This is a genomic window from Streptomyces sp. NRRL F-6676 (assembly GCF_000725625.1).
Classification (GTDB): domain Bacteria; phylum Actinomycetota; class Actinomycetes; order Streptomycetales; family Streptomycetaceae; genus Streptomyces.
On the sequence record NZ_JOHS01000008.1, the window covers coordinates 114,335 to 170,428 of the forward strand.

The 56,094-nt window shown below is 74.1% G+C and carries 55 protein-coding genes and 1 pseudogene (1 of these 56 running past the window's edge); 33 read left to right on the top strand and 23 right to left on the bottom strand.

Annotation, left to right across the window (positions count from 1 at the left end; genetic code table 11):
* The 3 genes from IO29_RS07215 to IO29_RS07225 all read left to right on the top strand — a co-directional run.
* A protein-coding gene (locus IO29_RS07215; protein WP_030377868.1) for an SDR family NAD(P)-dependent oxidoreductase crosses the window boundary here: on the top strand, positions 1-701 show its 3' portion. Its footprint begins 55 nt before the window's first position; only the last 701 of its 756 coding nucleotides appear in the window; its start codon lies beyond the left edge, outside the window; its stop codon occupies positions 699-701.
* Between the two features lie 38 nt (positions 702-739).
* On the top strand, positions 740-1,810 hold the full coding sequence (locus IO29_RS07220; protein ID WP_030377869.1) for a threonine aldolase family protein: 1,071 nt from the start codon (positions 740-742) through the stop codon (positions 1,808-1,810).
* Positions 1,811-1,896: 86 nt separating this feature from the next.
* The gene (locus tag IO29_RS07225) at positions 1,897-2,490 is read left to right on the top strand and encodes a transglutaminase domain-containing protein (protein ID WP_030377870.1); all 594 of its coding nucleotides are present in this window, start codon (positions 1,897-1,899) and stop codon (positions 2,488-2,490) included.
* A 22-nt stretch (positions 2,491-2,512) separates the two neighbouring features.
* Here the strand turns inward: IO29_RS07225 and IO29_RS07230 are convergent, their stop codons facing one another.
* Complete coding sequence (locus IO29_RS07230) at positions 2,513-3,241, bottom strand: lysophospholipid acyltransferase family protein (protein WP_030377871.1); 729 nt, start codon at positions 3,239-3,241, stop codon at positions 2,513-2,515.
* Between the two features lie 286 nt (positions 3,242-3,527).
* Here IO29_RS07230 and IO29_RS07235 point away from each other — a divergent pair.
* The 4 genes and pseudogenes from IO29_RS07235 (at position 3,528) to IO29_RS07250 (ending at position 6,635) form a co-directional block, all read left to right on the top strand.
* Positions 3,528-3,889, top strand: a pseudogene (locus IO29_RS07235) (TlpA family protein disulfide reductase).
* Positions 3,890-4,097: 208 nt separating this feature from the next.
* Positions 4,098-4,619: a flavin reductase family protein gene (locus IO29_RS07240; protein WP_030377873.1), complete on the top strand. Its 522-nt coding sequence runs from the start codon at positions 4,098-4,100 to the stop codon at positions 4,617-4,619.
* Positions 4,620-4,831: 212 nt separating this feature from the next.
* Positions 4,832-5,617 (top strand): electron transfer flavoprotein subunit beta/FixA family protein, encoded by a 786-nt coding sequence (locus IO29_RS07245; RefSeq protein ID WP_030377874.1) that lies wholly within the window; start codon positions 4,832-4,834, stop codon positions 5,615-5,617.
* Positions 5,618-5,672: 55 nt separating this feature from the next.
* On the top strand, positions 5,673-6,635 hold the full coding sequence (locus IO29_RS07250) for an electron transfer flavoprotein subunit alpha/FixB family protein (protein ID WP_030377875.1): 963 nt from the start codon (positions 5,673-5,675) through the stop codon (positions 6,633-6,635).
* A gap of 72 nt (positions 6,636-6,707) precedes the next feature.
* Here the strand turns inward: IO29_RS07250 and IO29_RS07255 are convergent, their stop codons facing one another.
* Positions 6,708-7,445, bottom strand: coding sequence for a hypothetical protein (locus IO29_RS07255; RefSeq protein WP_030377876.1), 738 nt, complete (start codon positions 7,443-7,445; stop codon positions 6,708-6,710).
* Between the two features lie 97 nt (positions 7,446-7,542).
* Positions 7,543-8,619: a LacI family DNA-binding transcriptional regulator gene (locus IO29_RS07260; RefSeq protein WP_234316384.1), complete on the bottom strand. Its 1,077-nt coding sequence runs from the start codon at positions 8,617-8,619 to the stop codon at positions 7,543-7,545.
* Between the two features lie 174 nt (positions 8,620-8,793).
* Between IO29_RS07260 and IO29_RS07265 the strand changes: the two genes are divergently transcribed.
* Together IO29_RS07265 and IO29_RS07270 are read left to right on the top strand one after the other, a co-directional pair.
* A complete protein-coding gene (locus IO29_RS07265; RefSeq protein WP_030377878.1) occupies positions 8,794-9,747 on the top strand; it encodes an ROK family protein in 954 nt (317 codons plus the stop codon).
* Between the two features lie 266 nt (positions 9,748-10,013).
* The gene (locus IO29_RS07270) at positions 10,014-10,370 is read left to right on the top strand and encodes a hypothetical protein (RefSeq protein ID WP_030377879.1); all 357 of its coding nucleotides are present in this window, start codon (positions 10,014-10,016) and stop codon (positions 10,368-10,370) included.
* 95 nt (positions 10,371-10,465) lie between these two features.
* Here IO29_RS07270 and IO29_RS07275 read toward each other — a convergent pair whose 3' ends face one another.
* The gene (locus IO29_RS07275) at positions 10,466-12,556 is read right to left on the bottom strand and encodes an NPCBM/NEW2 domain-containing protein (protein ID WP_078618097.1); all 2,091 of its coding nucleotides are present in this window, start codon (positions 12,554-12,556) and stop codon (positions 10,466-10,468) included.
* A gap of 218 nt (positions 12,557-12,774) precedes the next feature.
* Here IO29_RS07275 and IO29_RS07280 point away from each other — a divergent pair, with 218 nt between their 5' ends.
* On the top strand, positions 12,775-12,972 hold the full coding sequence (locus tag IO29_RS07280) for a hypothetical protein (protein WP_030377881.1): 198 nt from the start codon (positions 12,775-12,777) through the stop codon (positions 12,970-12,972).
* A 165-nt stretch (positions 12,973-13,137) separates the two neighbouring features.
* Positions 13,138-14,178 (top strand): NUDIX hydrolase, encoded by a 1,041-nt coding sequence (locus tag IO29_RS07285; RefSeq protein WP_030377882.1) that lies wholly within the window; start codon positions 13,138-13,140, stop codon positions 14,176-14,178.
* A 375-nt stretch (positions 14,179-14,553) separates the two neighbouring features.
* On the opposite strand, the gene IO29_RS07290 is transcribed toward IO29_RS07285, so the two are convergent.
* Positions 14,554-15,909 (bottom strand): dipeptidase, encoded by a 1,356-nt coding sequence (locus IO29_RS07290; protein WP_030377883.1) that lies wholly within the window; start codon positions 15,907-15,909, stop codon positions 14,554-14,556.
* 194 nt (positions 15,910-16,103) lie between these two features.
* On the opposite strand from IO29_RS07290, the gene IO29_RS07295 reads away from it, so the two are divergent.
* From IO29_RS07295 to IO29_RS07305, 3 genes are all read left to right on the top strand, one after another.
* Positions 16,104-17,309, top strand: a complete 1,206-nt coding sequence (locus tag IO29_RS07295) for a geranylgeranyl reductase family protein (RefSeq protein WP_030377884.1) — start codon at positions 16,104-16,106, stop codon at positions 17,307-17,309.
* Positions 17,310-17,445: 136 nt separating this feature from the next.
* Positions 17,446-18,828 carry a sensor histidine kinase gene (locus IO29_RS07300; RefSeq protein WP_030377885.1) on the top strand — a complete coding sequence of 461 codons (1,383 nt, stop codon included), beginning with the start codon at positions 17,446-17,448 and terminating at the stop codon, positions 18,826-18,828.
* Complete coding sequence (locus tag IO29_RS07305) at positions 18,825-19,490, top strand: response regulator (RefSeq protein ID WP_030377886.1); 666 nt, start codon at positions 18,825-18,827, stop codon at positions 19,488-19,490. Before IO29_RS07300 ends, IO29_RS07305 begins: the two co-directional genes overlap by 4 nt.
* Positions 19,491-19,513: 23 nt before the next feature.
* Here IO29_RS07305 and IO29_RS07310 read toward each other — a convergent pair whose 3' ends face one another.
* From IO29_RS07310 to IO29_RS07320, 3 genes are all read right to left on the bottom strand, one after another.
* Positions 19,514-20,275 carry a maleylpyruvate isomerase family mycothiol-dependent enzyme gene (locus IO29_RS07310; RefSeq protein ID WP_030377887.1) on the bottom strand — a complete coding sequence of 254 codons (762 nt, stop codon included), beginning with the start codon at positions 20,273-20,275 and terminating at the stop codon, positions 19,514-19,516.
* Positions 20,276-20,389: 114 nt separating this feature from the next.
* Positions 20,390-21,559 (bottom strand): MFS transporter, encoded by a 1,170-nt coding sequence (locus IO29_RS07315; protein WP_030377888.1) that lies wholly within the window; start codon positions 21,557-21,559, stop codon positions 20,390-20,392.
* A 137-nt stretch (positions 21,560-21,696) separates the two neighbouring features.
* Complete coding sequence (locus IO29_RS07320) at positions 21,697-22,869, bottom strand: methyltransferase (protein ID WP_199806846.1); 1,173 nt, start codon at positions 22,867-22,869, stop codon at positions 21,697-21,699.
* A 295-nt stretch (positions 22,870-23,164) separates the two neighbouring features.
* On the opposite strand from IO29_RS07320, the gene IO29_RS07325 reads away from it, so the two are divergent.
* Complete coding sequence (locus IO29_RS07325) at positions 23,165-24,409, top strand: ROK family protein (RefSeq protein ID WP_030377890.1); 1,245 nt, start codon at positions 23,165-23,167, stop codon at positions 24,407-24,409.
* 36 nt (positions 24,410-24,445) lie between these two features.
* Here the strand turns inward: IO29_RS07325 and IO29_RS07330 are convergent, their stop codons facing one another.
* Entirely contained in the window at positions 24,446-25,030 is a 585-nt protein-coding gene (locus IO29_RS07330; protein WP_030377891.1) for a DUF4865 family protein, read from the bottom strand.
* A complete protein-coding gene (locus IO29_RS07335; protein WP_033224699.1) occupies positions 25,030-25,602 on the bottom strand; it encodes a TetR/AcrR family transcriptional regulator in 573 nt (190 codons plus the stop codon). Before IO29_RS07335 ends, IO29_RS07330 begins: the two co-directional genes overlap by 1 nt.
* 197 nt (positions 25,603-25,799) lie before the next feature.
* Here IO29_RS07335 and IO29_RS07340 point away from each other — a divergent pair, with 197 nt between their 5' ends.
* Positions 25,800-26,090, top strand: a complete 291-nt coding sequence (locus IO29_RS07340; protein ID WP_030377893.1) for an SHOCT domain-containing protein — start codon at positions 25,800-25,802, stop codon at positions 26,088-26,090.
* A gap of 180 nt (positions 26,091-26,270) precedes the next feature.
* On the opposite strand, the gene IO29_RS07345 is transcribed toward IO29_RS07340, so the two are convergent.
* Both IO29_RS07345 and IO29_RS07350 read right to left on the bottom strand, forming a co-directional pair.
* Positions 26,271-26,768, bottom strand: a complete 498-nt coding sequence (locus tag IO29_RS07345) for an ATP-binding protein (RefSeq protein WP_030377894.1) — start codon at positions 26,766-26,768, stop codon at positions 26,271-26,273.
* 452 nt (positions 26,769-27,220) lie between these two features.
* Positions 27,221-27,544 (bottom strand): hypothetical protein, encoded by a 324-nt coding sequence (locus IO29_RS07350; protein ID WP_030377895.1) that lies wholly within the window; start codon positions 27,542-27,544, stop codon positions 27,221-27,223.
* Positions 27,545-27,815: 271 nt separating this feature from the next.
* Here IO29_RS07350 and IO29_RS07355 point away from each other — a divergent pair, with 271 nt between their 5' ends.
* Entirely contained in the window at positions 27,816-28,940 is a 1,125-nt protein-coding gene (locus tag IO29_RS07355) for an L-cysteine desulfhydrase Cds1 (RefSeq protein ID WP_030377896.1), read from the top strand.
* Positions 28,941-29,031: 91 nt separating this feature from the next.
* On the opposite strand, the gene IO29_RS07360 is transcribed toward IO29_RS07355, so the two are convergent.
* Positions 29,032-29,913 carry a DeoR/GlpR family DNA-binding transcription regulator gene (locus IO29_RS07360; protein ID WP_030377897.1) on the bottom strand — a complete coding sequence of 294 codons (882 nt, stop codon included), beginning with the start codon at positions 29,911-29,913 and terminating at the stop codon, positions 29,032-29,034.
* A gap of 433 nt (positions 29,914-30,346) precedes the next feature.
* Here IO29_RS07360 and IO29_RS07365 point away from each other — a divergent pair, with 433 nt between their 5' ends.
* Positions 30,347-32,647, top strand: a complete 2,301-nt coding sequence (locus IO29_RS07365; protein ID WP_234307406.1) for a hypothetical protein — start codon at positions 30,347-30,349, stop codon at positions 32,645-32,647.
* On the opposite strand, the gene IO29_RS07370 is transcribed toward IO29_RS07365, so the two are convergent.
* The 4 genes from IO29_RS07370 to IO29_RS07385 form a co-directional block, all read right to left on the bottom strand.
* On the bottom strand, positions 32,617-35,058 hold the full coding sequence (locus IO29_RS07370; RefSeq protein ID WP_030377899.1) for a right-handed parallel beta-helix repeat-containing protein: 2,442 nt from the start codon (positions 35,056-35,058) through the stop codon (positions 32,617-32,619). The genes IO29_RS07365 and IO29_RS07370 overlap by 31 nt on opposite strands.
* Before the next feature lie 107 nt (positions 35,059-35,165).
* Positions 35,166-35,771: an Rv1733c family protein gene (locus IO29_RS07375; protein ID WP_030377900.1), complete on the bottom strand. Its 606-nt coding sequence runs from the start codon at positions 35,769-35,771 to the stop codon at positions 35,166-35,168.
* 197 nt (positions 35,772-35,968) lie between these two features.
* Positions 35,969-36,796: an MOSC domain-containing protein gene (locus IO29_RS07380; RefSeq protein ID WP_030377901.1), complete on the bottom strand. Its 828-nt coding sequence runs from the start codon at positions 36,794-36,796 to the stop codon at positions 35,969-35,971.
* 132 nt (positions 36,797-36,928) lie between these two features.
* Positions 36,929-37,372 carry a DUF6643 family protein gene (locus IO29_RS07385; protein WP_030377902.1) on the bottom strand — a complete coding sequence of 148 codons (444 nt, stop codon included), beginning with the start codon at positions 37,370-37,372 and terminating at the stop codon, positions 36,929-36,931.
* 305 nt (positions 37,373-37,677) lie between these two features.
* Between IO29_RS07385 and IO29_RS07390 the strand changes: the two genes are divergently transcribed.
* On the top strand, positions 37,678-38,913 hold the full coding sequence (locus IO29_RS07390; protein ID WP_159072898.1) for a TerD family protein: 1,236 nt from the start codon (positions 37,678-37,680) through the stop codon (positions 38,911-38,913).
* 4 nt (positions 38,914-38,917) lie between these two features.
* Here IO29_RS07390 and IO29_RS07395 read toward each other — a convergent pair whose 3' ends face one another.
* A complete protein-coding gene (locus IO29_RS07395) occupies positions 38,918-40,099 on the bottom strand; it encodes a glycosyltransferase (protein ID WP_030377904.1) in 1,182 nt (393 codons plus the stop codon).
* Positions 40,100-40,157: 58 nt separating this feature from the next.
* Between IO29_RS07395 and IO29_RS07400 the strand changes: the two genes are divergently transcribed.
* Both IO29_RS07400 and IO29_RS07405 read left to right on the top strand, forming a co-directional pair.
* Positions 40,158-40,943, top strand: coding sequence for a glutamate racemase (locus IO29_RS07400; RefSeq protein ID WP_030377905.1), 786 nt, complete (start codon positions 40,158-40,160; stop codon positions 40,941-40,943).
* Between the two features lie 71 nt (positions 40,944-41,014).
* Positions 41,015-41,557, top strand: coding sequence for a hypothetical protein (locus IO29_RS07405; protein WP_030377906.1), 543 nt, complete (start codon positions 41,015-41,017; stop codon positions 41,555-41,557).
* 55 nt (positions 41,558-41,612) lie between these two features.
* Here IO29_RS07405 and IO29_RS07410 read toward each other — a convergent pair whose 3' ends face one another.
* Positions 41,613-42,647, bottom strand: coding sequence for an O-antigen ligase family protein (locus IO29_RS07410; protein ID WP_324608148.1), 1,035 nt, complete (start codon positions 42,645-42,647; stop codon positions 41,613-41,615).
* A 264-nt stretch (positions 42,648-42,911) separates the two neighbouring features.
* Between IO29_RS07410 and lnt the strand changes: the two genes are divergently transcribed.
* The 5 genes from lnt (at position 42,912) to IO29_RS07435 (ending at position 47,425) form a co-directional block, all read left to right on the top strand.
* Positions 42,912-44,558 (top strand): apolipoprotein N-acyltransferase, encoded by a 1,647-nt coding sequence (gene lnt, locus IO29_RS07415; protein WP_030377908.1) that lies wholly within the window; start codon positions 42,912-42,914, stop codon positions 44,556-44,558.
* Between the two features lie 25 nt (positions 44,559-44,583).
* Positions 44,584-45,060: an NUDIX hydrolase gene (locus IO29_RS07420; RefSeq protein ID WP_030377909.1), complete on the top strand. Its 477-nt coding sequence runs from the start codon at positions 44,584-44,586 to the stop codon at positions 45,058-45,060.
* Between the two features lie 256 nt (positions 45,061-45,316).
* On the top strand, positions 45,317-46,006 hold the full coding sequence (locus IO29_RS07425) for a hypothetical protein (protein WP_030377910.1): 690 nt from the start codon (positions 45,317-45,319) through the stop codon (positions 46,004-46,006).
* Between the two features lie 228 nt (positions 46,007-46,234).
* Positions 46,235-46,888, top strand: a complete 654-nt coding sequence (locus tag IO29_RS07430; RefSeq protein WP_030377911.1) for a sigma-70 family RNA polymerase sigma factor — start codon at positions 46,235-46,237, stop codon at positions 46,886-46,888.
* A 135-nt stretch (positions 46,889-47,023) separates the two neighbouring features.
* Positions 47,024-47,425, top strand: coding sequence for an SseB family protein (locus tag IO29_RS07435; RefSeq protein ID WP_030377912.1), 402 nt, complete (start codon positions 47,024-47,026; stop codon positions 47,423-47,425).
* A gap of 87 nt (positions 47,426-47,512) precedes the next feature.
* Here the strand turns inward: IO29_RS07435 and IO29_RS07440 are convergent, their stop codons facing one another.
* Positions 47,513-47,902: a MarR family winged helix-turn-helix transcriptional regulator gene (locus IO29_RS07440; RefSeq protein ID WP_030377913.1), complete on the bottom strand. Its 390-nt coding sequence runs from the start codon at positions 47,900-47,902 to the stop codon at positions 47,513-47,515.
* Positions 47,903-47,944: 42 nt separating this feature from the next.
* Entirely contained in the window at positions 47,945-48,298 is a 354-nt protein-coding gene (locus IO29_RS07445; RefSeq protein WP_030377914.1) for a VOC family protein, read from the bottom strand.
* Between the two features lie 222 nt (positions 48,299-48,520).
* Between IO29_RS07445 and IO29_RS07450 the strand changes: the two genes are divergently transcribed.
* The 7 genes from IO29_RS07450 (at position 48,521) to IO29_RS07480 (ending at position 53,275) form a co-directional block, all read left to right on the top strand.
* Positions 48,521-48,772 (top strand): helix-turn-helix domain-containing protein, encoded by a 252-nt coding sequence (locus IO29_RS07450; protein ID WP_051707359.1) that lies wholly within the window; start codon positions 48,521-48,523, stop codon positions 48,770-48,772.
* A gap of 313 nt (positions 48,773-49,085) precedes the next feature.
* Entirely contained in the window at positions 49,086-49,574 is a 489-nt protein-coding gene (gene crcB, locus IO29_RS07455) for a fluoride efflux transporter CrcB (RefSeq protein WP_030377916.1), read from the top strand.
* Positions 49,571-49,981 (top strand): DUF190 domain-containing protein, encoded by a 411-nt coding sequence (locus tag IO29_RS07460; RefSeq protein ID WP_030377917.1) that lies wholly within the window; start codon positions 49,571-49,573, stop codon positions 49,979-49,981. Before crcB (IO29_RS07455) ends, IO29_RS07460 begins: the two co-directional genes overlap by 4 nt.
* The gene (crcB, locus tag IO29_RS07465) at positions 49,978-50,349 is read left to right on the top strand and encodes a fluoride efflux transporter CrcB (RefSeq protein ID WP_030377918.1); all 372 of its coding nucleotides are present in this window, start codon (positions 49,978-49,980) and stop codon (positions 50,347-50,349) included. Before IO29_RS07460 ends, crcB (IO29_RS07465) begins: the two co-directional genes overlap by 4 nt.
* Positions 50,350-50,545: 196 nt before the next feature.
* Positions 50,546-51,382, top strand: a complete 837-nt coding sequence (locus IO29_RS07470; protein WP_030377919.1) for an undecaprenyl-diphosphate phosphatase — start codon at positions 50,546-50,548, stop codon at positions 51,380-51,382.
* Positions 51,383-51,545: 163 nt separating this feature from the next.
* Entirely contained in the window at positions 51,546-52,205 is a 660-nt protein-coding gene (locus IO29_RS07475; protein ID WP_030377920.1) for a FadR/GntR family transcriptional regulator, read from the top strand.
* 95 nt (positions 52,206-52,300) lie between these two features.
* On the top strand, positions 52,301-53,275 hold the full coding sequence (locus IO29_RS07480) for an asparaginase (RefSeq protein WP_234307399.1): 975 nt from the start codon (positions 52,301-52,303) through the stop codon (positions 53,273-53,275).
* 231 nt (positions 53,276-53,506) lie between these two features.
* Here IO29_RS07480 and IO29_RS07485 read toward each other — a convergent pair whose 3' ends face one another.
* Together IO29_RS07485 and rho are read right to left on the bottom strand one after the other, a co-directional pair.
* Positions 53,507-54,721 carry a D-alanyl-D-alanine carboxypeptidase family protein gene (locus IO29_RS07485; protein ID WP_030377922.1) on the bottom strand — a complete coding sequence of 405 codons (1,215 nt, stop codon included), beginning with the start codon at positions 54,719-54,721 and terminating at the stop codon, positions 53,507-53,509.
* A gap of 163 nt (positions 54,722-54,884) precedes the next feature.
* Positions 54,885-56,054 (bottom strand): transcription termination factor Rho, encoded by a 1,170-nt coding sequence (gene rho, locus IO29_RS07490; protein WP_030377923.1) that lies wholly within the window; start codon positions 56,052-56,054, stop codon positions 54,885-54,887.
* Between the last annotated feature and the right edge of the window lie 40 nt (positions 56,055-56,094).

Consider the following 56,094-nt stretch of genomic DNA (forward strand, 5'->3'; position numbering starts at 1 on the left):
CGGGCGGACCCGCCGGCCGGGCGACACTGCTGCGACTGGCAGAGGCGGGCGCCACCGTCGTCGCCTCGGACAACGATCCCGAGCGGCTGTCGGAGGCCGTCGACGCGGCGAGCTTCGCGCACGGCGGCGCCACCGTCACCGGGGACACCGTCGACCTGCTCGACCTGAAGTCCACCCACGAGTGGGCCGCGCACATCGAGAAGGACTTCGGCCGGGTCGACGGACTCGTCCACCTCGTCGGCGGCTGGCGGGGCAGCGAGACCTTCACCAAGACCAGCCTCGACGACTGGGACTTCCTGGAGCTGCTGCTCATCCGCACCGTGCAGCACACCACCCTCGCCTTCCACGAGGCGCTGCAACGCAGCGACCGCGGCCGGTACGTCCTGATCAGCGCCTCCGGCGCCACCAAACCCACCGCGGGCAACGCCGCCTACTCCGCCGCCAAGGCCGCCGCCGAGGCGTGGACCCTGGCGATGGCCGACTACTTCCGCAAGGCGGGGGGCCCGGACGGGCCGACCTCGGCGGCTGGGATCCTGGTGGTCAAGGCGTTGGTGCACGAGGCCATGCGCGCCGACCGGCCCAACGCGAAGTTCGCGGGCTTCACCGACGTCGAGGACCTGGCCGAGGCCATCGCCGGAATCTGGCAGAAGTCCGCCGCCGAAGTGAACGGAAACCGTCTGTGGCTGACCGAGAAGCCGTGAACCCTTCCCGGACCGATGCCGTACGCCCCGCCGACGCGGTGAACCCCCCGAAGACCGACGCGCGCCGCCACCACGACCCGGAGGTGCGCGGTTTCGCCAGCGACAACTACGCCGGGGTCCACCCGGAGGTGCTCGCTGCCCTTGCCGTGGCCAACGGCGGGCACCAGGTGTCGTACGGCGAGGACGACTACACCGAGAACCTCCAGCGTGTGATCCGCGGCCACTTCGGCCCCACCGCCGAGGCGTTCCCGGTCTTCAACGGCACCGGCGCCAACGTCGTCGCGCTCCAGGCGGTCACCGACCGCTGGGGCGCGGTGATCTGCGCCGAGAGCGCGCACATCAACGTCGACGAGTGCGGGGCGCCCGAGCGGGTCGGCGGACTCAAGCTGCTCACCGTGCCCACCCCGGACGGCAAGCTCACTCCCGAGCTGATCGACCGGCAGGCGTACGGCTGGGACGACGAGCACCGCGCGATGCCGCAGGTCGTCTCGCTCACCCAGAGCACCGAACTCGGCACCCTCTACACGCCCGACGAGATCCGCGCGATCTGCGACCACGCCCACGCCCGCGGCATGACGGTCCACCTCGACGGCTCCCGCATCGCCAACGCCGCCGCCTCGCTGGACGTGCCCATGCGGACGTTCACCAACGCCGTCGGCGTCGACCTGTTGTCGCTGGGCGGGACGAAGAACGGCGCGCTGTTCGGCGAGGCCGTCGTCGTGATCAACCAGGACGCCGTCCGCCACATGAAGCACCTGCGCAAGCTGTCGATGCAGCTCGCCTCCAAGATGCGCTTCATATCGGTGCAGTTGGAGGCGCTGCTCGCCAAGGACCTGTGGCTGCGCAACGCCCGGCACTCCAACGAGATGGCGCAGCGCCTGGCCGAGGGCGTCCGCGCGGTGCACGGGGTGGAGATCCTTCACCCCGTGCAGGCCAACGGCGTCTTCGCCCGGCTCCCGCACGAGGTGACGAGGCGGTTGCAGCAGCGCTTCCGGTTCTACTTCTGGGACGAGACGGCCGGTGACGTGCGCTGGATGTGCTCCTTCGACACCACGGAGGACGACGTCGACGCGTTCGTGGCCGCGCTGAAGGAGGAGATGGCGCGGTAGGCATCCCCTGCGAGGCAATGCATAGGTATGCGGTCACTCGTAAAGTCATTGACTCTCGGGTGATCGCTTTCCTATGCTCTGCGGGCATGCAGCTGATCCAGGAAAACCCGGACCTCTCCGCGTACCTCGCCGCCGACGAGGCCGTCGACCACCACCATCCACAGGTACGGCGGACGGCGGCACGGCTCGCCGCGGAGGTGGCGGACTCGTATGCCTATGCGCAGGCCGCGTACGAATTCGTGCGCGACACCGTTCCCCACTCGGCGGATTCCGGGGACCCGCGTGTCACCTGGCGCGCCTCCGACGTCCTGGAGCAGCGCACCGGCATCTGCTACGCCAAGGCCCACGCCCTGGCCGCGCTTCTGCGCGCCGAGGACATCCCGACCGCGCTGTGCTATCAGCGTCTCGCCCATGACGACGGGAGCGGGCACGCCGTGCACGGGCTGGTCGCGGTCCGCTTCCGCGGCGCCTGGCACCGGCAGGACCCGCGCGGCAACAAACCCGGCGTGGCCGCCCGGTTCTCCCTGGACGGCGAGGAACTGGCCTGGGTCCCGGACCCCGCGGCCGGCGAGGCGGACTACCCGCTCCTGTACGCGGCACCGCACCCGGCGGTCCTGACGGCGCTGCGCGCTGCTCCGGACCGGGCCCAGCTGTGGCGGACGCTGCCCACCGCGCTCTGAACGGCGTGGGGCGCCCGCCGGGTCAGCGGGCCTCGGCGGCGCGCAACGCCTCCTGGGTCGGGGCGGTGCCGCCCAGGTGTGCGGGCATCCACCACGTGTCGTGGGGGCCCTTCGGACGTACGGGGTAGGCGCGCTGTGCGGCCTCCAGCAGTTCCTGGACGCGCTCCCGCAGCCGCCGGGTGATCGCACCGGCGTACTGGTCGCGCGCGGCCTCGACCGCCTCGCCGACCCGGATGGTGATGGGGGTGTGGCTGCGCTTGAAGTTGCGCGGGTGCCCCTTGGTCCAGAGCCGCTGGGTGCCCCACAGCGCCACCGGGACCAGCGGCACCCCCGCGTCCTGCGCCAGCCGGGCCGCGCCGGACTTGAAGCTCTTCAGCGTGAACGACTGCGAGATCGTGGCCTCCGGGAAGATGCCGACCACCTCGCCGGAGCGCAACGAGTCCAGCGCGTGCTCGTACGCCGCCTCGCCCTGCCCCCGGTCGACCGGGATGTGCCGCATGCCGCGCATCAGCGGGCCGGAGATGCGGTGCCGGAACACCGAGTCCTTGGCCATGAAGCGGACCAGCCGCTTCTGCGGCCGGGCGGCCAGACCGGCGAAGACGAAGTCCAGATAGCTGATGTGATTGCTCACCAGCACGGCACCGCCCGACCGCGGAATGTTCTCCGCGCCCTGGCAGTCGATCTTCAGGTCCCACGCCTTGAACAGCGTGCGGGCGAAACCGATGACGGGGCGGTAGACCAGCTCTGCCATGGGACGGGGTGGCCCCTTCCTGCTTCTGCCGGGGAAGGGACTCCCGGCATCAAGTTACGCAGCCGTAGGTTTGCGGCTCTCGCAGATCGTGCCCGAAGAACGAGCGGGGGACCAGCCCTGGTGCCCGAGGGAGGCGAGATCCTCGTCACGTCGTCACATCGCCACGTCCTCACATCGACGAGTCGACACATCGCTGTGCCGCCGCACCGGGAATCCCCGCGGCCCCGCCGGTGGTTGCCCGGAGGGCACAGGGCACAGGGCACAGGGCACGCGGGCCGCGCCCCGGGTGCTACGTCGACGGCGGAGTGGAGGACCTCGGTGCACGGGCAGGACGACGACAGACGGCTGGGCGAGGACCAGTTGGGGCGGGAGCTGGGGGAGCGGGCCACGCTCGTACAGTTCTCCACCGCGTTCTGCGCCCCCTGCCGGGCCACCCGGCGGGTGCTCGCCGAGGTCGCCGGAATGGTGCCGGGCGTGGTCCACATCGAGATCGACGCCGAGCGACACCTCGACCTCGTACGAGCGCTCGAGGTGGAGGCGACCCCCACGGTGCTCGTCCTCGACGCCGCCGGACGTGTCGTACGGCGTGCGGCGGGGCAGCCGCGCAGGGTGGACGTGATCGCCGCGCTCGGCGAGGCGGTGCGATGACGGACGGCTGGTCCCGGCGGTCCGCGGCGGCCGGGGCGTACTTGACTGCGCGCACCACCTTTCGTCAACCTGACCGCATGTCGTCGGAAACCCTTCTCGCCGGGCGCGGCCACCGGTCCGCCGCCCGAGGAGTGCGCGGCGCGCGCTGTCCGGGCCGTTGAACAGTCACGGTCCCACGCGCCCCGCCACCCCCCGGAAAGACGACTCGATGACGGCCCCTTCCTCGCTCGGCAGTTCCTTCGGCCCCGCCCTGCCCGCCTCCCCCGATCTGCTCCGCTCCGTCTTCCGGCGGCACGCGGCCGGGGTCGCCGTCGTCACCGCGCGGGGCGGTGCGGGGCCGGTCGGCTTCACCGCCACCTCGCTCACCTCCGTCTCCGCCGACCCGCCGCTCGTCTCCTTCGGGATCAGCACCGGCTCCTCCAGCTGGCCGGCCGTCGCCGCGGCCGGACACGTCGGCGTCCACATACTCGGCGAGCACCAGCGGGAGCTGGCCGGTACCTTCGCGCGCCACGGCGCCGACCGTTTCGGGGCGCCCACCGGATGGCGCGAGGGACCCGAGGGCGTGCCGGTCCTGGACGGCGTCCTGGCCTGGCTGGTGTGCCGCGTGGTCGCGCGGGTCCCGGCGGGGGACCACCGGATCGTGCTGGCCGAGGTCGCCGTCGGCGACCCCTCGGGGGAGGGCCGCCCCCTCGTCTACCACCAGGGACGATTCAACGGTCTGCGGGACTGAACCGTCCCTGTTCCCGGGGCCTCTCGAGCCCGCCGCGCGGCGTTGTCAAGGTCACAGTTCCAAGCGCTTGCTCAGTGGGCACGATATGAGTGTACTGACGAGTAATATTTCGTTCGGGACGCGGTCCGTCCCGACCGGGATCGGCCGCTCCGGGCGCCTATGCTGCCTGGAAGAAGGCAGACCGGAAATGTCGATGCAGTAGGAGAGCCGGCGTGAGCTTGAGGATCGTTGTCACTGTGAAGTACGTGCCCGACGCCACCGGCGACCGGCACTTCGCCGAGGATCTGACCGTGGACCGGGACGACGTGGACGGTCTGCTCTCCGAGCTGGACGAGTACGCGGTGGAGCAGGCGTTGCAGATCGCCGAGAGTGCCGACGACGCCGAGGTCACCGTCCTGACCGTCGGCCCCGAGGACGCCAAGGACGCGTTGCGCAAGGCGCTGTCGATGGGCGCCGACAAGGGCATCCACGTCGAGGACGACGACCTGCACGGCACCGACGCGATCGGCACTTCCCTGGTCCTGGCCAAGGCGGTCGAGAAGGCCGGTTACGACCTGGTGGTCTCCGGCATGGCCTCCACCGACGGCACGATGGGGGTGGTGCCCGCGCTCGTGGCCGAGCGGCTGGGTGTGCCGCAGGTGACGCTGCTGTCCGAGGTGTCCGTGGAGGGCGGTGTGGTCACGGGCCGCCGGGACGGCGACACCGCCTCCGAGCAGCTCCAGGCCTCCCTGCCGGCGGTCGTGTCGGTCACCGACCAGTCCGGCGAGGCCCGTTACCCCTCCTTCAAGGGGATCATGGCGGCGAAGAAGAAGCCGGTGGAGTCCTGGGACCTGTCCGACCTCGGCATCGAGGCCGGGGAGGTGGGCCTGGAGGGCGCCTACACGGTCGTCGAGTCCGCAGCCGAGCGTCCGGCCCGCACCGCCGGCACGATCGTCAAGGACGAGGGCGAGGGCGGCAAGCAGCTCGCCGAGTACCTCGCGAGCCAGAAGTTCATCTGAGGACGACTCCTCACCGCCCCGCAGACTTCGCACATCCGCAAGGAGATTCGTTCCCATGGCTGAAGTTCTCGTCTACGTCGACCACGTGGACGGTGCCGTCCGCAAGCCCACCCTGGAGCTGCTGACCCTGGCCCGCCGCGTCGGCGAGCCGGTCGCCGTCGCGCTCGGCAACGGCGCCGCCGACACCGCCGCCGCGCTCGCCGAGCACGGCGCGGCCCGGGTCCTCACCGACGACGCCGCCGAGTACGCCGACTACCTCGTCGTCCCCAAGGTCGACGCCCTCCAGGCCGCCGTCGCCGCCGTCTCCCCGGCCGCCGTGCTCGTACCCTCCTCCACCGAGGGCAAGGAGATCGCCGCCCGCCTCGCGCTGCGCCTGGGCTCCGGCGTCATCACCGACGCTGTCGACCTGGAGGCCGGTGAGGAGGGCCCGGTGGCCACCCAGTCGGCGTTCGCCGCCTCCTACACCACCAAGTCCCGCGTCTCCAAGGGCACTCCGGTCATCACCGTCAAGCCCAACAGCGCCGCCGTCGAGGCGGCCCCGGCCGCCGGCAGTGTCGAGGCGCTGAGCGTCACGTTCTCCGACGGTGCCACCGGTACGAAGGTGACCTCGCGTACGGCGCGGGAGTCGACCGGGCGCCCGGAGCTGACCGAGGCCGCGATCGTCGTCTCCGGCGGCCGCGGCGTCAACGGCGCGGAGAACTTCTCGCTCATCGAGAACCTCGCCGACTCCCTCGGTGCGGCCGTCGGCGCCTCGCGTGCCGCCGTGGACGCCGGGTGGTACCCGCACTCCAACCAGGTCGGGCAGACCGGCAAGTCCGTCTCGCCGCAGCTGTACATCGCCAACGGGATCTCCGGGGCGATTCAGCACCGGGCGGGTATGCAGACGTCGAAGACGATCGTCGCGGTCAACAAGGACGCGGAGGCGCCGATCTTCGACCTCGTCGACTACGGGGTGGTCGGTGACCTCTTCGAGGTCGTGCCGCAGCTGACGGAGGAGATCAAGGCGCGCAAGGGCTGAGCCCGCGCGTGTGGATGGTGGCGGGGCGGTGGGGTGTGCGGGAGTTCTCTCGCCCCCGCCGCCCCGCGCCTCTTACCGGCGGCGCCCGTAAGGCTCCAGGCCGGACGGCGTGACCAGCTTCTCCTCCGCGAACAACCGGGTGCCCCGTGCGCACAGGTCCGGATCGTGGCGGGCCCGGGAGACGAACTCCTCCGCCGTCACGCCGAACAGCTCGCGCAACCGAGGCGTGGCGAGCAGGAGTTCGGTGAGCAGCGCGCGCTCGCCCGGGTGCCGGCGCGGGGTGCCGGTGCCCGTGCCGTCGTGCAGGACGCCGCGGCGGTTGACGTAGGCGTGGACACCGTTCAGCCGTTCCCCGCACTCCAGTTCCACCCGTACCGCGTACGAGGGCAGCCAGGCGCGGTCGTAGCCGCCGGTGGGGCGGAAGACGCCCTCGCTGGCGTCGATGACGGCCAGTTGCTCCTCGTCCAGCCAGGTCACGAACAACTCCCGTACCGTGCCGGGGGAGTGGAACGGTGACGCGGAGACGTAGCCCAGCAGGCTGATGTGCGCCGAGACGCCGATGTCGATGCCCGTCACCCGCGCCTTGACCATCGGGATCGGCGCGGTGATCCCGGAACCGGCCATCTTGTGCCGGAGCTGGCCGGGGCAGGCGTTGGAGCCGATGGCGAGGACGGGGACCCGGTCCGCGTAGGTGCAACGGTCCAGCGGCAGCAGGTGGTTCCCGGAGAGCAGCCCGGAGGACGCCGGCCACGCGCCCGGGTAGAGCAGCGGGTGCTCGCGCGGGGCGTCGGCGAGCCCGAGCGCCTCCAGAGTGCGGTCCTCGCTCCTGCGGTCCTCGCTCCTGCGGTCCTCGCTCCTGCGGTCGTCGGGAACGCGGTCGTCGGTGACGTGGTCCGGCACGGGCGGCTCAGTTCGCCGGGGGCAGTTCGCCGGAGCCGCGCTGGATCAGCCGGGTCGGCAGATCGATCCGCTCCGGGCCGAGGGGGCCGCCGTCGAGCTGGCGGAAGAGCCGTTCCGCAGCCGTGCGGCCCAGCGCGGCGGCGTCCTGGGCGACGACGGTGACACCCGGCCGGAGCAGATCGGCGAGCTCGAAGTCGTCGAAGCCGACCAGGGCGACCGGGCGGCCGAGTTCCGCGAGGACCCGGACGACGGTGACGGTGACGCGGTTGTTGCCCGCGAAGATCGCGGTCACCGGGGAGGAGCCGGCCAGCATCTCCTCGGCGGCGCGCCGCACCCGCTCCGGGTCGGTGACGCCCAGCGACATCCAGCCGTCCGCCACGGTTATCCCGGCGTCCTCCATGGCCGCCCGGTACCCGCGCAGACGTTCGGCGGCGGTGTGGATGCGGGGCATGTCGCCGATGAAGCCGATCCGGCGGTGGCCGTGCGCGATGAGGTGGGCGACGCCGTCGCGCGCCCCGCCGAAGCTGTCCGAGAGCACCACGTCGGCGTCGATCCGGCCGGCCGGACGGTCCACGAACACCGTGGCCACGCCCGCCTTCAACTCCGGCTCCAGATAACGGTGGTCGTCCCCGGCCGGGATCACCACCAGCCCGTCCACGCGCCGCGCGCACAGCGCGAGCACCAGCTCCTGCTCGCGCTCCGGGTCCTCCGCGCTGGAGCCGTTTATCAACAGCGCGCCGTGCGCCCGGGCCACCTCCTCCACCGCGCGGCTGAGCGGACCGTAGAACGGGTCGGCCAGATCCTCCAGGACCAGGCCGATGCTCGCCGTACGGCCCTTGCGCAGCACCCGGGCGCTGTCGTTGCGCCGGAAGCCCAGCGCGTCGATGGCCTCCTGGACGCGCCGCTCGGTGTCCGGGGTCACCCCGGGCTCGCCGTTGACTACGCGCGAAACGGTCTTCAGACCGACTCCGGCACGCGCCGCGACGTCCTTCATGGTCGGGCGGTTTCCGTAGCGGCTGGCCGCGATGCGGTCTCCTCGGCGGGCGGTCTCGGGCACGATGCGCTGTCCTGTCCTGTCGTCCACGGGGTCCGGCACGGCTCCTGTTCGCACCCGGGATGCGTCGGTCCATGGGGTTGTATGAGGATGTGGCGTCGAGCATAGAGCCTGGACAACGTTGTCAGATGCGGGAGAGACTGTCCACCGCAATCTCCGGCCTGCGCTTTCCCGCCGATACGAAACTGGGGAGACCACACACTGATGCACACCGACCTCGTGGCCGCGCTCGACATCGGAGGTACCAAGATCGCTGGTGCGCTGGTGGACGGCCATGGCCGGATACTGCTGCGCGCTCAGGCCGCCACGCCCGCGCAGGAGGACGGCGACACCGTGATGGGCGCCGTGGCCCAGGTCCTCGGCGAGCTGACCGCCTCGCCGCGGTGGGGCGCGGTGCGAGCCGTCGGCATCGGCAGCGCGGGCCCCGTGGACGCCTCCGCGGGGACGGTGAGCCCGGTCAACGTGCCGGGCTGGCGCGGCTATCCGCTCGTCGAGCGAGTGCGGGCGCTGACCGGCGGGCTGCCGGTCGAACTGATCGGCGACGGGGTGGCCATCACGGCGGCCGAGCACTGGCAGGGCGCGGCGCGCGGCCACGACAACGCGCTGTGCATGGTGGTCTCGACAGGCGTCGGCGGGGGTCTGGTGCTCGGTGGACGGCTGCACCCCGGGCCGACCGGGAACGCCGGGCACATCGGGCACATCAGCGTCGACCTCGACGGGGACGCGTGCCCGTGCGGGGCGCGTGGCTGCGTGGAGCGCATCGCCAGCGGGCCGAACATCGCGCGGCGCGCGGTGGAGCGGGGCTGGCGGCCCGGGGCGGACGGCGACGCGTCGGCCGTGGCGGTGGCCGCGGCGGCGATGACCGGTGACCCGGTGGCGGTCGCCTCGTTCGAGCGGGCGGCGCAGGCGTTGGCGGCGGGGATCGCGGCGACGGCGACGCTCGTCGAGATCGACATCGCGGTGATCGGCGGGGGTGTGGCCAAGGCGGGCGAGGTGCTGTTCGCCCCGCTGCGGCGGGCGCTGACGGATTACGCGACGTTGTCGTTCGTGCGGGGGCTCGAGGTGGTGCCGGCGCGGATGGGAACGGACGCCGGGCTGGTGGGGGCGGCGGCCGCGGCGTTGACGGGGGTGGAGGAGGGGACGGTGGCGGGCGTCTAGACTCCGCCCTCGCCTCCCCCTTCCCGCGTCCCCGGCTTCCCCCTGGGCCCTTCGGCGGACCGCACAGTTCCCCGCGCCCCCACGAGGGACGCGGGGATCCGCGCGTGAGACCCCCGCCCGCCCGCGCGGATCCCGGCCGACCGTTCGGGCAAAGGGCGAGAATGCGCCATCCAGAGACGTCACGTGGATTCCACCCGACGTTGGTCGGCCGAAAACTGGTGAGCTTTTATTCTCCCGGTTGTATCGGTCGTCGAGGAAGGAAAAACATGAAGATGTGGTCCCGAAAGGCATGGTTGTTGCTCAGTGCTTTAGCGCTGAGCCTGGGTACGGTTCTCGCTGCCCCGGCGACCTCCGCATCCGCGCTCAACGGAGTTGCCTGCGACGAAGACGGCTATCTGCGCATCTGGTACACGTCGTGGACCTCCGACGGTTTCGAATACCAGGCCAGCTATTGCTGGGCCAATGCGGGCGAGGACGACCAACTTTATGTTCCGCGCGTCACGCACCTGCACTCCGGCAACAATGCCGGTTACGTCATCATCGACGAAAGCAGGAGAATTTCTTTCGGGAAGTGGTGGTCCGGCGACCTTTCGGGTGCTGTGACCTTCCTCCACATCGACTGATCCGCACGTCGGCGGACGGCAGCTCCGTCGAGGGAGCCGATGGCCGGCCGGTGCACCGAGCGCCGGCCGGCCACCACCTCGTCGTGGACCGCCTGCTAGCAGTGCAGCCGCGCCTCCGCCCAGTCCGCGTGGTCCGAGTCGTTGCCGTCACCCGCGTCGCTCACGACCAGCCGCACGACCTCCGCGCCGCTCACGTCCGCCGACACCGCCCGCGCCGGCATCGCGTTGGTCAGTGTCTCCGTGGACGCGACCTCCTTTCCGTCCGCCCAGACGGAGAACGTCACCGATCCCCGGTCACCCTTCTCGTCGTCCACGCCGACCTCGGCCGTGACCCGCTCGCACCGCTTCGCGGTGTAGAACTCCACCGCGCTCTCCGCGTGCACGCCGAGCCCGGTCCCGTACACCACCCCGCCGATCGTCAGCGGATGGCCGTCGCCCGCCGCGTCCTCGCCGTTGCTGGTGTTGCGTTCGACCGGCCCGTACCCGTTCATGGCGGACAGCCACGGCAGGTCCCCCAGCGACGAGGTCCCCGCCGGTGGCGGTACCGCCACGGTCGCCGTCACCGGAACCGCCATGCGCACTCGCGTTCCCGTCGGCGACCGGTAGGCCGCCCGCACCGTGAGGTCGTACGCTCCCGTCGCCGCCCCCTCGGGCACGCTCACCCGCCACGACGTGCGCAGGGGGTGGCCCGTCCGGAGCGCGGCCGTCCGCGTCGGCGACAGCGCCCGTACCGCCCAGCCCGCGGGCCCGTCGAGCGACACGGAGGCGTCCAGGCCGGGCGTGCGGCCGAGGCCGTCCAGGACCGAGGTGAGGTCCACCGTGGCGCCCGCCTGTGTCAGCGTGGAGCCCTCCAGGCCGAGTTCGGCGGCGGGCGGGTACTGCGGCCAGTGCCGGTCGGCCGCGACGCGGACGAGCACCGTGCCGTGCGCGGGCACCGTCGCCGCGATCGTGCCCGCCGTACCGCGGGTCTCGTGCCGCCACAGGTCCCGCACCGTGTAACCGGCCGCCCGGGGCAGTCCGACGGCCGCGGCGGTCGTCGCGATGCGCTGCGCGCTGCCGCTCTCGTTGAACAGCGCCACCGCCCTGCTGCCGTCCTTCATCTCCTTGGCGACCACCCAGCGCCCGTCCTCGGACGTCACGACCGTGCCCTGCTTGCCCAGCGGGTCCTGGTCGACGGCGACGACCTCCTTGTTGCCGAGGATGTCGAGGGTGGCGTCGGAGGCGGTGCGCAGGTCGGAGCCGATGAGCAGCGGTGCGGCCATGACCGACCACATGGAGAAGTGCGTGCGGTACTCGGTGTCCGTCATGCCGCCGTTGCCGACCTCCAGCATGTCCGGGTCGTTCCAGTGCCCGGGTCCGGCGTACGGGGCGAGCGGCAGGTTCTTCTTGAGGATCGACAGCATGGAGCTCCAGTTGTCGCTGATGTCCCCGGTGGTGCGCCACAGATGGCCGACGTCCGCCGCCCACTCCCAGGGCTTGTTCTCGCCCCATTCGCAGATGCTGTAGACGATCGGGCGGCCCGTCGTCTCGGTGGCGTCCTTCAGCGCGTCGCGCATCGTGGTGTACCGCTGCTTGGCGTCCACGCCCTGGTTGTTGCAGTTGTCGTACTTGAGGTAGTCCACGCCCCAGTCGGCGAACTGCCGGGCGTCGCTGTACTCGTGGCCCAGCGCGCCCGGGAAACCGTCGTTGCTACAGGTCTTGGTGCCCGCGCTGGTGTAGATGCCGAGTTTGAGGCCCTTGGCGTGCACGTAGTCGGCGACCGCCTCGATGCCGTGCGGGAAGCGTGCCGGGTCGGGCACGAGCTTGCCGTCCGCGTCGCGGGCGGGCAGGGCCCAGCAGTCGTCGAGGTTGACGTACTGGTAGCCGGTGTCCTTCAGGCCCTTCTCGACGAGGATGTCGGCGATCCCCTCGACCATCTCCTCGTTGAACTCGGCCCGGCACTGCGTCGAGTTCCAGTTGTTGAAGCCCATGGGCGGGGTCGCGGCGAGCCCGCCGACGAGGGCGGGGGAGCCGGCGGCCGTGGCGGGGGAGGCGGGTGGCGCGGCCGACGGGGCGGCGGTGGCCGGCGGGGCCGTCAGGGCCGCCGCGCCCAGCAGGACGCCCGCGGCCAGCAGGACGCCCGCGGGCCTGCCGGTCGCGGCTCTTCTCGTACGGGGTCGGTCGGTGGTGCCGGACAGGTGACGCATCGTTACGTTCCCTCCGTCTCTGCCGAGGGCGCGGTGCGGCGTCGGGTGGCGCCGCTGAGCGCACCGGGGCAGGAGTTCTGCATGCTCGCGTCAATACGTGTGCGGTTACGGTAGACCGTGTTGGACTCTGTTGGAAGTGTCCGGGCGTCGGCCTGCCGGGCCCCGTCGGATCGCCCGCCCCGGCGTGACCTTCGGCGCCGCGCGCAGTTGAGCCGGGCATGAAGAAGCGCAGCATGCTCGCCATCGCCTCCCTGGCCACCGGGTTCGTCGTCGCGGCGATCTCCCCCTCGCACTCCGCCGACCACGGCGTCCTCGGCGACCTCAACGTGGACGACGCCCTCAGCGCCGTCGACCACACCACCCTCAGCCACGACAGCCTGGCCCCGGCCGACAACGCCCCCGAGCACAACGGCTGACCGCGCCCCTGGCGCACGGCGCCGGTGCCCCGCCCGGGCACCGGCGCCGTCGTGTGCGTGGCGGGGTCGCTGCCCGGGCCCCCCGGGGCTCCCTCATCAGAAGCGGGTTTCCGTGGCAGGGTGGAACGGGCAAGCCACAGGGGGCCGAACAGAAGAGGGGGAAACGTGATCGTCTGGGTCAACGGCGCGTTCGGTGCGGGGAAGACCACCACCGCACGGGAACTGATCGACCTGATCCCGAACAGCACGCTCTTCGACCCCGAGGTCATCGGTGGCGCGCTCACACAGCTGCTGCCGCCCAAACGCCTCGCCGAGGTCGGCGACTTCCAGGACCTGCCGATCTGGCGGCGGCTCGTGGTGGACACCGCTGCCGCGATGCTGGCCGAACTGGGCGGTGTCCTGGTGGTGCCGATGACCCTGCTGCGCCAGGAGTACCGCGACGAGATCTTCGGCGGCCTCGCCTCCCGGCGGATTCCGGTCCGCCATGTCCTGCTCGCCCCGGCCGAAACGATTTTGCGGGAGCGAATAGCCGGGCGGGAGGTCCCGCCGGACCTCCCCGACGGAGAGATGCGGATCACCCAGTGGGCCCTCGACCACATCGAGCCCTACCACGCGGCCCTCGCCGCCTGGCTCACCGCCGACGCCCACACCGTCGACACGAGCCACCTCACTCCGCACGAGGTCGCCCTGCGGATCGCCGAGGGGGTGCGCACCGGCGACGTCCCGGTCCGCGACATCGTGCAGACCCCCCAGCCGACCGCCGAGACCGTCGCCGCGGGTGTCCTCCTCTTCGACGAGCAGGACAGGGTGCTGCTCGTCGACCCCACGTACAAGCCCGGGTGGGAGTTCCCCGGCGGCGTCGTCGAACCGGGGGAGGCCCCCGCGCGGGCCGGGGTGCGCGAGGTCGCCGAGGAGACGGGGATCCACCTCGCCGACGTGCCCCGCCTGCTGCTCGTCGACTGGGAGCGGCCCGACCCGCCCGGCTACGGGGGGCTGCGGCTGCTGTTCGACGGGGGCCGGCTGGACCCCGGCGAGCGGGGCCGGCTGCTGCTGCCCGGCCCGGAACTGCGCGCATGGCGCTTCGTCACCGAGGACCAGGCCGCCGAGCTGCTCCCGCCGGTGCGCTACGCCCGGCTGCGGTGGGCGCTGCGTGCGCGGGAACGGGGTTCGGTGCGGTATCTGGAGGCGGGGACGCCGGTGGGGTGAGGGGCGGCCGGGTCCCACGGGACCGGCCGCCCCCGGGCCCCTGGGGTTCGGGGCTCTGGGGTTCGGGGCCCTGGGGTCCGGGGCTCTCGGGGTGCGTCGGCGGCTGCGCGTGGGTGCGTGGTCGCTCGCGCGGTTCCCCGCGCCCCTGGGCCGGCCGGGGCGGGCCGGGGTTCAGGACGCGGCCCCGGTCGTCCCAGGCGTGGCCGGTTCGCCGGCCCGCAGGGCCTGGGCCGGCCACTACGGTGGCCCGTCCGGCCCGTCCGGCCGGCGTGCTGTGCGTCGCCTGGGTCGGCAGGGCGCGGTCGGGTCGCCGCAGTGGACCGTGCGGTGTCAAGGGGGCGCCGGGGAGCGTCCGGTCGTCTTCGAGGCGGCGGGTCAGTGCCCCGCGTACGCGCGCAGGAACAGTGCCTCGGCGACCGACAGCCGCTCCAGTTCCTCCGGCGAGACGCTCTCGTCGAGCGCGTGGATCTGCGCCTCCGGCTCGCTCAGGCCGATCAGCAGGATCTCCGCCTCCGGGTACAGCGAGGCCAGCGTGTTGCACAGCGGGATCGAGCCGCCCTGCCCCGCGTGCTGCATCTCCTGGCCGGGGTAGGCCACCGCCATCGCCTCGGCCATCGCCGCGTACGCCGGGCTGGTGGTGTCCGCGCGGAACGGCTGGCCCTGGCCGATCTGCTCGACCGTCACCCGCGCACCCCACGGCGTGTGGTTCTCCAGGTGGGCCCGGAGCAGCTTCGTCGCCTCCACCGTGTCCATGCCCGGCGACACCCGCAGGCTGACCAGAGCGCGGGCGCTCGCCTGCACCGACGGGGTGGCGCCCACCACCGGCGGGCAGTCGATGCCGAGGACCGTGACGGCCGGGCGCGCCCAGATGCGGTCGGCGACCGTGCCCGAGCCGATCAGCTCCACGCCGTCCAGGACCTTGGCGTCCTCGCGAAACTGCTCCTCGTCGTATTGCAGCCCCTCCCAGCGGGCCTCGCCGTCCAGGCCGTCGACCGTCGTGGAGCCGTCCTCGCCGCGCAGCGAGTCCAGTACCCGGATCAGCGCGGCCAGGGCGTCCGGTGCGGCGCCGCCGAACTGGCCGGAGTGCAGATTGCCCTCCAGGGTGTCGACGCCGATGCGCAGCAGGGTCATGCCCCGCAGCGTCGTCGTCACGGTCGGCAGACCGACCCGGAAGTTCCCCGAGTCGCCGATCACGACGGCGTCGGCCGTGAGCAGCTCCGGGTGCTGCTCGGCGTACCGTTCCAGGCCGCCCGTGCCCTGCTCCTCCGAACCCTCCACTATGACCTTGACGTTGACCGGCACTCCGCCGTTCGCCTTCAGCGCCCGCAGCGCGAGCAGATGCATGATCACGCCGCCCTTGCAGTCCGCCGCGCCCCGTCCGTACCAGCGGCCGTCGCGCTCGGTCAGCGTGAACGGCGGCGTGCTCCAGGCGGCCTCGTCCAGTGGCGGCTGCACGTCGTAGTGGGCGTAGAGGAGCACCGTCCGGGCGCCGGCCGGGCCCGGCAGATAGCCGTACACCGACTGCGTGCCGTCCGGGGTGTCGAGCACCGCCACGTCCTCGAAGCCCTCGGCGCGCAGCGACTCGGAGATCCAGCGCGCCGCGGCCTCGCTCTCGCTCCTGGGGAACTGGTCGAAGTCCGCCACCGAACGGAAGGCCACCAGTTCGGTGAGCTCCTCCCTCGCCCTGGGCAGCAGCGAGGCGACGGTCTCGGCGACCGGATTCGACGACATGGGCATGCTCCTTGTGGGTGCGACGTTGTACTTCCGAGAACTTCTGTTTGTCTGTGATCGTGTGGTGTGCGAACGCCGACGGTTGTGCGCTGCGCATACGCTGCCGATCCTCCCACAGCGGTCCGGGCCCGCGGCCACCGTAGGATGCGTGGGACAGGTGCGGCAGGCGGCTTGATCGGGAGCAGTAGACCATCGTGAGCAGCGAGAACTCTTCGGCGGAAGGCACGCAGCGGGTGTGGGACGTGGTCGTGGTGGGTGCGGGGCCCGCCGGGGCCTCGGCCGCCTACGCCGCGGCGGTCGCGGGACGCAGCGTGCTGCTGCTGGAGAAGGCGGACCTGCCCCGGTACAAAACATGCGGCGGCGGCATCATCGGCCCCTCGCGGGACACCCTGCCGCCCGGCTTCGAACTGCCGTTCAAGGACAAGGTGCACGCGGTCACCTTCTCGAACAACGGCCGCTTCATCCGCACCCGCCGCTCCCGGCAGATGCTGTTCGGACTGATCAACAGGCCCGAATTCGACCAGCAGTTGGTCGAACACGCGCAGAAGGCGGGTGCGGAACTGCGCACCGGCGCCACCGTCGTACGGGTCGAACAGCACGGCGCGGCCGTGCCCGACCGGCGTACGGTCGCCGTCGTCCTCCAGGGCGGTGAGACGGTGCTGGCCCGCGCCGTCGTCGGCGCCGACGGCAGCGCCAGCCGCATAGGGGCGCACGTCGGCGTCAAACTGGACCAGGTCGACCTCGGCCTGGAGTCGGAGATCCCCGTGCCCGAGACCGTCGCCGAGGACTGGAAGGGCCGGGTGCTCATCGACTGGGGCCCCATGCCCGGCAGTTACGGCTGGGTCTTCCCCAAGGGGGACACGCTCACCGTCGGCGTGATCTCCGCGCGCGGCGAGGGCGCCGCCACCAAGCGCTACCTGGAGGACTTCGTCGCCCGGCTCGGCCTCGCCGGCTTCGAACCCAGCGTCTCCTCCGGCCATCTGACCCGCTGCCGCGCCGACGACTCGCCGCTCACCCGCGGCCGCGTCCTGGTGTGCGGGGACGCGGCGGGGCTGCTGGAGCCCTGGACCCGCGAGGGCATCTCCTTCGCCCTGCGCTCCGGACGGCTCGCGGGGGAGTGGGCGGTACGGATCTCCGAGGCGCACGACGCGGTGGACGCCCGCCGCCAGGCCCTGAACTACGCCTTCGCGATCAAGGCCGGGCTGGGCGTGGAGATGAGTGTCGGCAAGCGGATGCTGAAGGCGTTCGAACGCCGTCCGGGGCTGTTCCACGCGGCCCTCACCGGCTTCCGCCCGGCATGGAAGGCGTTCACCGACATCACCCGGGGCGCCACCACACTGGGCGAGCTGGTCCGCAACCATCCGCTGGCCCAGCGGGCGCTGACGGCGTTCGACCGGTAGACGGGCCGGCCCCGCACGCCCCCGTCACACCCGTACTGCCTGGGGAGTACCGGATACCCGTACTACCGGGGGAGTACCGGCGCTCGCCCCGCCAGGGTGACGCCGCGCGCACCCGGCGCCGTCTAGCGTGACGGGCATGAGGGAGCGACGCAGGCGGGCCCCGGCACGGTGGCCCGCGCCCTGGTCCGGGCTCTGGTCCGGGCCGCCCCGGTGGCGCGGCACGGACGGCGGCCGGCCAGGAGGCGGGGGCGCCGGGAGTGCCGGGGGCACCGGGGGCGCCGAAGACGCCCCGGGCACCGCTGGTGCCGTCGGCGCCGGCGCGCCGGCCCCGGCCGGCGGTCACCGGCTGCCGTGGCCCTCGACCGTGTTCCTCACCGTCGTCGTGCTCGTCGGCACCCATGCCGCCGCGCAGGGGCAGCGGGGCGGCGGACGTGCGGAGCTGGACCCGTTCGCGCTGCTCCTCCTCCTGCTCGCCTGCGGAGTACTGCTGTGGCGGCAGCGCCACCCGGTGGCCGTCGTCTTCACCACGGCCGCGGTGGTCGTGGTCTATCTCGGCGCCGGTTATCCCTACGGCCCGGTGTTCCTGGCGGTCGCCGTCGCCTGCTTCGGCGCCGTCGTCGCCGGACACAGACGGGCGGCCTGGGCGGCGGTGGCGATGCTGTGGGCGGGGCACGTGGTGGTGGCGCACTGGCTGTACCGTCTGCTGCCCCCCTCGGGGGACCCGGCCGCCTCCTGGGGACAGGAGGCCGTCGTGGCCGCCTGGGTGGCGGCGGTCGTCGCGGTCGGCGAACTCATGAGGCTCCGGCGGGAACAGTGGGCCCGCGAGCGCGCCGAACGCGCCCGGGCCGCCCGGCGCCGCGCCGACGAGGAACGGCTGCGGATCGCCCGTGAACTGCACGACGTCCTCGCGCACAGCATCTCCGTGATCAACGTCCAGGCGGGCGTGGGCCTGGCACTGCTCGACTCCGACCCCGAGCAGGCCCGCACCGCGCTCACCACCATCAAGTCGGCCAGCAAGGAGGCGCTGGGGGAGGTGAGACAGGTGCTCGACACCCTGCGCACGCCGGGCGACGCGCCCCGGGCGCCGGCGCCCGGCCTGGACCGGCTGCCGGAACTGGTCGCGCAGGCGGCCGACATGGGCCTGACGGTCGAGGTCGAGGGCGCCGCGCCGAGGCTGCCGCCCGGCGCCGACCTGGCGGCGTTCCGCATCGTGCAGGAGGCCCTGACCAACGTCGTACGGCACTCAGGCTCCCGGCACGCGCGGGTACGGCTCGACCCCGCGCCAGGCGTCCTGCGGCTGCGGATCGACGACGACGGGCCCGCGACCGGCACGGACGCCGGAGGCAGCGGCAACGGCCTTGCGGGCATGCGCGAGCGGGCCGCGGCGCTCGGCGGCACCATCGAGGCGGGCCGGCGTCCGGACGGCGGCTTCCGGGTGCTCGCTGTGCTGCCCCTGCGCGTACCCCCGGCCGACGGTGCTCCTGAGCCCACCGACGCCCCACCCGAGGAGGAACGGTGATCCGCGTACTGCTCGCCGACGACCAGTCCCTGGTCAGAGCGGGATTCAAGGCACTGCTCGACGCGCAGCCGGACATCGAGGTGGCGGGCGAGGCGGCCGACGGGGAGGAGGCCCTGCGGGCGGTGCGCGCGCTCGGACCCGACGTCGTCCTGATGGACATCCGGATGCCGCTGCTCGACGGCCTCGCCGCGACCCGCCGCATCACCGGGGACGCGCGGCTGGGCGGGGTCAGGGTGATCATGCTGACCACCTTCGAGCTCGACGAGTACGTCTTCGAGGCGATCCGCTCCGGCGCCTCCGGCTTCCTCGTCAAGGACACCGAGCCGGCGGAACTGCTGCGCGCGGTGCGGGCGGTGGTCGAGGGGGACGCGCTGCTGTCGCCCGGGGTGACCCGGCGGCTGATCGCCGAGTTCGCCGCCCGCTCCAAGGAACCCGCGGCCGCCGCGTCGCTCGCCCGGCTCACAGAACGCGAACGGGAGGTGATGGCCCTGGTCGGCCTGGGACTGTCCAACGAGGAGATCGCGCGCCGCCTCGTCGTCAGCCCGCTGACCGCCAAGACGCACGTCAGCCGCACGATGATCAAACTGGGCGCCCGCGACCGCGCGCAACTGGTCGTCCTGGCCTACGAGTCGGGGCTGGTACGGCCGGGGTGGCTGGGATGACGGATGCCACGGCGGCCGTCGCCTCAGCCGATGGCCGACGTCTCCCGCCAGAGGCCGGCGAGCGCGGTGTCGCCGGTGACGGAGGGGACCGGAGCGCGATTCCACAGGGCGAGGTGGAGGACGGCCGCGGGCCCGGCCAGCTCGCAGTCGGCGTCGGCGGTCGCGCCCCGCTCGGTGACCGGGGGTGCGGGGGAGAGCCGTACGGTCCACATCGCGTCCGGCACATCGGTGGCCCGTACCCGCAGGACCCGCGGCTCCGGCGTCCGCACCCGGCTGCGGGAGCGGGCGTGGAAGCCGCGCAGCAACTCGTCGATGCCGTCGGCGGCGAACGCGGGCGCGAAGCCGTGCGCGGGGTCCATGGCGACGGCGGCGGGCGCGGCACCGCGCGCGGCCTCGGCGTCCACGCGGTGCACGGCCGTCTCGTGCGCCTGCCGCCGCGCCCAGAAGGCGACCGGGGCCGCCGCGCCGGGCAGGAAGGTCCAGCACCGCAGATCGGCCGGGGCGGCGGCGAGCGTGTCGACGAGCCGGCGGTGGCCGTCGCGGTACCAGGCCAGGAGCGCGTCCCCGGTCAGGTCCGGGGCCTCGCCCTGGGGGCGGGGAGAGGTGTGCGCCTCGGCGACGAACGAGGTGGCCCAGCGGTGGATCGCGCCGGTGTGCGCGAGCAGGTCGCGCACCTGCCAGCCGGGGCACGTCGGCACCTCGGCCTCCGGGCCGGTCTCCTCGGCGATCTCGCCGAGCAGCCGGCCCTCGTGGTCGAGCGTCTCGAGGAAGCGGGTGGTGTCCATGGGCGCAGTCTGACCGACGGCCGCCGCCGGGCGGCAGGGGGAGGCGCGGGCCGGCAACGCCTCGGTCGGACGGCGGCGTGGCGTCGGAACGGTCGGTGCCGGGGCCCGGCCGCGTCAGGACCGGGTCGCGTGGCGGGTGACGACGGCGATGGCGGCGGCCACCGCGGCGAGGAGGGCGACGCTGGTGAGCGCGGTGGGCAGGGAGAACCAGTCGGCCATGAAGCCGATCGCGGGCGGACCGAGGAGCATGCCGCCGTAGCCGAGCGTGGACGCGGTGGCGACGCCGTCCGGACCGCCGAGCGCACCGGCGCGTTCGACCGCCGTGGGGAAGATGTTGGCGAGCCCGAGCCCGGTGACGGCGAAGCCGAGGAGGGCGGCCCAGACGGAGGGGGCGAGCGAGCCGAGCAGCATGCCGCCCGCGGCCGTCGCGCCCCCGGCGACCAGGGTCCGGGTCCGGCCCAGCCGTTCGAGGAGCACCGTCCCGGTGAGCCGGCCGACGGTCATGGCGAGGGCGAAGCAGGAGTACCCCACCGCGGCGACGCCCGGTGCGGCCTCGAGGTCCTGCTCCAGGTGGAGCGCGCCCCAGTCGGCCATGGCGCCCTCGCCGTAGGCGGTGCACAGCGCGATCAGACCGAAGGTGAGGACGAGCCCGCGGGTGCGGGCGCCCGAACGCGCCGGGGCCCGCCGGTCCTCCGGCGCGGGCTCCGGGGGCCGCGGCGGTTCCTGGCGCAGCAGGGCGCGGCCCGCCACGGCCGTCACGACCAGCCCGATCACGGTGAGACACAGCAGGTGCTGCGTCGGCGTCAGCGACCCGGCGACCAGGCCGCCGAGCCCCGCCCCCACCATCCCGCCCAGGCTGAAGGCGGCATGGAAGCTGGGCATGATCGGCCGCCCCAGCGCGGCCACCAGGTCGACGGCCGCGCTGTTGAAGGCGACGTTGATCCCGCCGTAGGCCGCGCCGAACACGCACAGCACCGCGCCGAGCGCCCAGGCCGAGTGGGTGAGCGGCGGCAGGGCGATGCTGAGCGAGAGCAGTACGGCGCAGACGACGGTCACGGGATGGCTGCCGAAGCGGCGGCAGAGGCGGCCGGTGAGCGTCATGGTGACGACGGCCCCGGCCGAGACCCCGAGCAGCGCCAGCCCCAGCGCGCTCGCCGAGGCGCCGGTCTGCGCCTTGATGGCCGGGATGCGCACGACCCACCCGGCGAAGACGAAGCCGTCGAGGGCGAAGAAGGCGGTCAGAACGGTACGCAGACGGACGAGGTCGGTCCTGCTGCCCGGCACGACGGTGTGCGAACGGGCTTTGTTTATGAGCGGCACAAAATCAGACTAGGAGGCGGCGTCGGCACGGGGCAAGGGAGCCGCGAGGCGCCGACGGCGCGGTGGGCACCGCCCCGCCTGGCCCCGCCCGGTGCGCACGGTTACTTCTTGACGGCCTTCAGGACCACGAACTTCGGGTCGCTCGCGACGAGTTCGCTGTTGCCGAACAGGCGCCGCAGGGTGACGTGGTGGCCGAGATGCCGGTTGCCGACCACCCACAGCTCGCCGCCCGGCCGCAGGGCGCGGCGGGCCTGGGCGAACATACGGCGGGCGGTCGCGTCGGTGGTGGCCTGGTGGGAATGGAACGGGGGATTGTTCAGCACCAGGTCGGCACTGGCCGGCGCGGTGTCCGCGAGGCCGTCGCCGACGAGGAACTCGGCCCGGCCGCCGGCGCCCGCGTTCTCCCGGTACGCCTCCGCGTTCTCCCGGTACGTCTCCCTGGCCGACGCCACGGCCTGGTACGACTCGTCGACGAACAGCACGTCGGCGCCGGGTTCGGCGAGTGCCGCCGCGGTGCCCACGATCCCGTTGCCGCAGCCGAGGTCCACCACGCGCCCGCCGGCGCGGGGGCGCGGCAGGTGACGCAGGAAGAAACGGGTGCCGATGTCGAGCCGGTCGGCGCAGAAAACCCCCGCGTGGTTGGTGACCCGGCGCCCCGACAGCACGCCGATGCCGTCGGGCAGCGCGTAGCGGTACGGCCATGGGCTGGGTCCCCGGTCCAGGTCCGGGTCGGGGGTGCAGTGGATCAGCCGGGCCTTCTGCTCGGCGAGCGAGGTGCGGGTCGGGCCGAGGATCCGCTCGAAGGTCCGCAGCGTCGAGGTGTGGATCTCCTTCACCATGCCGGCGCCGACGACGACCGTGTCCCGGTGCAGGGCCGGGGCGAGCCGGTGCAGCTGGTCCTCGAGCAGGGCGAGGCTCTTCGGCACCCGGACGAGGAGGACGTCGACCGTGTCCGGCGGGTCGTCCTGGGTGGTGAGCAGGCGCACGGCCGCCGGATCGACGCCGGCGCGCGCGAGATTGGCGAGGGTGGCCTGCCGGGCGAGGAACGAGTCGGTGACCTGGACGGGGTGGTGCGGAGCGAGGGCGGTGGTGAGCGCGCCCCACCGGTCGCCGAGGACGAGGACGGTGCCGGCCCCCTCCGGGACGCCGGTCGCCGCGAGGTGGCGCAGCAGATACGCGTCGGCGGCGTCCCAGGCCCGCAGCCGGTCGCGGGGGTCCGCGGGGAAACGGGTGAGGTGGTACGTGCCCTGGGGGACGGTCATGGGGTCGTTCATCGCGGGGCCAGGCTATCGGAGCGGCGAGAGGAGCCGCGGGCCGGCGCCCTCGGCTCCGGGGCGGGGGCTGCGCCCCCGGGCCTACGGGGGAGGGGAGCGCGGTGGGTCGGCGGATACGGGGCGGGGTGGCTGGTCGCGCGGTTCCCCGCGCCCCTCAAGAGACCGGGGGCCGCCCCCTGCCGGCATGCGGCTCCGCCGCGTGGGCGCGAAACGGGGCGGGACTCCCGTGCGGGGGGCGAGGAACCCCCTGGGGCGGCGCCGCCCCGTCCGCCCGGATCATGGGAGACTCGCCCTCATGAGCGGCAAGGCGGCCCCGCGCGCGGCGGGGGAAGGGAACACCCGGACACGACTGGACCGGGGCCGCGGCGCCCTCGGCCCCGCACTCGAACTCGTGCACACCGGCCGCGCCCCCACCCGCGCCGTCCTCACCGCCGCCCTCGGCGTCACCCGCGCCACCGCCGGCGCGGTCGCCGCCGAACTCGAGGCGCTCGGCCTCATCCGCGTCGACGCCCACCCCGGCGCCGCCGCCGGCTCCCAGGGCCGCCCCTCGCACCGCCTGGAGGTCGCCGAGGACGGCCCCGTCGCCCTGGCCGCCCAGATCCACGCCGACGGCTACCGCGCCGCCCTCGTCGGCCTCGGCGGGCGCATCGTGGCCACCGCCCCCGGCTGCGAGACCGTCGACCCCGACCCGGCGAAGGTGCTCGGCTCGGTCGTCGAGGCCGGCGCCGACCTGCTCCGCGCCACCGGCCTGCGCTGCGTGGGCGCCGGCCTGGCCGTCCCGGCCGCCGTGGCCGAACCGGAGGGGCTCGCCCTCAACCCGATGCACGTGGACTGGCCGGCCGGCGCCCCCGTACGGGAGATCTTCACGGACCTCGTGCGCGCGGCCGGCCTCGAAGGCCCCGCCTTCGCCGCCAACGACGTCAACCTCGCCGCCCTCGCCGAACACCGGCACGGCGCCGGCCGCGGCGCCCGCGACCTGCTCTGCGTGGCCACCGGGCACCGCGGCGTGGGCGGCGCGCTGGTGCTCGACGGACGGCTGCACAGCGGCAGTTCGGGACTGGCCCTGGAGGTGGGGCACCTCACCGTCAACCCCGAGGGCCGCCCCTGCCACTGCGGCAGCCGCGGCTGCCTGGACGTGGAGGCCGACCCGCTGGCATTCCTCACCGAGGCGGGGCGCGACCCCGGCCCCGAACTCTCCCTGCTGCAACAGGCCAACGACCTGATCCGCGCCCACCACGCCGACGACCCGGCCGTCCGCGCCGCCACCGAGGCGCTCATCGACCGGCTGGGGCTCGGTTTGGCCGGGCTGGTCAACATCCTCAACCCCGACCGGATCGTCCTCGGCGGCTTCCACCGCACCCTGCTGGACACCGACCCCGACCGGCTGAGCGCCGTCGTCGCCGACCGCAGCCTGTGGGGGCGCAGCGGCGGCGTGCCGATCCTGCCGTGCACCCTGGACCACAACAGCCTCGTCGGCGCGGCGGAACTGGCCTGGCAGCCGGTCCTGGACGACCCGCTGACGGCACTCGCGGGAAGCTGAGGCGGGCCAGGGCCCGGCGTTCATTGCCGGCCTTGCTCACCACTGCCGGCCGCGCGGCAACCGGTCCCTCCCCGGTGCCGAAAGGCGCAGCACCCGGAAGACGTCGCCGTCCGTCTTCGGCGCCTCGTCCTCCCAGAGCGAGAACCGCACCACCTCCCAGTGCCGGGAGTCGACGGCCACCGCCGCGCACACCGCGCCGTCCAGCGAGACCAGCAGCCCCGCCTCGTGCATGACCTCCTCCGCCACCTCGCCGAGGGCGATCCCCTCGGGCACCGGCCTGCGGTGCCGCACCGCGACGCGCGCCCCGGCACCGGCGACCGGGCTCTCCTCGTACCAGAGCCCCGTCCACTGCCGGACGGACGGCCGCCCGAAGTCGTCGACGAGCCCCTGGAACGGGCCCCCGTACAGGAAGGCGTTCATGCCGCGCGCCTCGTGCCACAGGTAGAACGGCGCGTACTGGTTGACCGGCGAGCCGTCCACGCCGCGCTCGCGCACGAGGTACGCCTTGAAACCGAGACCCGCCCAGTCGTCGAGCGCGTGCCCGACGCGGGCCACACGGTTCCGCACGATCCCCATGTCGTAGTCGGCGGGCAGGGTGATCTCGTACTGCATCGCCTGCATCACACGTCTCCCCGGTCGGCGGGCCGCAGCAGGGCGAGCAGCCCGCGCACTCCGGCGTCGAAGGCGGCCGGGGAGCCCGACGCACGGGCCAGGACGTAGCCGCCCTGGACCGTCGCCACGATCGTCGCCGCCACCGCCTCGGCGTCCAGCGACGCCGCGAACTCCCCCTGTTCCCGGCCCTCCTCGACGATCCCGGCCAGCTCCCCGCGCAGCCAGTCCAGCGTCTCGTCGACGGGCGCGCGCAACGCGTCGCTCGCGATCACCTCCGGGTCCATGGTCAGCCGGCCGACGGGGCAGCCGCGCAGGACGTCACGCTCGCGCCGCAGATACGCCGCCACGCGCGCGTACGGCGTGCCGGGTCCGTGCAGGACGCCGGCCGCGGCCGCCCGCATCTCCTCGGCGGTGCGGCGGATCGCGGCCAGCGCGAGGTCGGGCTTGCCCTTGAAGTGGTGGTACATGCTGCCCTGGCCGGCGCCCGCGCGCTCCAGGATCGCCTTGGGGCTGGTGCCCACGTAGCCGCGCTCCCACAGCAGGTCGCGCGTGGACTCGACGAGTCTCTCCGAGGTACTCATACGGCGACTGTACATACCAGTAGTTACAGAGATCCAGAGGGCCGCGCCGTACCCGCGTACTCCCCGCGCGGTACGCACACCGCCGCCGGCCGTACGACGACGCGGAACTCCTCCCGGAGCGAAGCTCAAGACATCACAACGGGAGCCCGGGAGCCCGAGAGCCCGAGAGCACTGAGAACACCGAGGAGATGACCGAGATGCAGACCCTGGCGCACTGGGACGGCGGGCCCGGCCCGTGGATCCTGTTCTTCCCGCTGATCTGGGCGGCGGTCGTGGTCGCCGGCGTGACGCTGCTGCGCCGCACCGGGTGGCATGGGCGCGGCGGCCCGTGGCGTTCCCTGGACGCCGGCCGGCCGAGGGGTGACTCGCCCCTCGCGGTACTCGGCCGCCGGTTTGCCTCCGGCGAGATCGACGAGGACGAGTACTGGCGCCGCGCCTCCGTCCTGGAGGAACACTTCGGCCCCGCCGGCAAGCCCCACGGCACGTGAGGCCCTGCCGACCGGCGGCTGTCGCGGATTCCCGCGGGGGTGGCGCCGGTGCGCCTGCCGGGCACGGCCCGGCGGCAGCTGGTCGCGCGGTTCCCCGCGCCTTGGAGGGCGCGGGACCCGGCCGGTGGTGACCACAGCGCCGCGGCCACCACCGCACGACCCCGGCGGCGCGCGGCGCCGTCACCCCGGTACGGCCGCCCGCTCCCCCCGGTGCCCGGCGGCAGCCACCGCCGCGACCCCCTTCGCGTCCCCGGACGCGAGGCTCGGCACCGACACCACCGGCGCGCACGCCGACAGCGCGAACCACACCACCTTTCCCTTCTCCCCGTCCGGCCGCACGCCCCAGCTCTCGCTGAGTTCGGCGACCATCGCCAGCCCCCGCCCGCAGGTGGAGCCGGGCTCCGCCTCGCAGACGGCGGGCAGCCGGGGGTCGTGGTCGTGCACCGAGACCGTCAGACGGTCGAGCAGCAGCTCGATCTCCACGGTGCACGTCTTGTCGGGCTCGGCATGCCGGTGCACGTTGGTGAGCAACTCGGTCACGCCGAGCGTGGCCCGGTCGATGAGGGCATCGAGATGCCAGTAGCGCAATTGCGCCGATACGATTCTGCGGACCTGTCCGATCCGCGACGGCAGGGCTTGGAGCTCCACCGTGCAGTGCCTGCTTGGCTGGCTGATCACGGCTGCGACTCCCCGAATTGAGGTCCGGAAGAAGACGAGAACGGATCCTGCGTGGTGACCGCGTGTAATAACGCCGCCTGGTGCTGCGCGGCCCGCGTCCGGCGGCCGCTGTGGCGCGGCGGCCGCGTACGACGGCCGTCCGCTGATCGGGGCGGCCGGTACCCGCGCCGCCTGGCTCGGGGCGGCTTCCGTACGTCGGCCGCCCGCTTGTCGTGGCCGGCGGGCTGGTTCTTCAGCGTGATCGCCGGTAAACCCAGAGTGACGTGTGACCAGAGTGACGCACGGGGTCCGGATGCGCAACTCGCGAACCGGCCCGCTCGCCGACCGGTTCCCCGACCGCGGAACCGGCGCACTCGCGAGCCCGTGCGTGCACTCGCGCGCCGGTGGCCCGATGCCGTGCGCCCCTGGTCCCGAGACGCCACGCACCTCGGCCGCGCGGCGGCCGGCGCCGCTCAGCGGTCGCGGCCCGCCGCCCTGCGGACCGCCTCGATGAACCGCCGGGCCGACGGCGGCCCCGGCGTGCCCGGGGCGGGGTCGCTCTCGCCGAGCGTGAGCGAGTACCGGGTCCCGCCCAGGTCCGCGTGCGCCCGGTCCTCGGCGCCGAACCACGGCCTGGACGCACGCACCGTCTGCACCGGCGCGCTGTCGATCTCGCTGCCGTAGCTGGTGAGCAACCGCACCCTGCCGTCGCTGATCCGGATCTGCCCGGCCCGGGTCAGGGACCGCAGCCCCTTGCCGATGCGCACGCCTCTGGCCGTGAACTCCGGTTCCGGCATGGTGTTCCGCCCCCTCGTGCCTGGGTCGTCCTTCGCCGTGCAGTCTGCCCGCGCACGGCCCCGAGCACCAGTGCGCATCAAGGGTGCACCGCGCACCACCGGGCGCACACGCGAAAACGCGCCCCCGCGCCGTCCGCCCCCGCCCCCCAGCACCGCCTTTGAGCGGCCCAAAGGTGTGTTTATGCAGGTGAGAAGCGTGTGGAAGGTGTCTATCATCGAGTCGTCCGACCGCGCGGAGGCGGCCTCGGCGCACCGCGTAAGGAGTCCCGGCGTGAGTACCACCCCCACCCACCGGCCCGTCGCCACCCTCGACGTCGACCGCACCGACGTGCCCTACCGCGACTGGCTCAAAGAGGCCGTCCGCAAGGTCCAGGCCGACGCCAATCGCTCGGCGGACACGCACCTCCTGCTCTTCCCCCTGCCCGAGCACTGGGGCATCGACCTGTACCTCAAGGACGAGTCGACGCACCCCACCGGCAGCCTCAAGCACCGGCTGGCCCGCTCCCTCTTCCTCTACGGACTGTGCAACGGCTGGATCCGCCCGGGCCGCCCGGTGATCGAGGCGTCCAGCGGCTCGACGGCCGTCTCGGAGGCGTACTTCGCGAAACTGATCGGCGTGCCCTTCATCGCGGTCATGCCGCGCACGACGAGCGCCGAGAAGATCCGCCTCATCGAGTTCCACGGCGGACGGTGCCACTTCGTCGACGACTCGCGCACGATGTACGAGGAGTCCGCCCGCCTCGCGGCGGAGACCGGCGGCCACTACATGGACCAGTTCACCTACGCGGAACGGGCCACGGACTGGCGCGGCAACAACAACATCGCCGAGTCCGTCTTCCGCCAGCTGGAGCGGGAGCGCTTCCCGGAGCCGGCGTGGGTCGTCGCCACGGCCGGCACCGGCGGCACCTCCGCGACCATCGCCCGGTACGTGCACTACATGCAGTACGACACCCGCGTCTGCGTCGCCGACCCGGAGAACTCCTGCTTCTTCGAGGGCTGGACGACCGGCGACCCGGGCGTCGTCTGCGAACGGGCCTCACGCATCGAGGGGATCGGCCGGCCGCGCATGGAGCCCAGCTTCGTGCCGGGCGCCGTCGACCGCATGATGAAGGTGCCGGACGCGGCCGCCGTCGCCGCCGTGCGCGCGCTGGACCGCGCGATGGGCCGCAAGGCGGGCGGCTCCACGGGCACCGGGCTGTGGAGCGCGCTGAAGATCGTCGCGGAGATGGTGGCCGAGGGGCGGCGGGGGAGCGTGGTCACCCTGCTGTGCGACCCCGGGGACCGTTATCTGGACAAGTACTACTCGGACACCTGGCTCGCGTCGGAGGGACTGGACATCGCCCCGTACGCGGCCGCGATCGACACCCTGCTGACCACGGGGGTGTGGCCGGACTGAGCACCGGCCGCGAGAACGGGTGTTCGGCAGCCGGTAATCGTCCGGCGAAGGCCGGACGCGGCGGTCGGCCGCAGCCGCCCGGCTCCGCGCCTCAGCCCGACTGCTCCGCCTCGTCCGGCCCTTCCCGGTCCGCCGCCTCGCCCGCCGCCTCGCTCGCCGTCTCCGGCTCCCCTGCGACCACCAGCCGGTCCAGATGTTCCGCCATCTCCGCCCGGGCCTCGGCCGGCAGCCCGGAATCGGTCACCAGTGTGTCCACCTGCTCCAGCGTGGCGAACGAACTCAGGCCCACCGTGCCCCACTTGGTGTGGTCGGCGACCACGACCACCCGCCGCGCGGACTGCACGAGGCGCCGGTTGGTCTCGGCCTCGGCCAGGTTCGGTGTCGACAGACCGGCCTCGGCGGATATCCCGTGCACGCCGAGGAACAGCATGTCGAAGTGGAGCGCCGCGATCGCCTGGTCGGCCACCGGGCCCACCAGCGAGTCCGACGGCGTGCGCACCCCGCCGGTCAGCACCACCGTGGCCGCGCCCTGCCGCCGGCCCATGGCGCGCTGCGCGGAGTGGAAGACGTCGGCCACCCGCACCGAGTTGGTGACGACCGTCAGATCCGGCACGTCCAGCAGATGGTGTGCCAGCGCGTACGTCGTCGTACCGCCGGAGAGCGCGATCGCCGTGCCCGGCGCGACCAGTTGGGCCGCCGCCCGCGCGATGTCCTCCTTGGCGGTCAGCTCCAGGCCGGACTTGGCCTCGAACCCGGGTTCGTGCGTGCTCGCCTCGACCACCGGGACCGCGCCGCCGTGCACCTTCTCCAGTACGCCCTGGCGGGCCAGCGCGTCGAGGTCCCGGCGGACCGTCATGTCGGAGACGCCGAGCTTGCGCGTCAGTTCGTTGACACGGACGCCGCCGCGGCGGCGTACCTCGTCGAGGATCAGGGTGCGCCGCTGCTCCGCGAGCAGGTTCTGATTCTCGCTCACGTCCGCTGCGGATCCTTTCCTCGTCCGACTCCGGCCCGTCCTTCGGCGCACCGCCCGCCGCACGGCGTCCACACCGGCTCCCGACAGGCACGGCCGAGGGGCGGCGGTGGCGAAGGACGTCCCATCCTCGCACGGCCCACCGACATCCGCGCCACCGCCCGGTCGTCTCCGTCCGCCCTCCCCCCGCCCCGTTGTCCGCGTCCCGTCGCCTCCGTCTTTCGTCGTCTCCGTCACACATCCTGAGGACATTCCGGTCCCACAGGTGTGACCGCGCCCCACAGCGGCAATCCTGTGCCTGCACATGACATGACGGCAGAGGCCACCACAGGCGCGCACCCGCGCGCGGGGGAAGTGCGGAGCGGTGGAACACACAACGGCACAGAGCACCCTGGAACTCCTGGTCCACGGAGTGGGCGGCACCACCCCCCAGGAGATGCTGAACGATCCGCGCACGGTGCGCGTCACCGGCGACGACACCGCCGCCGTCTTCCGCCGCGCCGACGACGTCGACGCCGAGGAACGGCCCGCCGAGCACCGCGACGCCCCGGTACCCGAGGCCTACGTCTGGTGCAACCTCACCTCCGGCAACGGCTCGCGCGCCCTGTGGCTGCTGCTCCTGCCGTTCATGGTGGTCAACCTGGCCCACTGGATGCGCCCCACCAGCGAGGGCCACCGCATCCGGACCGTGCGCCTGTACGGCCTCCTGGTGCGGCTCGCCGGGCTCAGCCTCACCGTGCTGCTGGTCGCCGCCGCCTGCGAGGTCGCCCTCGACCTCACCGCCTGGCAGTGCGCGGGCACCCCCGCGTGCGCCGCCCGCCACTCCTGGCTCGGCTTCCTGTCGCCCACCGGCTCCGACGGCGGCTGGTGGAGCGAGCCGGGGCGCCGGCTCGCCCTGGCCGCGCTGGTGCCGACCGCCCTCACCGGGCTGCTCTGGTACCTCTCCCACCGCACCTGGAGCGCCTACGAGTCCCAGCCGCCACCGCCCCAGGACGAAAACGGCGACGAGCAGACCGACGACGCCGGAACGGGGACCTACCGGACCGCGCTCGGCCGCCCCGGCTTCTGGTACGGACGCCGGCTCGTGGCCCGGCTGCGCGCCGCCCACACCGCCGCCGGTCTCCTCACCGTCGCCGCGGCCGTCGGCACCGCCGCCGCCCGCCACGACCGCCGCCCGGGCGGCCCCGCGCTCCTCGACAGCCTCGGCTCCGCGCTGGAAGCGGCGTACGTGGCGGGCGCGCTCGTCGTGGTCTGGGTGGTCTGCCGCCGCGGCCGCACCGAGAACCGCCTCGACCGCCGGCTCGACCGTGCCCTGGTCCGGTGGCTGCCCCTGAGTTTTCTGGCCCTGCTCGCGCTCTCCCTGGTGTACGCCTGCTGGTCGCGCCCCGGCTGGCGGTCGGCCGGACGGCTGCCGGGCGACCCGGCGTTCGGGGCCCTCACCCTCGCGCAGTGCTTACTCGTCGTCGTGCTCGCCGTCGTCGCCCACCTCCTCTCTCGCACGCACCGCCACCCGCGCACCGCACTGCGCGGGCTGGCCGGGCCCGCCGTCGCCATGCTCGCCTGCGCGCTCGGCGGGGTGATGTCCGGCGGCGTCGCCCAGCGGGTCTCCGACTGGCTCGACGGCACCCGCCGCACCCTGCCCGGACCGCCCGTCCTGCTCACCTGGCAGGCCTCCGCGATACCGCCGCTGCTCCTGCTGCTGCTCGTGGTCGTCGCCCTGCTGGCCCGCCGCACCCTGCGACTGCGCCGGGCCGAGACGGCCGACGTCGAGCGCGACCACCCCGGCGAACGCACCGACGCCGCCCGCACCCGCCGTATCGCCGGGGTCAGGGCGATGGCCACCCTCACCGACCTGGCACCCCGCGTCATCGGCGTCGTCGCCGTCGCCACGCTGCTGCTCGGCACCACCGCACTGGTCGGCGCCGAACTCACCGACGAGGTGCCCGGCGACGCCGCCCGCGGCACCCCCGCCGCGTTGCAGGGCGCCGCCGACACCACCCAGGCGTGCGGCTCCTGGCTGATAGGGGTCGGCTTCCTGCTCTTCGTCACCTGGGGCCGACGCGCCTACAAGGACCCCTCCGCCCGACGCACCATCGGCATCCTGTGGGACGTCGGCACCTTCTGGCCGCGTGCCGCGCACCCCTTCGCCCCGCCCTGCTACGCCGAGCGCGCCGTCCCCGACCTCACCTGGCGCATGGCCACCTGGACCGGCGCCACCGGCGGACGGCTGGTGCTCTCCGGCCACTCCCAGGGCAGCGTGCTCGCCGCCGCCGCGGCCTGGCAGCTCAAGCCCTCGGTACGCCGCCGGGTGGCCCTGCTGACCTACGGCTCACCCCTGGAACGGCTGTACGGGCGCTGGTTCCCGGCGTACTTCGGGCCCGCCTCGCTCAGCGCCCTGCACCGCGAGGTCGACTGCTGGCGCAATCTGTACCGGCTCACGGACCCGATCGGCGGGCCGATCGGGCTGCCCGGCGACTGCGGGCCGCAGGTCGACCGTGCCCCGCTCAAGGACCCGCTCGCCTACGGCCGCACCGCGCTGCACCCGCTCCCCGCCCCGATCCTGGGCCACAGCGACTACCAGGCCGACCCGGCGTTCGCGGAGGAACGCCGGCGCCTGCTGGCCCGGCTGCGCCCCGGGGTGCCGGCACCCCGCCCGGTCGAGGAGGCGGACGGCACGGCGGAGGAGGCGGGTGACACGGCGCGGGCTCAGGGCAGTTCCGGCAGGTCCTCCGGGTAGAGCAGCGTCAGGTCGTCCGTGCTCGGCTCGGTGAACTGGGCGACCCGGCCCGCGTGCCGCTCCACCATCGCCTCGAACGTCTGCCGCGCGGTGCGGCCGTTGCCGAACGCGGGGCCCTTCGGTATCGCCGCGAAGTAGTCGAGGAGCGCCTCGGGCGCGCCCTTCGCCAGCCGGTACTCCTGCTCCTCCGCCTGCTGCTCCACGATCCGCAGCAGCTCGTCGGGGCCGTAGTCGCCGAAGGTGATCGTCCGCGAGAAGCGCGAGGCGACCCCGGGGTTGACGGTCAGGAAGCGCTCCATCTCGGCGGTGTAACCGGCGACGATCACCACCACCGCCTCCCGGTGGTCCTCCATCAGCTTCACCAGGGTGTCGATCGCCTCGCGCCCGAAGTCCCGCCCGGAGTCCTCCGGGGACAGCGCGTACGCCTCGTCGATGAACAGCACGCCGCCGCGCGCCCGGTCGAACGCCTCCTGGGTACGGATCGCCGTGGAGCCGATGTGCTCGCCCACCAGGTCGACCCGGGAGACCTCGACCAGATGCCCCTTCTCCAGCACCCCGAGCGAGGCCAGGATCTCCCCGTACAGCCGGGCCACCGTCGTCTTGCCGGTGCCGGGGGAGCCGGTGAAGACCAGATGGCGCCGTGCGGAGGCCGCCTTGAGGCCCGCCTGCTGCCGGCGCCGGCCCACCTCGATCATGTCGGTCAGCGCGCGCACCTCGCGCTTGACGCTCTCCAGCCCCACCAGCGCGTCGAGTTCGCCCAGCACGTCCTTCGACGTGCGGGCGGGCGCCGCCGGTTCGGGCGTCGCGGCGACCAGACCCTCCTGCTCCGTGGTGCGCTGGCCGGGGATGGAGCCCAGCAGCCCGGCCGCCGGGGGCGTGGCGGTCTGTACGGCCGTCTCCCGGGCGGGGGAGCGCAGGCTCGCGCTCTCGTCGCTGGTGCAGTCCTCGACGAGGGCACCGCCGCCGCCCGCCGCGTCCGGGCCGCCGTCGGCGAACTCGTAACCGCCGCGCGCACACCGCTCCGTGCGGCACTTGCGCAGCGTCGTGCGGCAGCCGTCGATGACGTGGAAGCCGTAGCCGCCGCTGTCGGTGACCCGGCAGCCCTGGAAGCTGCCCCGGCCGCCCGCCGAGACGTAGAACCCGGCCTCGGCGGGGGAGGTGATGGTGCAGCGCTCGACGGTGGGGTCGGCGCCCTTGGTGACGATCACGCCGGTCTGTACGCCGTCCACCGTGCAGCCGCTCAAAGTGCCGCCGCTGCCGTGGTCGCGGAACCAGGCGCCCGTCGCCGCGTCCTTGATCCGGCAGTCGTCGAGCTGCGCGGTGGCGCCGTCGCTCACCGAGACCGCGGTGTTGCGGACCTGCGCCAGATCGCTGTCCACGACGTCGGCGCGCGAGCCCCGGTCGAGGACGAACAGCGCGTCCGGCACGTCGTGCACCCGGCAGGACTCCAGTACGGCGGTGGCGCCGTCGCTGACCCACACCGCCGGGTAGTCGCCGGTGGAGTCGAAGATCTCGCACTGGTTGGCGTCCACGCGGGTACCCGGGTCCCAGACCGACAGTCCGTTGCGGCCGAACTGGCGCACGGTCGTGCGGGTCAGGGTGAGCACCGCGCGTGATCTGAGGTCGACCGCGTTCTCCGGGACGTCGTGGATGCGGCAGTCGGCGAGGGTCAGCACCGCGTCCGTGTCCAGGGTGACGCCGTCGGCGGTGGTGCGGTGCACGTCGCAGTCGGTGAGGTGCGCCGTGGCCCGCCCGGTCACCTGGACCCCCGAGCCCTTGACCTCGTAGACCTCGCAACCGACCGCCTCCAGCGAGGAGTTCTCCCCGGTGACCGACAGCCCCGCGCCCGAGGCGTGGTGAACCCGGCAGCGCTCCAGCCGGGGGCGCGCGCCCCCGCGCACGGCCACGCCGGACTGGCCCGCCGCGACCACCTCGCACTCCTCGAACACCCCGCCCCCGCCGTCGACGACGGCGATCCCGACCCCGGCCGGGTTGTCCACCGTGCAGCGCCGGACGGTGGGGCGGGCCCCGGCGCGCACCTCGAACCCGGCCGCGGACCGGGTCATGATCCGCAGATCGGCGAACTCGGGGGTGCCCTCCTCCACCAGGACCGCCGGCGCGGCCGCGTCCTGGCCCTCGATGTGCAGATCCTGGACGACCGCGGAGGCGCGCACGGTCAACGGCACCCCGTCCACGGGGGCGATGCGCACGGAACCGGGCGAGCCCTCCGGACCGCGCAGCGTCACCGCCCGCTGGACGACGAGGTTCTCCCGGTAGGTGCCCGCGGCGACGGTGAGGACGTCGCCGTCGCCCGCGGCCTCCAGCGCGGCGGCGAGGGACGCGTACTCACCCGTGCGGCGCCGCCACCGCGATGTACCGGTGTGCGTCACCTGGACCGTGCCCTGTGCCATGGCGTTGCTGTGCCCCCACCTCGTCGTACGCGGGTCGTTGCCGAAGAGTTCGGCCGGTCCACCGTAGCGTGCGCGGACCCGGTGGGCGGACCGGAGCGGAAGGCCGGTCAGGCGCCGGTGCCGGTCCGGCCCCAGTCCGGGCCCGCCTTCTCCCACGCCCGGTCCAGACGGGCGTACCTGCGGCGGACCATGCGCCACACCAGCAGTCGTCTGCCGCCCTCGACCAGCCCCGCCGCCGCGGCGGCCGAGCCGAAGCCCGCCAGGACGGCGTGGGTGGTGGCGGTGATCGCGTCCAGCGGACGGGCCACGAGGTGGCCGCGGGCGTCCGTCCACACGGTGAAGTGGTCGCCGGGGCGCGGCTGTTCCAGGTCGGCCAGGACGGCGCCGTGGTGGGCCGTGCCGTCCGGGCCCGTCCAGTTCGCCAGGACGTGACTGTGCGCGTCCCGGGCCGTGGCGGTCTCCGGATCGGGGTCCAGGGGGCTGCGATTGAGCCGTTTGACCACCGTGGCCACCACCTCGTGGCGGGTGTGCCGCTGTTCGCGCACCGACCGTTGCAGCGCGTCCTCCGTGACCGCCCCCACGGCAGCGCCGATCAGCGGTGCCACGACGAGGATCAGCACGAGGGCGACCAGCGCCAGCCATGCCTCGACCAGATCGGTCGTACGACGCAGTGGATTGCCCCGCCAGCGCCAGAGTCCGCGAACCGCTCGCACCGCCCCACCCCCTTCCGCTCCGTGATAACTCCGCGCACGGGCCGAATGCGCCCGGGCGCGGAGAAGAGAGAGCGACATCACGCCGCCGTGCTCCACGGATCTTCAGAAATGTCTCACGGGTCCCAACGACCACGGCCCCGGCGGGGGTTCCCTCCACATGCCTCGTCCGACGTGTACGGGCCGGTCCGCGGCGGGCTCTACTTCAGCACCTCGACGGGGTCCCCCACCCGTATCGTCCCCGTGGTCAGCGGGACCAGGTTCTGGCCGAAGACCAGCCGGCCGGCGAAGCGCCGGTGGCGCCCCAGTGTGCGCAGCGGTTCCTTGCCGCGGGCCCCGGTGGTCTGGTCCGTGGTCGTCACCACGCAGCGTCCGGACATCTTCGCCACGCGGAAGACGACCTCGCCGATCGCCAGTTCCGTCCAGTCGTCCTCGGCCCAGGGCGCGGTGCCCGCGACGACGACGCTCGGCCGGAACCTGTCCATCGGCAGCGGCCCCTCCGCCGCGTGCTCCCCCTGCGCGATCAGCGAGTTGAGGGAGTCGAGAGAGGCGAGCGTCGTGAGCAGCAGGGGGTAGCGGTCGGCGAGGCCGACCATCTCGCCGGGGGAGGTGTACGGCGGATCGTCGATGGGGCGGCGCACGGCGGGATCGTCGAGGTGGACCAGACGCACGGCGTGACCCAGAAGGGTGCTGAGCCAGTCGTCGGCCCGGGCGGCGGCGGGCACCAGCTCCACCTTGGTGCCGAAGATCCGCGCCGTCGTGGTGACGCCCGGCTCGGGCACGGCGACCGTGAGCGGTTCCAGACCGGGCGCAGACAGCAGAACGCCGCCGCCGGGCAGTGCCTCGGCGGCGGCCGTCGCCAGACGCGGTTCCTCGCGCTGGGTGAGCACCTTGCCGGTGTCGTCCGTCACCGCCCAGCGCCGGTCCCCGGCCGGCCCCCACGGCTCGACCACGACCGCGGGGAGTGTCTGGGCCCGCAGCGCCTTGACCGGGTGGATGTGCAGCGAGTGCAGCGACGGTGTCGGCATGGATCCATCGTGTCAGCAGCCACTGACAGCGCAGCCCCCCGCGGGGACCGTGACGGCCCGGACAGCCGTGACGGTCCCGACGGCCACCGGGTCCCGGTGTGCTCCGGAACCCGAGGGTCTCTGCCGGTGTGCTCAGTAGCCCCGGTACTGCTGCCCGTTCTGGTACGGGTCCTGGTACGGCGTCGGGGCCGGGCGCGGGGCCGCGGGGCGCATCGCCTCGTACCCCGTGCCGCCCATCATCGGGCGGGGCGGCTGCGGTGCCTGGGCGCCCGGGTAGCCGCGGGGTCCCGCCTGCTGCGGGATGTAGGCGGTGGGCGCCGCTTGTTGCAGGGGTGTGGGCTGCTGGGCCTGCGGGTAGCCGTACGCGGGGCCCTGGGGAGAGGGACCGGCCGGCAGGGCGGGGAGCGCCGAGGGAAGCGCGGGCAGGTGGTTGTTCGGCTCGTAGGCCGAGGGAACCCGGATCGGGGCGATCTGCGGGGTGCCCCGCTCGGCCACGAGCGAGTCGTAGATCGGAGTGTCCGGGAAAGGCGACGCGGAGTAGTAACCGCCGCCATAGGTGGAGCGGGGGGAGGTCATGGCACATAAGTTAAGCCCACGATGTGCTGGTTGGGGAGACCGATAAGAGGGTTGTTTTCCGTGTCGGCTGGTGACGTCGGATCCCCAATCCGAGCGAACTCGGCAAAAAGGGGCGGCAACTGGCGCTCGCATGCGCTATAGGCCGAGCTACGGGGCTGGTTACCGGCGGTCCGGCACCGTTTTCCCGGGAAAGTGTCGCGGGGGGAGTTCCCGGACGGCGGCGCCGTAGATTTGGCTGGAAACCTTCCGACGGACCCGCCGGTGGGCGGGCCGGTGCCGAGTGTGTGAGGGGGAGCTGCATGTCCATGCTCAAGGGGGCGAACGTTCCGGTGCCGACGGCGGCGCTGCGGATCGAACTCGGGCGGCGGTCCGGGCCCGGGGTGCCCGACGCGGACGCCTCGGCGCTGCTGCTGGTCTCCGGGAGAGTGCGCACCGACGCCGACTTCGTCTTCTACAACCAGCCCACGCACTCCTCCGGCGCGGTGCGCCACGAGGGCAGGCGGACCACCGGCGGCGAGGTGACCGACACGCTCCTCGTCGACCTCGCGCGCGTGGAGAGCGCCATCGACCGGATCGTCCTCGCGGCCTCCGCCGACGGCGGCACGTTCGGACAGGTGCCGGGGCTGTACATCCGCGTGCTGGACACCCGCAGCGGCGAGGAGGTCGCGCGCTTCGACGCCACCGCGACCGTCGAGACGGCCTTCGTCCTCGGGGAGCTGTACCGCCGTCAGGGCGCCTGGAAGTTCCGTGCCGTCGGCCAGGGCTACAGCAGCGGACTGGAAGGACTCGCCACGGACTTCGGTATCACCGTGGACGAGCCGCGGCAGTCGGCGCCCACCGCCGCCCCCCCCCACCGGCCCCCCCCCCCGCCCCCCGCCCCCCCCCCCCCCCCCCGCCGCGGCTACCGGGGCGAGTCACTCGTCCTGGAGTCCGAGTGGGACACGCCACGCCTCACCAAGCAGGGCGGCACCTCCGGCGCCCTGCGCGTCAACCTCAACTGGGAGGTGCGCAAGCAGTTCTCCGGCTGGGGCAGCAAGCGCGGCCGGGCCATCGCCCACCACCGCGACCTCGACCTGGACCTGTGTGCCCTGTTCGAACTCGCCGACGGCCGCAAGGGGGTCGTCCAGGCCCTCGGCAACGCCTTCGGCGCACTGGACCGGCCGCCGTACATCCACCTCGACGGCGACGACCGCACCGGCGCCGTCGCGACCGGCGAGAACCTCACCGTCAACCTCGACCACCGGCAGGACTTCCGCCGCATCCTCGTCTTCGTGACCATCTACGAGGGCGCCCGCTCCTTCGCCGACCTGCACGCCACCGTCACCCTCCAGCCGCAGCACGGCGCACCCGTCGACTTCTCCCTCGACGAGTGCACGGTGCCCTCCACGGTGTGCGCGCTCGCCCTGATCACCAACACCGGCGGCGACCTCGTCGTCCAGCGCGAGGCCCGCTATCTGATCCCGGACCGCGGGGTCAGCCCGCAGCGCACCGTCGACCGCGTCTACGGCTGGGGCATGAACTGGACCCCCGGCCGCAAGTGACCGCTCAGCCCTCCTCGGGGGCGGCCGCCGTATCGGGCCGGGCGTAGGTCCGGCCCTTCCAGGCGGCCCCGCGCCCCCGGTAGTGCCGCACCGCAGAGTCCACCGTCATCAACAGGTACAGGAACGCGGTGAACGGCAGCAGCGGAGCGAGCCACGGCGGCCGGCGGTAGTAGCGGAGCATCGGCAGGTACGTCGCCGTCATCACCAGCCACGCGAGCCCGCCGGCCACCGCCGCCGCCCAGGACCCGGCGGCGAGGCCGGCGAGGAACGCCACCGGCGGCACCAGGTACACCACGGCCAGCCCCAGGACGGTGCCGAGCAGCAGCAGCGGGTTGTGCCGCAGCTGCGCGTACGCGCTGCGCGCCACCATGTGCCACAGGTCGCGCAGGCGCGGATAGGGGCGGACACTGTCGACCCGGTCGGCCAGGCCGAGCCAGATGTGCCCACCGGTGCCCTTGACCGCCCGCGCCAGCGCCACGTCGTCGATGACCGCCTGCCGGATCGCGTCCGGGATCCGCGCCCGCTCGGCCGCCTCCGCGCGCAGCAGCACACAGCCGCCGGCCGCCGCGGCCGTGCGCCCGCCGCGCACCCCGATCCACCGGAAGGGGTACAGCTGCGCGAAGAAGTAGACGAAGGCCGGGACGACCAGCTGCTCCCACAGGCTCTCCACGCGCAGCCGCGCCATCTGGGACACCAGGTCGTAGTTCCCGGTGTCGGCCGCCGCGACCAGGGAGCGCAGGCTGTCCGGGGCGTGCGCGATGTCGGCGTCCGTCAGCAGCAGGAACGCGGGCTCGCGGGTGCGGGCGAGGCCGATGCCGTGCCGTACCGCCCACAGCTTGCCCGTCCAGCCGGCGGGCGGCTCGCCGGGCGAGGTCACGGTCAGCGGCAGCCCGCCGTGGCGGCGGGACAGCTCCGCGGCCAGCTCCCCGGTGCCGTCGGTGCTGCCGTCGTCGACGAGGAAGACCTCGGCCCGCCCGGGATACTCCTGCGCCAGCAGCGTGGGCAGGCTTCGGGGGAGCACCTCCGCCTCGTCCCGGGCCGGGACGACCACGCACACCGGGGGCCACACCTCCGGGTCCCGGCGCGGCGGCAGCCGGACGTCCGTGCGCCAGAAGAAGCCCTGGCCGAGCAGCAGCCACAGCCAGGCGACGAGCGATCCCAGGGCGATCCACACAACGGCACTCACTCGTCGCAGTCTGCCCCACACCGGCGGCCGTACGACACGGATCGTCTAAGGTGACCGAGTGAAGATCGCGCTCATGGACTCAGGAATCGGACTGCTCCCGGCCGCCGCCGCGGTACGCCGACTGCGACCGGACGCCGATCTCGTACTGTCCTCCGACCCCGACGGCATGCCCTGGGGACCGCGCACCCCCGAGGACCTCACCGCACACGCCGTGGCCGTCGCCGAGGCCGCCGCCGCGCAGCGCCCCGACGCCCTGGTCGTCGCCTGCAACACCGCCTCCGTGCACGCCCTGCCCACGCTGCGGGCCCGCCTCGAACCCGGGCTGCCGGTCATCGGCACCGTCCCCGCGATCAAGCCGGCCGCGGCGGGCGGCGCGCCCTTCGCCATCTGGGCCACCCCCGCCACCACGGGAAGCCCCTACCAGCGCGGCCTCATCGAGGAGTTCGCCGACGGCATGGCCGTCACCGAGGTCGCCTGCCCCGGACTCGCCGAGGCCGTGCAGCACGCGGACGACGCCGCCATCGACGCCGCGATCGCCGACGCCGCCGCCCGCACACCGGACGAGGCGACGACCGTCGTCCTGGGCTGCACCCATTACGAACTGGTCGCCGAGCGCATCCGCGCCGCCCTGCGCGGCCCCCGCCGCTCCCCGCTGGTCCTGCACGGTTCCGCCACGGCCGTCGCCGCGCAGGCGCTGCGCCGCATCGGCGCGCTCCCGGACCCGGAGGCCCCCGTACGGGGAGCTCTCACGGTGCTCCTGAGCGGACGCGAGGCTCCGCTGCCCCCCGAGGCCGGCGCCTACGAGGAGGGCCGGCTGCTGGACACGGTCGGCTCCGCGCGCTGAACCCGCCGGCCACCGGGGCAACCCTGCGCGAGCGACTGCCCGCGGAGCGGAATCGGGCTACCCTCATGGACATGAGGGACCACCCCCACGGTGACCACAGGCACCCGGACATCTGGACCGGACGCGCCACCAACCGCGTCCAGTGGCTCGCGGCCCTCGCCGGCGCCGCCTGCCTCGCGCTCGGCATCCAACTGGCCATCGACTCCGCCTGGACGTCCGGCGTCGCCGCGCTGGCGATGTCCGTCGTGGGCTGCATCGCCGCCGGGCTGCTCATCCTCTTCGGCACCCTCGCCTTCGTGCACGTCGCCGTGAAGGTCGACGCGGAGTGCCTGGAGGTGCGCTGCGGTCACATCGGGCTGCCGCGCCGCCGCATCCCGCTGGCCCACGTGGCCGGTGCCGAGTTCGCACCCCGGGTCACCCCGCGCCAGTGGGGCGGCTGGGGCTACCGCTGGCGGCCCGAGAAGGGCACCGCCGTCGTCGTACGGCGGGGCGAGGGGCTCGTACTGCGGCTGTGGGACGGGCACGTGTTCACCATCACCGTCGACAACGCGGAGACCGCGGTGCGCGTCATCCGGGCCCGGCTGCACCCGCCGGTGGCGGACACGACGGGCTGAACGGCCCCGGGCGCGACCGGTTCACGTGCCGCCCCCCGCACTCCCCGGCGCCCCCTCACCCCCCGTCGCCGAACGGCCGTGCCGTCGCCACGCCCGCCAGTGCACCGACCCCCGCGGTCACCGTCGTGAAGCTCAGCGCGTTGCCCGCCGTCGCCAGGACGCCGACCGCCGCCAGCGCCACGGCCGCGCTGAGCACCACCGGCGTACCGCGCGGCGAACGCCACAGCGCGTACAGCACCCAGCCGCCCGCGGCCGCCAGCAGCGCCACCCCGACCAGGCCCTGCTCCGCCGCCTGCTGGAGGGCCGCCGAGTGCGGCCGGCCGTCGGACGCGAGCGTCTGCGCGGCGGCCGGGCTCAGCTCGCCGAACCGGCCCGGCCCCGCGCCGAGCAGGGGGTCACGGCCGGCCAGCCCCACCGCGTCCCGCCACAGCAGGACCCGGTACGCGCCCAACTGACCCTCGGCCGATGCGGACAACCCCTCCGGCAGGACGTTCTCGGCGAGCGCCCAGGCCAGGCCGCCCGCCGCCGCGACCACGGCCGCCGGACCGGCGAGGCCCAGCCCACGGCGCCGCATCCGCGCGGCGGCCAGCGAGCAGAGCAGCACCACGGCACACGCCGCGCACCCCGCCGCCGACCCCCGCACGGCGGCGGCCACGGCGGTACCGGCGGCCAGGAGCCACAGCGCGCACCGCGGGAGCGGGGCCGCGGCGGCCCAGGCCGCACAGCAGGCGGCGCCCGCCGACAGGGTCAGCAGCGCGGCCGTGGCACCGGCGTGCCCGAGCGGCGCGGCGAGCCGGGGCCCGGCCGTGGCGTCCGGGGCGCCGAGCGCCAGCCCGAGCCCGGCCAGCGCACCGACGGCGGGCGCGGTCACCGGCAGCAGGGCACCGGCGATCCGGCCCGTGGCGTACCCGGCGGCGACGGCGAGCACCGCGAGCAGCACCCCCTCGGGCCGGCCGTCCCGCCCGGCCGCCGTGACCAGCGCCCACGCCGCACAGGCGCCGAGCACCGCGACGCCCCACGCGTCCGCGCTGCCGCGCCGCTCGCGCACGGCCGTCCCGGCGGCCGCGGGGTGCGGCCCCGCGGCATCCACCCCGTCTCCTGCGGTCTCCACCCGTCGCCCCCGCCCTGTCGCGCGCGCCCCGGCCCGTGACCGGCGCCCCGCCGCCCCTGAATGGCGGCCGGACGCGGCGGGCGACCCTCGTCCCGGACTGGGGCACACCGTAACGGCCGGAGACCGTTTTGTGTACGAGCTGTGCAGAAACGGTCCAGCCGGGGTGACGGCCCGCACCGCGGGCGCGGCGGACGGACCGGACCGAACTGTCGGCCCGCAGGTCACGCCCCGTAGACTCCCGGAGTGACCGCCACCGCCACCTCCGTGGACCGGCCCGACCGTCCCGACCGGCTCGCGCCCCGGGACACGCCGGCCGCACGCCCCCTGCGCCTGCTGCGCCGGCTCCTGCCGGCCGCCGCCGCGGCGCTCTGCGGAGTGCTCCTCTACGTCAGCTTCCCGCCCCGCACCCTGTCGTGGCTGGCCCTCCCCGCCTTCGCCGGGTTCGGCCTGCTGCTGCGCGGCCGGACCTGGAAGTCCGGGCTCGGCCTCGGCTATCTGTTCGGGCTCGGGTTCCTGCTGCCGCTCCTGGTGTGGACCGGCGTCGAGGTCGGCCCCGGACCGTGGCTGGCGCTCGTCGCCGCCGAGGCGGCCTTCGTCGCGCTGGTCGGCGCGGGCATCACCGTCGTCTCCCGGCTGCCCGCCTGGCCGCTGTGGGCGGCCGCCCTGTGGATCGCCGGCGAGGCGGCACGCGCGCGCGTGCCGTTCGGCGGCTTCCCCTGGGGCGAGATCGCCTTCGGCCAGGCCGACGGGATCTTCCTGCCCCTCGCCGCGGCCGGCGGCACCCCGGTGCTCGGCTTCGCGGTCGTCCTGTGCGGCTTCGGCCTCGGCGAAGCCGTCCGCCTGGCCGTCGCCATGCGGCGCACCGGCCGGCTCCGGCGCGGGGCCGCCGCCGTCGCCCTGCTGAGCGTGGCCGTTCCCGTGGCCGGCGCGTTCGCCGCCCGGCTGCTGGTGAGCGACGAGGCCGAGAACGGCACCACGACGGTCGCCGTCATCCAGGGCAACGTGCCGCGCGCGGGCCTGGACTTCAACTCCCAGCGCCGCGCCGTCCTCGACTACCACGCGCGCGAGACCCGGCGGCTGGCCGCCGAGGTCGACGCCGGCAAGAAGGCCCGCCCCGACCTCGTGCTGTGGCCGGAGAACTCCTCCGACATCGACCCCTACACCAACGCCGACGCCTACGCCGTCATCGACGGCGCAGCCAAGGCGATCAAGGCCCCCATCTCGGTCGGCGCGGTCATCGAACGCGACGGCAGGCTCTACAACGAACAGATCCTCTGGGACCCGCGGAAGGGCCCCCAGGACACCTACGACAAGCGGCAGATCCAGCCCTTCGGCGAGTTCCTCCCGCTGCGCGGCATGATCGGCGCGATCAACAACACGTGGACGTCGATGGTGCGTCAGGACTTCAGCCGGGGTCACGAACCCGGCGTCTTCACCATGGCGGGCGCCCGCGTCGGCCTCGTCACCTGCTACGAGGCGGCCTTCGACTGGACCGTCCGCTCCACCGTCACCGACGGCGCCCAGCTGATCTCGGTGCCCAGCAACAACGCCACCTTCGACCGCAGCGAGATGACGTACCAGCAGCTCGCGATGTCCCGGGTCCGCGCCGTGGAGCACAGCCGCACCGTCACCGTGCCGGTGACCAGCGGCGTCAGCGCGGTGATCATGCCGGACGGCCGGATCACCCAGAAGACCGGCATGTTCGTCGCGGACTCCCTGGTGCAGAAGGTGCCGCTGCGCTCCTCGCAGACGCCCGCGACCCGGCTCGGCACCCTGCCCGAACTGGCGCTCGTCCTCGTCGCGGCCGGCGGCCTCGGCTGGGCGGTGACCGCGAGGGTCCGCGCGCGGCGGGCCGACGGCACCGCGGCGCGGGCGGCCGACCAGGGCTGACAGCGGCAACCCTTAGGGTCGCGGCATGGCCACTCCTGATTTCATCCGCACCCTCCGGGCCTCCGCGGGCCACCAGTTGCTCTGGATCCCCGGCGTCAGCGCCGTCGTCCTGGACGACGCGAACCGGGTCCTGCTCGGCCAGCGCGCCGACAACCGCGAGTGGGCGGTGATCGGCGGCATCCCGGACCCCGGGGAGCAGCCCGCGGAGTGCGCCGTGCGCGAGGTCTACGAGGAGACGGCGGTGCGCTGCGTCGCCGAACGGGTCGTGTCGGTCGGGGCGAGCCGCGAGGTCACCTACGCCAACGGCGACATCTGCCAGTTCATGGACATCACCTTCCGCTGCCGGGCCGTGGCGGGGGAGCCCCGGGTGAACGACGACGAGTCGCTCGCGGTCGGCTGGTTCGAGCTGGACGCGCTGCCGCCGCTGCGCGAGGGGCATCGCTTCCGGATCAAGCAGGCGCTCACCGAGGGGCCCGCGTGGTTCGGGGCCGCCGCGGGCTGAGCGGGGCCGCTGCCCGGATCGGCCGTCGTCGTCCGCCGGGCCGCCGCTCGGCTGGGCCGCCCTCCCGTCGTGGGGTGTCCGGTGGCGCGGTCGGCCGCGGGCCGGTGGGGGGTTCTCGCGCGGTTCCCCGCGCCCCTGAGGGGCGCCGCCGGAGCGCGCAGTGGTCCGGATCACACCACCCGGCTTGAGTAGCGGGTGGGGGCGCACGACGTACCCACTCCTGACGGGCGATGCCCGGATGCGACGATGGGGCGCCATGACGGCAGGGTGGGGTGCGCGCACGGTGCGGGCCGCGATGTTCGCGGCCGTCTGCGTGCTGCTCGCCGCCGTCGGGCACGTCCTGATGTCCGGCCGCTCCGTCCCCTGGTGGGCGCTCCTCGGCGGCGCCGCACCGACCGCGGCCGCCGGGTGGTGCCTCGCGGGGCGCGAACGCGGGCTCAGGACGGTCGTGACGGCCGTCGTCGCGGCGCAGACGGCCCTGCACACGGCGTTCACCCTGGCGCGGGAGCCCGGGTCCGGGACGACGGCGTCCATGCCGATGCACGCGATGCACGCGATGCACCCACAGCACCCGCACGGGGCGTCCGCACACACGGGCATGGGCATGGGCGTGGACATGGACATGGACATGGGCGCGGGGTCGACGCCGCACGCCCTCGTGCCCCTCCCGGACGCCGCCACCCTCGGCATGTTCACCGCCCACCTGCTGGCCGCACTGCTGTGCGGCCTGTGGCTCGCGTACGGCGAGCGCGCCGCCTTCCGTCTGCTGCGCGCCATGGCCGCGCGGCTCGCCGCACCGCTGCGGCTGCTGCGCGCGCTGCCCGCACCGCCCGACCGCCCCCGCGTCCGGTCGCGCCGCCGCCGCCCGGACCGGGCGCCGGGGCAGGACCCGCTCGTCCACACGATCACCACCCGGGGTCCGCCCGCGGGGGCCGCTGTCGCCTGACGACAGCCGGAACCACCCGGGGCGCCCCTGTGCGCCCCGGGTCCGGGCCGCACGCCCCGGCGCCCGTGCACCGCACGCGCCCCGCCGTACGGCCGTTCCCGCCCACCGGCTCCGTACCGCGGTGCGCCGTCGCTCGCCGTCGCGCGCCGTCGCGCCCTCGCTCGGCCCGCGCGCCCGCGGTCCGGACGCCGGACGACCCGAGAAGGACCTCCGGTGACCACTCCTGCCCTGATCTCCCCGTCCGCGACGGCGGCCCCGGCCGACCGCGGCCACGCGAGGACCGAGCACACGAGGACCGACCACGTCCACGCGGCGAACGACGAGGCGACGACCGCCTGGGCGCTGGCCGCCCGCGCCGGCGACCCGGACGCCGTGGACCGTTTCGTCCGCGCCCTCCACCGTGACGTGCTGCGGTACGTCGCCCATCTGTGCGCCGACCCGCAGGCCGTCGACGACCTCGCCCAGGACACGTTCCTGCGGGCGCTCGGCAGCCTGCACCGTTTCGAGGGCCGTTCCTCGGCCCGCAGTTGGCTGCTGTCCATCGCCCGCCGTGCGGTGGCCGACAGTTTCCGTCAGGCGGCCGCGCGCCCCAGGCTCAGCGACGTCCCGGACTGGCGGCCGGTCGTCGAGCGGGCCCAGCCGCGCGGTCTGCCCGGCTTCGACGACGGCGTCGCACTCCTCGACCTCCTCGCCACGCTCCCCGCCGAGCGGCGCGAGGCGTTCGTACTCACCCAGTTCCTCGGACTGCCCTACGCGGAGGCGGCCGAGGTCGGCGACTGCCCCGTGGGCACGGTCCGCTCCCGTGTGGCCCGCGCCCGGGCGGCCCTGCTGGATCTGCTCACCGCGGCGGAGGGCACCTCTCCCGCCCTGACCGCCGCCTGATTCCCGCCGCCGGTGCGCGCCGCGAAGGGCACGTACCGGCGGCGCATGGTCCGGTTGCGCCTGGGTAGACGCCCCGGGTCCGATCGGGCTGTTCGAACAGCGGCCGGCCCGACCGCCACGACCTGGGAATTCGCCATGACCACACCCGAAAACCCCCGCAGGACCACCGCCGTCCGGGACGCGCTCAGCACGCTGCTGGTGGACGCGCAGGACACCGACGCGCTGGACACGCTGGCCGGGAGCGAGGTCCTGATCCCCGTGCCGGACGACGCCGCCGACCAGGACGCCACCGATCCGGGCACGGTGGCGCTGCCCGTGCTCGAACAGCCGGGCGGGGAACCGACCGTGCCGGTGTTCACCTCGGAGGGGGAGATGGCGGACCTGCTGCCCTCCGTCTCCCGCTACCGCCTGGTCCCGCTCGGGGCGCTGGCGGCCCAGTGGCCGGCCGACGAGCTGTCCCTCACCATCGACGCCGCCTCACCGCACGGCCTCACCCTCGACTCGCAGGGGGTACGGAGCCGGCTGGCCCGGCCCTGAGACCCGCCGGCTGGCCCGCCCCCGAAAGGCGCCGGCGGGCACGGCCCGGCCGATGCCGGCCGGCCCGCTGCCCCTGGTGCCGTACCGTCAGCCGCTCAGTGTCCGCTCCAGCGCCGCCCGCTGGAGCGGACGCACCTCCGCGTGCAGCGCCCGGCCCTTCTCGGTCAGGGCGACCCAGACCCCGCGCCGGTCGTGCTCGCAGACGGAGCGCGTCACCAGACCGTCCTTCTCCAGCCGGCCGATGAGCCGGGACAGCGCGCTCTGGCTGAGATGGACCCGGCCGACGAGGTTCTGCACCCGGCACTGCTCGCCCTCGCGCGGGGCCTGCGCGGAGAGCAGGTCGAGCACCTCGAAATCGCTGGCCCCCAGGCCGTGCGGGTGCAGCACACGGTCGATCTCGCACATCGTGCGCGCATGCACCGACAGGATGTCCCGCCACCGCTCCTCGAGCGGGGATGCGGCCGTCTTCGCTGACATACCCGAACGGTAACAGAATCCGGCCATTCGTTGACTATGCAACTAACTCTGGGCCGCGTCCTCGGTGAGGCCCAGCAGGTTGCCGTCCGCGTCCTTCAGGAAGGCGATCAGCTTCCCGCCGCCGACGTCCTGCACGTCCTGCAACACCTCGGCGCCGACCTCGCGCAGTGCGGCGACGCGGGCCCGGATGTCGCTCACGTGCCAGTAGGGGACCGGACCGGTCATTCCCCTGGCGTGCCCGTTGGGGTCGAGCCCGATGTCCTGCCCGGCGTCCTTGAAGCCCACGTAGTACGGCTCGTCGGCGTACGGCTCCGTCTCCAGCAGCGCCCTGAACACCGCCTTCGCCCGCTCGAGGTCCTTGACGGGGTAGATGACGGTCTGCACTCCACCGGTCATGGCGGCGACTCCTCGGCTCTCGTACGGTCCGCGGCCGTCCGGCCCCGGTGATTCCACGCTAGGCGGGGGAGCCGCCCGTCGGCTTCTCGAAAACTGACCGGTTCCGAGGGCCCGGCCCACGCGCGCCGCCACCCCCCGGGCGACTTCGGCCCATTACCCCCTCTGCGCGACCCCCCGCCCCACGTCACAGTGGGCAGCGCGAGGTCGTCAGGAAGGGGCGCCGTGCTGAAGTCACCCATGGGCGGCGGCGGGATCCGCCGCCGCATCCTGGAGCTGCTGGTGGAACACGACGGCGCCACCGCCCCCGCCGTCGCCGCACGGCTCGGCATACCCCCCGATCTCGCCCGCGCCCATCTCGACTTCCTCACCGCCGCCCGTCTGCTGCGCACCGAACGCACCGGCGGGCGGACGCGCTACCACCGCGACGAGGCACGCATCGCGGAGGCCCGCGATCTGTTCGAGACGGGGTGGTAGCCGCCCCCGGGCACCGACGTCCCCGGGCACCGACATCCCCGGGCACCGACGTCCCCGGACACCGGAGCCCCGGCTTCCGGGGCCCCCTCCCCCCGGTGCCCTCCGAACCCCAATGCCCTCCGAACCCCGGTCTCCCGGCGGCCGTTCGCACGCCCTCCGCCCCGCGCGATAGCCTTGCGACCGGCCGCGACCCCGTGTCGCGGCGCGGCGGTGGGGCCCGCCGTACCCGAACCGCGGCAGGGTCGCCGCCAACGGTCCCTACTTGCACCCGAGCGTGCCCGGCCGACCGGGCCCCGGCGAGTAGGAGCAGTCCATGACGGTCCCGCACCCCGACCGCGTCGACGACGAAACCCCCGCGCCCACCGCCCCCACGCCCGTGCGCCGCCCGCCCGTGTGGCGCGGCCAGGGCCGCGCGGTCGCGGTGGTCGCGCTCGGCGGCGCCCTCGGTGCCACCGCCCGCTACGCCGCCGGCCTGCTGTGGCCGACCGCCACGGACGGCTTCCCCTGGGCCACCCTGTGGGTCAACGTCGTCGGGTGCGCCGTGATCGGCGTCTTCATGACGCTTCTCGCCGAGGCGTGGACCGCCCACCCCCTCGTCCGGCCCTTCTTCGGCACCGGCGTGCTCGGCGGCTTCACCACGTTCTCGACGTACGCCGTCGACATCGAGAAGCTCCTCGACGCGGGCCACCCCCGCACCGGCCTCGCCTACCTCGCCGCCACCCTGCTCGCGGCCCTGGCCGCGGTGTGGCTCGCCGCGACCGCCACCCACCGCCTCCTGCGTTCGACCCGGAGCCCCCGATGACCCTTCCCCTTCGCCGCGCGCTGCGCCTGACCGTGATCGTCGGCGAGTGCGACACCTGGCACCACAGGCCCCTCTACGCGGAGATCGTGCACCGCGCCCACGCCGCCGGGCTCGCCGGGGCGAGCGTGTTCCGCGGCGTCGAGGGGTTCGGCGCCTCCTCGGTGATCCACACCTCCCGGCTGCTCTCGCTCAGCGAGGACCTCCCGGTGGCCGTCGTCGTCGTGGACGCCGAGGACCGGGTACGGGCCTTCCTGCCCTCGATCGAGGAGTTGCTCACCGGGGGAGCCGCCGTCCTCGACACATGCGAGCTGCTCACCCCCGCCCGCCCGGGCGACGGCGCACGGGACCCCGGCGGCCCCGGACGACACCCGGACGAACCGGACCCGGAAGGTAAGAACTCGTTGTGAACTGGCTGCTGGTCGTCGTGGGCGCCATGGCCGGCGCCCCGCTGCGCTATCTCACCGACCGTGCGGTGCAGTCCCGGCACGACTCGGTCTTCCCCTGGGGGACCTTCGTGGTCAACGTCGCCGGCTGCGTGGTCCTCGGCCTCCTGACCGGCGCCGCGGCCGCGGGCGCCGCAGGCTCCCGGCTGCAACTGCTGGTGGGCACCGGTCTCTGCGGGGCCCTGACCACCTACTCGACGTTCTCCTACGAGACCCTGCGCCTCGCCCAGGACGGCGCCCGCTCCTACGCGGCCCTCAACGCGACGGCGAGCGTGGCGGCCGGGCTCGGCGCGGCCTTCGCCGGTGTCTCGCTCGCCGGCGCCCTGTGGTGAGGCGGGTGGACCGTGGCGGTGAAGAGGCCCGCACACACGTGTAGTAAGACTGTCCCCGCCACCCCCGCGCCGCCGGTACCCCGTTGGTAAGACACTCCCCGCCGAGCAGCTTGCCGCGGCCCGTCGCCGTCCTTACGTGCACGTGCGTTCCTCACGTGTCCGTACTTTTCCTCTTCCGCGAGCAGAACTGGATCCCATGAGCGTCATCAACGTCGGTCAGGCCGTCGTCCTCGGAGCCGTCGAGGGGGTGACCGAGTTCCTGCCCGTCTCCTCCACCGGCCATCTGAAGATCACCGAGGGGCTGATGGGCATTCCCGTCGACAACGACGCCGTCGTCGGGTTCTCGGCCGTCATCCAGGTCGGTGCGATCGCCGCGGTGCTCGTGTACTTCTTCAAGGACATCGTGCGGATCGTCTCCGCCTGGGGCCGCGGACTGGCGAACAAGGAGGAGCGGTACCACCACGACTACAAGTTCGCCTGGTGGGTGATCTACGCGACGATCCCGATCGTGATCGTCGGCCTCGCCGCCAAGCCGCTGATCGAGGGTCCGCTGGCCTCGCTGTGGGTGGTGGCGGGCTCGCTGATCGTCGGCAGCGGGGTGATGTGGGCGGCCGACCAGATGGGCCGGCACAAGCGGGGCGAGGACGACACGTCGTTCAAGGACGCGATGCTGGTCGGCACCTCGCAGATCCTCGCGCTGCTCTTCCCCGGCTTCTCCCGCTCCGGCGCGACGATGTCCACGGCACTCATCCTCGACCTGGACCGGGTCGCCGCGACCCGGCTGTCGTTCTTCCTCGGCATCCCCGCGCTCACCGGCGCCGGTCTGTACGAGCTGAAGGACGCGCTGGGCGCCGGCGTGGGTGTCGCGCCGCTGGCCACGGGCACGATCGTGTCGTTCGTGGTGGCCTACGCGTCCATCGCCTGGCTGCTGAAGTTCGTCGCCAAGCACTCCTTCAACGCGTTCGTGATCTACCGGATCGTGATCGGCGTGGCCCTGATGGGGCTGCTCGGCGCAGGTGTGCTCGACGCCTGACACTTGTTCGCGGGGGTGCGGGCCGCGTGGTCCGCACCCCCGGCCCCGTTTGACAGAAACGTTTCGGCGGACGCAGGATCGGCCCGTGAACCTGTCAGACAGCCAGACAGCGGGTCAGGGCCCCCGGCAGGCGGCCGGGCGGGGCCCGCGGCGGGTCAGCGCCATGGAGGCGGTACTCACCCATCTGCGCGGCGCGATAGAGCGCGGCGAGTACGCCATCGGCGAGCGGCTGCCCTCCGAGGCCGAGCTGTGCCGCACCCTGGAGGTCAGCCGGCCCGTGCTGCGGGAGGCCCTGCGGGCCCTTCAGACCATGGGGCTGACCGTCTCCCGGACCGGCCGGGGCACCTTCGTCGTCGCCGACACCGTCGAGGACCCCACCTTCGGCGACTACACCGCCGCCCACCTGCTCGAAGTGCGCCGCCATGTCGAGATCCCCGTCGCCGGCTACGCGGCACTGCGCCGCACCCCGGACGACCTGGACCGGCTGACGCACCTCCTGGACCGCATGGAGCGGGAGACGGACACCGTCGCCTGGGTGGCGATGGACACCCTCTTCCATCTCAGCGTGGCCGAAGCCGCCCAGAACCCGGTCTTCCGCCGGGTGATCGAGGAGATCCGGGACGCGCTGGCCCGCCAGTCGGCCTTCCTCAACGATCTGGGCGGCCGGCGCGAGCAGTCGAACCGCGAGCACCGCGCGCTCGTCGAGGCCCTCGCCGACGGCTCGGAGCAGGACGCGGTGCGGGCCATGTCCCACCATCTCGACCGGGTCGAGACGACCCTGACCGACATCGTGCGCCCGGCGCGCACGGGTACCCCCACGTGAGGCGGAGCGGAGCGTTGAGCGAGCAGCGGCAGTATCAGGGTTCTGGGCCCGGGGCTACGGGGGATACCGGGGCCGGCGTGGCCGATGCTCCCGTGGTGCGTGAGCCCCGTCACGCGCCCGTCGCGCATGTGGTGCGCGGGGGGCTCGTCGAAGGGGTGCACTACGGGTCGGTCGTCGTCCTCGGTGCCGACGGGGAGGTGCTGCTGGACGTCGGCGACACCGAGGCCGCGTTCTATCCGCGCTCGGCGCTCAAGCCCGTCCAGGCGGTCGCCATGGTGCGTGCCGGGCTGCCGCTCGACGGGGAACTGCTGGCGCTGGCCGCGGCGAGCCACTCCGGGGAGGAGCGGCACCTCGACGGCGTCCGCCGCATCCTCGGGCAGGCGGGGCTCGGCGAGGGCGAGCTGCGCAATGTGCCCGATCTGCCGTTCGGGGCGGGGGAGCGGGACGCGTGGATCCGGGCGGGGCGGGGGCCGTCGCGGTCGGCCCAGAACTGTTCGGGCAAGCATGCGGCGATGCTGTACACGTGCCGGGTGAACGGGTGGTCGCTGGAGGACTACCTCGACCCCGGGCACCCGTTGCAGCGGGCGATCGCCGCGACCGTCGAGGAGCTGACCGGGCAGCGGATCGCCCGGGTCAGCGTCGACGGCTGCGGTGCGCCGCTGTTCGCCGTCTCCCTGCGGGGGCTGGCGCGGGCGGCGGCCCGGCTCACCACCGCGCCGGCCGGGACGGCGCGGGCGCGGGTGGCGGACGCGGTGCGGGGGCATGCGGAGATGGCGTCCGGGCGGGGGCGTGACGTGGCGGCGCTGATGGGGGCGGTGCCGGGTGTGTTGTCCAAGGACGGGTTCGAGGGGGTGCAGGTCGCGGCGCTGCCGGATGGGCGGGCGGTGGCGGTGAAGGTGTCGGACGGGGCGGAGCGGGCGAGGGTGCCGGTGATGGCCGCGGGGTTGGAGTGGGCGGGAGTGGAGCGGGGGGTGCTGGGGGCGTTCGCGGGGGCGACGTTGCTGGGCGGCGGGCGGCCGGTGGGGGCGGTCACCGTGGCGCCGCCGTTGGCGATGCCTGTGGGCGGGTGAGGTTCACGGCGTTTCCTCGCCCCCGCCGCCCCTACCCTTCCCGTCCCCCAGGGGCTCCGCCCCTTCGACCCCGGGTGGGTGGGACGCGGGGGCTCCGCCCCCTGGTTCCCCGAGCAATGCCTGGGGCCGCGCCCCAAAGCCCCGGCCCGCCCCGATCACCCCAGGGGCGCGGGGAACTGCGCGACCAGTCACCTTCCCGCCCGCACCCGCCAACTCACCGCACCCGCCAACTCACCGCACCCCCCGAGCTCTTCCGCGTGCCCGCGCCCTACCCGCGGAGCGCAACGCAAGGGTCAGTGCCGTCGCCGTCGTCAGTGCCGCCGCGCCTACCAGGAGGACCGACTCCGGGGAGCCCGCGCCGTCCTGGGCGTGGGGCCGGGCCGGTGCGCCGGGGTGGGCCTTCGCCGGGGTGGAGGCAGGGCCCGGCGATGCGGGCCGGTGGGGTGTCAGGGAACCCACCGCCGTCACATGGCCCTCCGCCCCGAACCCCCAGTCGAGCAGCGCCCGCGCCTCCTCGTACACCTGGAAGCCCCCGCCCGCCTGGGGGTGGAGCACCGTCACGACGAGCGTGTGCCCGCCCCGGTGCGCCGCCGCGATCAGCGTGTTGCCCGCGTTGCTGGTGTAGCCGTTCTTGACGCCGATCAGACCGGGGTACGGCGCCACCCCGTCGGCCCCGGTGAGCAGGCGGTTGGTGTTCTGGATGCCGTACGGCTGCCCGTACCCGGGGAAGTACGCCACGGGCGTGTCGCAGTAGCGGGCGAAGTCGGGGTCGTGCAGTCCGGCGCGGCCGAAGACGGCGAGGTCGTACGCCGAGGACACCTGCCCCGGCCGGTCGTAGCCGTCGGGCGAGACCACATGGGTGTCGAGCGCACCCAGTTCCCGCGCCTTTGACCGCATCTGACGGGTGGTGGCCTCCAGGCCGCCGTTCATCGCGGCCAGGACGTGCACCGCGTCGTTGCCCGAGCTGAGGAAGACCCCGCGCCACAGGTCGGCCACGGTGTAGGTGAGCCCCTCGGCGACACCGACGAGGCTGCTGCCGGGGCCGATGCCCTCGAGTTCCGGCTCGCTGACGGTGTGCCGGGCGTCGCTCGGCAGCGCGGGGAGCACGGTGAGCGCGAACAGGGTCTTCAGCGTGCTCGCGGGCGGCAGCGGACGGTGCGCGTCGTGCGCGGCGAGCACGTCCCCGGTGTCGGCGTCGGCCACCAGCCAGGAGAGCGCGGAGACCTCGGGCACCGCGGGAGCTCCCGCCCGCGGCCGTACCCGCGTGCCGGCCCCGTCGGACGCCGCGCTCGGCGGGGAAGCCGGCGCCGGTGCCGAGGACATCCCTGGCGCAGGTGCCGACGGGCCCGTGTCGGCGGCGGACGAGCCCGGCGCGAGGGCGAGCGCGCCGACCGCGCAGACGGCGGCGCCACAGACGGCAATGCGGTGTGAGAAGCCGAGGGTCATACCGGCAACGGTCGGGAAAGGAGGCCGTCCGCGCCGGTCGGGCCGGTCCGAACGGGCGGATCCGGCACCCGGTTGCCGCAGCGGCCGCGCGGCGTACGGACACCGGGCGGGCGGAAGGTGCGTGGCGCCGCCGGTACCGGGGCCGCCGTACGGCCCCCGCTCATTACTGCCGCAGCGTCGGCTGCACCTGGTGCAGGAACGTGGCGTTGTCCGGGGTCGCGCGCAGACGTTGCAGCAGTGTCTCGTAGCCGTTCGGCCCCTGGGCCTGGCCGTCGCGGGACACGAGCGCCCGGCGCAGGCCGCGCACGGTGGTCAACTCGCTCTGCGGGATGAGGAGTTCCTCACGCCGGGTGCCGGAGGCGGCGAGGTCCACGGCGGGGAAGACGCGCCGGCCGGCCAGGGTGCGGTCCAGCCGCAGTTCCATGTTGCCGGTGCTCTTGAGCTCCTCGAAGAAGTAGTCGTCGGCGCGGGAGCCGGTCTCCACCAGGGCGGTGGCCAGGATGGTGAGCGAGCCGCCCTCCTCGGCGAGCCGCGCGGCGCCGAAGAACCGCTTCGGGCCGAGCAGCGCCGCCGCGTCGACGCCGCCGCTGAGCGTGCGGCCGCCGGAGCCTGCCGCGTTGTTGTGGGCGCGGCACAGCCGGGTCAGCGAGTCGAGCAGGATCACCACGTCACGGCCCTGCTCGACGAGCCGCTTGGCGCGCTCCACGACGAGTTCGGCGAGTGCGATGTGCTGCTTGGGCGTCCGGTCGAAGGTGGAGGCGTAGACCTCGCCGCGCACCGAGCGCCGCATGTCGGTCACCTCCTCGGGCCGTTCGTCGAGCAGGACCACCATGAGGTGGCACTCGGGGTGGTTGCCGGCCACGGCCGCGGCGATCTGCTGGAGCAGTACGGTCTTGCCGGTCTTGGGCGGGGCGACGAGCAGCCCGCGCTGCCCCTTGCCGACCGGCGCGAGCAGGTCCATCAGGCGTCCGGAGACCCCGCTCGCCGGGTGTTCCAGACGCAGCCGCTCGCGCGGGTGCAGCGGGGTGAGGTCGTGGAAGTGCGGCCGCCGCCGGGCCTCGGCGGGCGTACGGCCGCCGACCAGAGCGACGTCGGCCAGGGCGCCGCGGTCGCCGAGCGTGCCCTCGACGTGGTCACCGGCGCGCAGCCCGTACCGGCGGACCAGCGCGGCCGGGACCTCGGCGTCGGCGGGCGCGGGAAGGAAGTCGCCGGTGCGCAGGTGGCCCTTCCCGTGCCGGTCGAGGTCGAGGAGACCGGCGGCGGTGCGCGTCTGCCGTGTCGCGGGGGGTCGTTCGAGGGTGGGTCTGGTGGTGGATGCCGTAGTGGTCGTCATGAGGAGGGTGGTCCTTTCGGAACGGACGCGGAAGCACGCG

Bases quoted from the DNA above. Each gene is read 5' to 3' on its own strand.
- IO29_RS07265 (WP_030377878.1), top strand. From the start codon at position 8,794: ATGCACACCGACCTCGTGGCCGCGCTCGACATCGGAGGTACCAAGATC.
- IO29_RS07280 (WP_030377881.1), top strand. From the start codon at position 12,775: ATGAAGAAGCGCAGCATGCTCGCCATCGCCTCCCTGGCCACCGGGTTC.
- IO29_RS07290 (WP_030377883.1), bottom strand. From the start codon at position 15,909: ATGTCGTCGAATCCGGTCGCCGAGACCGTCGCCTCGCTGCTGCCCAGG.
- IO29_RS07320 (WP_199806846.1), bottom strand. From the start codon at position 22,869: ATGAACGACCCCATGACCGTCCCCCAGGGCACGTACCACCTCACCCGT.
- IO29_RS07365 (WP_234307406.1), top strand. From the start codon at position 30,347: ATGCTGAACGATCCGCGCACGGTGCGCGTCACCGGCGACGACACCGCC.
- IO29_RS07230 (WP_030377871.1), bottom strand. From the start codon at position 3,241: ATGGCAGAGCTGGTCTACCGCCCCGTCATCGGTTTCGCCCGCACGCTG.
- IO29_RS07445 (WP_030377914.1), bottom strand. From the start codon at position 48,298: ATGACCGGTGGAGTGCAGACCGTCATCTACCCCGTCAAGGACCTCGAG.
- IO29_RS07385 (WP_030377902.1), bottom strand. From the start codon at position 37,372: ATGACCTCCCCCCGCTCCACCTATGGCGGCGGTTACTACTCCGCGTCG.
- IO29_RS07275 (WP_078618097.1), bottom strand. From the start codon at position 12,556: ATGCGTCACCTGTCCGGCACCACCGACCGACCCCGTACGAGAAGAGCC.
- crcB (WP_030377916.1), top strand. From the start codon at position 49,086: ATGACGGTCCCGCACCCCGACCGCGTCGACGACGAAACCCCCGCGCCC.
- IO29_RS07405 (WP_030377906.1), top strand. From the start codon at position 41,015: ATGAGGGACCACCCCCACGGTGACCACAGGCACCCGGACATCTGGACC.
- IO29_RS07420 (WP_030377909.1), top strand. From the start codon at position 44,584: ATGGCCACTCCTGATTTCATCCGCACCCTCCGGGCCTCCGCGGGCCAC.
- IO29_RS07300 (WP_030377885.1), top strand. From the start codon at position 17,446: ATGAGGGAGCGACGCAGGCGGGCCCCGGCACGGTGGCCCGCGCCCTGG.
- IO29_RS07390 (WP_159072898.1), top strand. From the start codon at position 37,678: ATGCTCAAGGGGGCGAACGTTCCGGTGCCGACGGCGGCGCTGCGGATC.
- IO29_RS07435 (WP_030377912.1), top strand. From the start codon at position 47,024: ATGACCACACCCGAAAACCCCCGCAGGACCACCGCCGTCCGGGACGCG.
- IO29_RS07440 (WP_030377913.1), bottom strand. From the start codon at position 47,902: ATGTCAGCGAAGACGGCCGCATCCCCGCTCGAGGAGCGGTGGCGGGAC.
- IO29_RS07350 (WP_030377895.1), bottom strand. From the start codon at position 27,544: ATGCCGGAACCGGAGTTCACGGCCAGAGGCGTGCGCATCGGCAAGGGG.
- IO29_RS07370 (WP_030377899.1), bottom strand. From the start codon at position 35,058: ATGGCACAGGGCACGGTCCAGGTGACGCACACCGGTACATCGCGGTGG.
- IO29_RS07225 (WP_030377870.1), top strand. From the start codon at position 1,897: ATGCAGCTGATCCAGGAAAACCCGGACCTCTCCGCGTACCTCGCCGCC.
- IO29_RS07310 (WP_030377887.1), bottom strand. From the start codon at position 20,275: ATGGACACCACCCGCTTCCTCGAGACGCTCGACCACGAGGGCCGGCTG.
- IO29_RS07425 (WP_030377910.1), top strand. From the start codon at position 45,317: ATGACGGCAGGGTGGGGTGCGCGCACGGTGCGGGCCGCGATGTTCGCG.
- IO29_RS07335 (WP_033224699.1), bottom strand. From the start codon at position 25,602: ATGAGTACCTCGGAGAGACTCGTCGAGTCCACGCGCGACCTGCTGTGG.
- IO29_RS07325 (WP_030377890.1), top strand. From the start codon at position 23,165: ATGAGCGGCAAGGCGGCCCCGCGCGCGGCGGGGGAAGGGAACACCCGG.
- IO29_RS07475 (WP_030377920.1), top strand. From the start codon at position 51,546: ATGGAGGCGGTACTCACCCATCTGCGCGGCGCGATAGAGCGCGGCGAG.
- IO29_RS07460 (WP_030377917.1), top strand. From the start codon at position 49,571: ATGACCCTTCCCCTTCGCCGCGCGCTGCGCCTGACCGTGATCGTCGGC.
- IO29_RS07270 (WP_030377879.1), top strand. From the start codon at position 10,014: ATGAAGATGTGGTCCCGAAAGGCATGGTTGTTGCTCAGTGCTTTAGCG.
- rho (WP_030377923.1), bottom strand. From the start codon at position 56,054: ATGACGACCACTACGGCATCCACCACCAGACCCACCCTCGAACGACCC.
- IO29_RS07250 (WP_030377875.1), top strand. From the start codon at position 5,673: ATGGCTGAAGTTCTCGTCTACGTCGACCACGTGGACGGTGCCGTCCGC.
- IO29_RS07240 (WP_030377873.1), top strand. From the start codon at position 4,098: ATGACGGCCCCTTCCTCGCTCGGCAGTTCCTTCGGCCCCGCCCTGCCC.
- IO29_RS07485 (WP_030377922.1), bottom strand. From the start codon at position 54,721: ATGACCCTCGGCTTCTCACACCGCATTGCCGTCTGTGGCGCCGCCGTC.
- IO29_RS07330 (WP_030377891.1), bottom strand. From the start codon at position 25,030: ATGCAGGCGATGCAGTACGAGATCACCCTGCCCGCCGACTACGACATG.
- IO29_RS07380 (WP_030377901.1), bottom strand. From the start codon at position 36,796: ATGCCGACACCGTCGCTGCACTCGCTGCACATCCACCCGGTCAAGGCG.
- IO29_RS07340 (WP_030377893.1), top strand. From the start codon at position 25,800: ATGCAGACCCTGGCGCACTGGGACGGCGGGCCCGGCCCGTGGATCCTG.
- IO29_RS07470 (WP_030377919.1), top strand. From the start codon at position 50,546: ATGAGCGTCATCAACGTCGGTCAGGCCGTCGTCCTCGGAGCCGTCGAG.